Origin of the sequence: Eubacterium sp. An3, from assembly GCF_002159465.1 — a bacterium.
Taxonomy (GTDB): domain Bacteria; phylum Bacillota; class Clostridia; order Lachnospirales; family Lachnospiraceae; genus Anaerobutyricum; species Anaerobutyricum stercoris.
Genome location: NZ_NFIR01000026.1, coordinates 1 through 52,052, shown reverse-complemented (window position 1 = coordinate 52,052; position 52,052 = coordinate 1). Strand labels below are relative to the sequence as shown.

56 protein-coding genes are annotated in these 52,052 nt (G+C 45.7%); 8 read left to right on the top strand and 48 right to left on the bottom strand.

Annotated elements, in window-relative coordinates:
- Positions 1 to 295: 295 nt before the first annotated feature.
- The 8 genes from B5F87_RS20760 to B5F87_RS16325 form a co-directional block, all read right to left on the bottom strand.
- Positions 296 to 667 carry a restriction endonuclease gene (locus B5F87_RS20760; RefSeq protein ID WP_204246089.1) on the bottom strand — a complete coding sequence of 124 codons (372 nt, stop codon included), beginning with the start codon at positions 665 to 667 and terminating at the stop codon, positions 296 to 298.
- A gap of 605 nt (positions 668 to 1,272) precedes the next feature.
- Entirely contained in the window at positions 1,273 to 2,340 is a 1,068-nt protein-coding gene (locus tag B5F87_RS16350) for a hypothetical protein (protein WP_158097073.1), read from the bottom strand.
- 523 nt (positions 2,341 to 2,863) lie between these two features.
- Complete coding sequence (locus tag B5F87_RS16345) at positions 2,864 to 3,691, bottom strand: hypothetical protein (RefSeq protein ID WP_087282948.1); 828 nt, start codon at positions 3,689 to 3,691, stop codon at positions 2,864 to 2,866.
- A gap of 148 nt (positions 3,692 to 3,839) precedes the next feature.
- The gene (locus B5F87_RS21470) at positions 3,840 to 4,472 is read right to left on the bottom strand and encodes a site-specific integrase (RefSeq protein WP_242964534.1); all 633 of its coding nucleotides are present in this window, start codon (positions 4,470 to 4,472) and stop codon (positions 3,840 to 3,842) included.
- A gap of 37 nt (positions 4,473 to 4,509) precedes the next feature.
- Positions 4,510 to 4,752: a hypothetical protein gene (locus B5F87_RS21465; protein ID WP_242964530.1), complete on the bottom strand. Its 243-nt coding sequence runs from the start codon at positions 4,750 to 4,752 to the stop codon at positions 4,510 to 4,512.
- A gap of 100 nt (positions 4,753 to 4,852) precedes the next feature.
- Entirely contained in the window at positions 4,853 to 6,079 is a 1,227-nt protein-coding gene (locus B5F87_RS16335; protein WP_087282946.1) for an MFS transporter, read from the bottom strand.
- A 92-nt stretch (positions 6,080 to 6,171) separates the two neighbouring features.
- Positions 6,172 to 6,822 carry a TetR/AcrR family transcriptional regulator gene (locus B5F87_RS16330; protein ID WP_087282945.1) on the bottom strand — a complete coding sequence of 217 codons (651 nt, stop codon included), beginning with the start codon at positions 6,820 to 6,822 and terminating at the stop codon, positions 6,172 to 6,174.
- Between the two features lie 102 nt (positions 6,823 to 6,924).
- Positions 6,925 to 8,400, bottom strand: coding sequence for an aminotransferase class V-fold PLP-dependent enzyme (locus B5F87_RS16325; RefSeq protein WP_087282943.1), 1,476 nt, complete (start codon positions 8,398 to 8,400; stop codon positions 6,925 to 6,927).
- 125 nt (positions 8,401 to 8,525) lie between these two features.
- On the opposite strand from B5F87_RS16325, the gene B5F87_RS16320 reads away from it, so the two are divergent.
- The gene (locus B5F87_RS16320; protein WP_087282941.1) at positions 8,526 to 9,440 is read left to right on the top strand and encodes a LysR family transcriptional regulator; all 915 of its coding nucleotides are present in this window, start codon (positions 8,526 to 8,528) and stop codon (positions 9,438 to 9,440) included.
- 37 nt (positions 9,441 to 9,477) lie between these two features.
- Here the strand turns inward: B5F87_RS16320 and B5F87_RS16315 are convergent, their stop codons facing one another.
- The 3 genes from B5F87_RS16315 to B5F87_RS16305 all read right to left on the bottom strand — a co-directional run bounded on the left by B5F87_RS16315 (position 9,478) and on the right by B5F87_RS16305 (position 12,177).
- Complete coding sequence (locus tag B5F87_RS16315) at positions 9,478 to 10,923, bottom strand: FAD-dependent oxidoreductase (protein WP_087282939.1); 1,446 nt, start codon at positions 10,921 to 10,923, stop codon at positions 9,478 to 9,480.
- 72 nt (positions 10,924 to 10,995) lie between these two features.
- Positions 10,996 to 11,328 (bottom strand): DUF3795 domain-containing protein, encoded by a 333-nt coding sequence (locus B5F87_RS16310; RefSeq protein ID WP_087282937.1) that lies wholly within the window; start codon positions 11,326 to 11,328, stop codon positions 10,996 to 10,998.
- 87 nt (positions 11,329 to 11,415) lie between these two features.
- Positions 11,416 to 12,177 carry a metallophosphoesterase gene (locus tag B5F87_RS16305; RefSeq protein WP_087282935.1) on the bottom strand — a complete coding sequence of 254 codons (762 nt, stop codon included), beginning with the start codon at positions 12,175 to 12,177 and terminating at the stop codon, positions 11,416 to 11,418.
- A gap of 262 nt (positions 12,178 to 12,439) precedes the next feature.
- On the opposite strand from B5F87_RS16305, the gene B5F87_RS16300 reads away from it, so the two are divergent.
- On the top strand, positions 12,440 to 13,786 hold the full coding sequence (locus B5F87_RS16300; protein WP_087282933.1) for an MATE family efflux transporter: 1,347 nt from the start codon (positions 12,440 to 12,442) through the stop codon (positions 13,784 to 13,786).
- A gap of 100 nt (positions 13,787 to 13,886) precedes the next feature.
- On the opposite strand, the gene B5F87_RS16295 is transcribed toward B5F87_RS16300, so the two are convergent.
- The 17 genes from B5F87_RS16295 to B5F87_RS16210 form a co-directional block, all read right to left on the bottom strand.
- Entirely contained in the window at positions 13,887 to 14,078 is a 192-nt protein-coding gene (locus tag B5F87_RS16295; RefSeq protein WP_204245485.1) for a helix-turn-helix transcriptional regulator, read from the bottom strand.
- Position 14,079: 1 nt separating this feature from the next.
- Positions 14,080 to 14,370, bottom strand: coding sequence for a hypothetical protein (locus B5F87_RS16290; RefSeq protein ID WP_087282963.1), 291 nt, complete (start codon positions 14,368 to 14,370; stop codon positions 14,080 to 14,082).
- Between the two features lie 137 nt (positions 14,371 to 14,507).
- Positions 14,508 to 15,833 carry an MATE family efflux transporter gene (locus B5F87_RS16285; protein WP_087282929.1) on the bottom strand — a complete coding sequence of 442 codons (1,326 nt, stop codon included), beginning with the start codon at positions 15,831 to 15,833 and terminating at the stop codon, positions 14,508 to 14,510.
- 49 nt (positions 15,834 to 15,882) lie between these two features.
- The gene (locus tag B5F87_RS16280) at positions 15,883 to 16,488 is read right to left on the bottom strand and encodes a carboxymuconolactone decarboxylase family protein (RefSeq protein WP_204246088.1); all 606 of its coding nucleotides are present in this window, start codon (positions 16,486 to 16,488) and stop codon (positions 15,883 to 15,885) included.
- A 450-nt stretch (positions 16,489 to 16,938) separates the two neighbouring features.
- Entirely contained in the window at positions 16,939 to 17,424 is a 486-nt protein-coding gene (thpR, locus tag B5F87_RS16270; RefSeq protein WP_087282927.1) for an RNA 2',3'-cyclic phosphodiesterase, read from the bottom strand.
- A 77-nt stretch (positions 17,425 to 17,501) separates the two neighbouring features.
- Positions 17,502 to 18,242: a metallophosphoesterase gene (locus B5F87_RS16265; protein WP_087282925.1), complete on the bottom strand. Its 741-nt coding sequence runs from the start codon at positions 18,240 to 18,242 to the stop codon at positions 17,502 to 17,504.
- A gap of 25 nt (positions 18,243 to 18,267) precedes the next feature.
- The gene (locus B5F87_RS16260; protein WP_087282924.1) at positions 18,268 to 19,941 is read right to left on the bottom strand and encodes an AAA family ATPase; all 1,674 of its coding nucleotides are present in this window, start codon (positions 19,939 to 19,941) and stop codon (positions 18,268 to 18,270) included.
- 98 nt (positions 19,942 to 20,039) lie between these two features.
- A complete protein-coding gene (locus B5F87_RS16255) occupies positions 20,040 to 20,501 on the bottom strand; it encodes a DUF1653 domain-containing protein (RefSeq protein WP_087282922.1) in 462 nt (153 codons plus the stop codon).
- 27 nt (positions 20,502 to 20,528) lie between these two features.
- On the bottom strand, positions 20,529 to 21,278 hold the full coding sequence (locus tag B5F87_RS16250) for a glycerophosphodiester phosphodiesterase family protein (protein WP_242964528.1): 750 nt from the start codon (positions 21,276 to 21,278) through the stop codon (positions 20,529 to 20,531).
- Between the two features lie 99 nt (positions 21,279 to 21,377).
- Positions 21,378 to 21,509 (bottom strand): hypothetical protein, encoded by a 132-nt coding sequence (locus B5F87_RS16245; protein WP_242964532.1) that lies wholly within the window; start codon positions 21,507 to 21,509, stop codon positions 21,378 to 21,380.
- Between the two features lie 209 nt (positions 21,510 to 21,718).
- A complete protein-coding gene (locus B5F87_RS16240) occupies positions 21,719 to 22,372 on the bottom strand; it encodes a Fic family protein (protein WP_242964523.1) in 654 nt (217 codons plus the stop codon).
- An 80-nt stretch (positions 22,373 to 22,452) separates the two neighbouring features.
- Positions 22,453 to 23,298 carry an AmmeMemoRadiSam system radical SAM enzyme gene (amrS, locus tag B5F87_RS16235; protein ID WP_087282916.1) on the bottom strand — a complete coding sequence of 282 codons (846 nt, stop codon included), beginning with the start codon at positions 23,296 to 23,298 and terminating at the stop codon, positions 22,453 to 22,455.
- On the bottom strand, positions 23,298 to 24,686 hold the full coding sequence (amrA, locus tag B5F87_RS16230; RefSeq protein ID WP_087282913.1) for an AmmeMemoRadiSam system protein A: 1,389 nt from the start codon (positions 24,684 to 24,686) through the stop codon (positions 23,298 to 23,300). The genes amrS and amrA overlap by 1 nt, the downstream gene beginning before the upstream one ends.
- Before the next feature lie 32 nt (positions 24,687 to 24,718).
- Positions 24,719 to 25,258 carry a histidine phosphatase family protein gene (locus B5F87_RS16225; RefSeq protein ID WP_087282911.1) on the bottom strand — a complete coding sequence of 180 codons (540 nt, stop codon included), beginning with the start codon at positions 25,256 to 25,258 and terminating at the stop codon, positions 24,719 to 24,721.
- Between the two features lie 17 nt (positions 25,259 to 25,275).
- Positions 25,276 to 25,890 carry a class I SAM-dependent methyltransferase gene (locus B5F87_RS16220; protein WP_087282909.1) on the bottom strand — a complete coding sequence of 205 codons (615 nt, stop codon included), beginning with the start codon at positions 25,888 to 25,890 and terminating at the stop codon, positions 25,276 to 25,278.
- A gap of 3 nt (positions 25,891 to 25,893) precedes the next feature.
- The gene (locus B5F87_RS16215) at positions 25,894 to 26,265 is read right to left on the bottom strand and encodes a zinc ribbon domain-containing protein (protein WP_087282907.1); all 372 of its coding nucleotides are present in this window, start codon (positions 26,263 to 26,265) and stop codon (positions 25,894 to 25,896) included.
- Between the two features lie 17 nt (positions 26,266 to 26,282).
- Positions 26,283 to 26,594: an HIRAN domain-containing protein gene (locus B5F87_RS16210; RefSeq protein ID WP_087282905.1), complete on the bottom strand. Its 312-nt coding sequence runs from the start codon at positions 26,592 to 26,594 to the stop codon at positions 26,283 to 26,285.
- A 370-nt stretch (positions 26,595 to 26,964) separates the two neighbouring features.
- Between B5F87_RS16210 and B5F87_RS16205 the strand changes: the two genes are divergently transcribed.
- The 3 genes from B5F87_RS16205 (at position 26,965) to brnQ (ending at position 31,576) form a co-directional block, all read left to right on the top strand.
- Positions 26,965 to 28,686, top strand: coding sequence for an ABC transporter ATP-binding protein (locus B5F87_RS16205; protein WP_087282903.1), 1,722 nt, complete (start codon positions 26,965 to 26,967; stop codon positions 28,684 to 28,686).
- Positions 28,687 to 28,857: 171 nt separating this feature from the next.
- Positions 28,858 to 30,213 carry an NCS2 family permease gene (locus B5F87_RS16200; RefSeq protein ID WP_087282901.1) on the top strand — a complete coding sequence of 452 codons (1,356 nt, stop codon included), beginning with the start codon at positions 28,858 to 28,860 and terminating at the stop codon, positions 30,211 to 30,213.
- Positions 30,214 to 30,223: 10 nt separating this feature from the next.
- Positions 30,224 to 31,576 (top strand): branched-chain amino acid transport system II carrier protein, encoded by a 1,353-nt coding sequence (gene brnQ / locus B5F87_RS16195; RefSeq protein WP_087282899.1) that lies wholly within the window; start codon positions 30,224 to 30,226, stop codon positions 31,574 to 31,576.
- A gap of 39 nt (positions 31,577 to 31,615) precedes the next feature.
- Here the strand turns inward: brnQ and B5F87_RS16190 are convergent, their stop codons facing one another.
- Together B5F87_RS16190 and B5F87_RS16185 are read right to left on the bottom strand one after the other, a co-directional pair.
- Positions 31,616 to 32,533 carry a DMT family transporter gene (locus B5F87_RS16190; protein ID WP_087282961.1) on the bottom strand — a complete coding sequence of 306 codons (918 nt, stop codon included), beginning with the start codon at positions 32,531 to 32,533 and terminating at the stop codon, positions 31,616 to 31,618.
- A 142-nt stretch (positions 32,534 to 32,675) separates the two neighbouring features.
- Positions 32,676 to 33,668, bottom strand: coding sequence for a class D beta-lactamase (locus B5F87_RS16185; RefSeq protein ID WP_171900626.1), 993 nt, complete (start codon positions 33,666 to 33,668; stop codon positions 32,676 to 32,678).
- A 302-nt stretch (positions 33,669 to 33,970) separates the two neighbouring features.
- Here B5F87_RS16185 and B5F87_RS16180 point away from each other — a divergent pair, with 302 nt between their 5' ends.
- Positions 33,971 to 35,986 (top strand): right-handed parallel beta-helix repeat-containing protein, encoded by a 2,016-nt coding sequence (locus B5F87_RS16180; RefSeq protein WP_087282897.1) that lies wholly within the window; start codon positions 33,971 to 33,973, stop codon positions 35,984 to 35,986.
- 72 nt (positions 35,987 to 36,058) lie between these two features.
- On the opposite strand, the gene B5F87_RS16175 is transcribed toward B5F87_RS16180, so the two are convergent.
- From B5F87_RS16175 to B5F87_RS16120, 12 genes are all read right to left on the bottom strand, one after another.
- On the bottom strand, positions 36,059 to 36,424 hold the full coding sequence (locus B5F87_RS16175; protein WP_087282895.1) for a PIN domain-containing protein: 366 nt from the start codon (positions 36,422 to 36,424) through the stop codon (positions 36,059 to 36,061).
- Positions 36,408 to 36,680, bottom strand: a complete 273-nt coding sequence (locus B5F87_RS16170) for a type II toxin-antitoxin system RelB/DinJ family antitoxin (protein ID WP_087282893.1) — start codon at positions 36,678 to 36,680, stop codon at positions 36,408 to 36,410. The genes B5F87_RS16175 and B5F87_RS16170 overlap by 17 nt, the downstream gene beginning before the upstream one ends.
- Before the next feature lie 147 nt (positions 36,681 to 36,827).
- Positions 36,828 to 39,386, bottom strand: coding sequence for an excinuclease ABC subunit A (locus B5F87_RS16165; RefSeq protein WP_087282891.1), 2,559 nt, complete (start codon positions 39,384 to 39,386; stop codon positions 36,828 to 36,830).
- Positions 39,387 to 39,424: 38 nt separating this feature from the next.
- Positions 39,425 to 40,201, bottom strand: coding sequence for an arginase family protein (locus tag B5F87_RS16160; protein WP_087282889.1), 777 nt, complete (start codon positions 40,199 to 40,201; stop codon positions 39,425 to 39,427).
- A 196-nt stretch (positions 40,202 to 40,397) separates the two neighbouring features.
- Positions 40,398 to 40,826, bottom strand: a complete 429-nt coding sequence (locus tag B5F87_RS16155) for a hypothetical protein (RefSeq protein ID WP_087282887.1) — start codon at positions 40,824 to 40,826, stop codon at positions 40,398 to 40,400.
- A gap of 31 nt (positions 40,827 to 40,857) precedes the next feature.
- A complete protein-coding gene (locus tag B5F87_RS16150) occupies positions 40,858 to 41,328 on the bottom strand; it encodes a hypothetical protein (protein WP_087282885.1) in 471 nt (156 codons plus the stop codon).
- A gap of 243 nt (positions 41,329 to 41,571) precedes the next feature.
- Positions 41,572 to 41,997, bottom strand: a complete 426-nt coding sequence (locus B5F87_RS16145) for a hypothetical protein (protein WP_087282883.1) — start codon at positions 41,995 to 41,997, stop codon at positions 41,572 to 41,574.
- 100 nt (positions 41,998 to 42,097) lie between these two features.
- Complete coding sequence (locus B5F87_RS16140) at positions 42,098 to 42,796, bottom strand: DUF4367 domain-containing protein (protein ID WP_087282881.1); 699 nt, start codon at positions 42,794 to 42,796, stop codon at positions 42,098 to 42,100.
- Positions 42,793 to 43,365, bottom strand: coding sequence for a sigma-70 family RNA polymerase sigma factor (locus tag B5F87_RS16135; protein WP_087282879.1), 573 nt, complete (start codon positions 43,363 to 43,365; stop codon positions 42,793 to 42,795). Before B5F87_RS16135 ends, B5F87_RS16140 begins: the two co-directional genes overlap by 4 nt.
- Positions 43,366 to 43,534: 169 nt before the next feature.
- Entirely contained in the window at positions 43,535 to 44,491 is a 957-nt protein-coding gene (locus B5F87_RS16130) for a serine hydrolase (protein WP_242964521.1), read from the bottom strand.
- A gap of 162 nt (positions 44,492 to 44,653) precedes the next feature.
- Entirely contained in the window at positions 44,654 to 45,208 is a 555-nt protein-coding gene (locus B5F87_RS16125) for a chromate transporter (protein ID WP_087282877.1), read from the bottom strand.
- Positions 45,205 to 45,810 carry a chromate transporter gene (locus tag B5F87_RS16120; protein ID WP_087282875.1) on the bottom strand — a complete coding sequence of 202 codons (606 nt, stop codon included), beginning with the start codon at positions 45,808 to 45,810 and terminating at the stop codon, positions 45,205 to 45,207. The genes B5F87_RS16125 and B5F87_RS16120 overlap by 4 nt, the downstream gene beginning before the upstream one ends.
- A 139-nt stretch (positions 45,811 to 45,949) precedes the next feature.
- On the opposite strand from B5F87_RS16120, the gene B5F87_RS16115 reads away from it, so the two are divergent.
- Positions 45,950 to 46,831 carry a LysR family transcriptional regulator gene (locus B5F87_RS16115; protein ID WP_087282873.1) on the top strand — a complete coding sequence of 294 codons (882 nt, stop codon included), beginning with the start codon at positions 45,950 to 45,952 and terminating at the stop codon, positions 46,829 to 46,831.
- A gap of 91 nt (positions 46,832 to 46,922) precedes the next feature.
- Here B5F87_RS16115 and B5F87_RS16110 read toward each other — a convergent pair whose 3' ends face one another.
- The 6 genes from B5F87_RS16110 to B5F87_RS21055 all read right to left on the bottom strand — a co-directional run bounded on the left by B5F87_RS16110 (position 46,923) and on the right by B5F87_RS21055 (position 50,774).
- Positions 46,923 to 47,279, bottom strand: coding sequence for a molecular chaperone Hsp90 (locus B5F87_RS16110; protein WP_087282954.1), 357 nt, complete (start codon positions 47,277 to 47,279; stop codon positions 46,923 to 46,925).
- Between the two features lie 96 nt (positions 47,280 to 47,375).
- Positions 47,376 to 47,621, bottom strand: a complete 246-nt coding sequence (locus B5F87_RS16105) for a DUF2007 domain-containing protein (RefSeq protein WP_087282871.1) — start codon at positions 47,619 to 47,621, stop codon at positions 47,376 to 47,378.
- A gap of 100 nt (positions 47,622 to 47,721) precedes the next feature.
- Positions 47,722 to 48,633 (bottom strand): HAD family hydrolase, encoded by a 912-nt coding sequence (locus B5F87_RS16100; protein WP_087282869.1) that lies wholly within the window; start codon positions 48,631 to 48,633, stop codon positions 47,722 to 47,724.
- Positions 48,634 to 48,770: 137 nt separating this feature from the next.
- Positions 48,771 to 49,433, bottom strand: a complete 663-nt coding sequence (locus B5F87_RS16095; protein WP_087282867.1) for an alpha/beta hydrolase-fold protein — start codon at positions 49,431 to 49,433, stop codon at positions 48,771 to 48,773.
- 89 nt (positions 49,434 to 49,522) lie between these two features.
- Positions 49,523 to 50,542 carry a P1 family peptidase gene (locus tag B5F87_RS16090; RefSeq protein WP_087282865.1) on the bottom strand — a complete coding sequence of 340 codons (1,020 nt, stop codon included), beginning with the start codon at positions 50,540 to 50,542 and terminating at the stop codon, positions 49,523 to 49,525.
- Positions 50,543 to 50,603: 61 nt separating this feature from the next.
- Complete coding sequence (locus B5F87_RS21055) at positions 50,604 to 50,774, bottom strand: hypothetical protein (protein ID WP_158097072.1); 171 nt, start codon at positions 50,772 to 50,774, stop codon at positions 50,604 to 50,606.
- Between the two features lie 261 nt (positions 50,775 to 51,035).
- Here B5F87_RS21055 and B5F87_RS16085 point away from each other — a divergent pair, with 261 nt between their 5' ends.
- On the top strand, positions 51,036 to 51,320 hold the full coding sequence (locus B5F87_RS16085) for a restriction endonuclease (protein ID WP_087282862.1): 285 nt from the start codon (positions 51,036 to 51,038) through the stop codon (positions 51,318 to 51,320).
- Positions 51,321 to 52,052: the final 732 nt, after the last annotated feature.

Here is a 52,052-nt window from a genome sequence, read left to right as displayed (position 1 = left end):
TCATTTCTATAACAGTACTAAAAGTTGAGTACTGAACTATTAGCACGGATTGATAAGAATCGAGTCTATTGTCTCACATATGACTATGATTTTCGAGGTACGGAGTATTTACCGTTTACCTTTTATCCATCCTGTCTCCACAACATACCCAATATCTATCCTATCCACTCAACTCTCCGCCATTTTCCACAGTAGACTAGTTCCCACTTACCCGTAAAATGAAAAAATCCGGGAACCGGAACCTGTCCTCTGACAAGTCTCGATTCCCGGAAATACCTTGTTTCTACACTTTTCTTTATTTCTCAACTCGTGACATCAACACGACACTCTCAACATTCACAGTAACAGGGATTTTATACAGCATAGCCAAACAACACCCTGCACATTTAAGGTAGGGTAGGAAATTCATTTTATCAAATAAAATGACAGTTATTTCTTTACCAAAAATTAGTGCATCCACAGAATCTTTGCTAAAACCAGAGATAGAAATAAATATTCCTATCGTTCCGACTAATTTTTCATCGACCTTACCTTTAAATGCATAGATATCAGATGTCGCCATTTCCTTTTTATACCATTTTGCCTCTAACAAATATACCTTATCTCCTAATACAACAGAACCATCTATTTGTTCTCCAGATATTTTATAACTAGCTCTTGGATACAATTCATCACGCTTTCAAACTTCCAAAATCAACTTTTCAAATTTGTATCCTCTAGCCTGATACCATGATTTTTGTGCATAGTCTGGCTCTTTACATAACAGATTATATTCGTTAATTAAATCCATGCCTACACCTCTTTACATATACAATACTTTCCGCTTTTCTTCTTTTGCGAAAAGGTATCCCCTTTGCCAAAATGTATATCGCTTGTCCCAAAATATCTATCCTCTGGGGTAAATCAGTTTCCGTATTGCCATTCTACGGAAACTGAAACACACATTTATTTTTGCCCCAAAACTGCGGAAGTCTTTGATTTACCGGGCGTTTCTCGACAGCAGAACACCTGCTCCACATAGCCAATATTAACAATTTTGCAAAACTCCATCCTCCCCTAAATCCCCCTTATTTACAGACTTTTTGCACTTAGTTTTGCCAAATCATTTCTTTTCGCAGAATGCAACATCTTGTGGTTTTTGTATATTTTTTCGTGTCTATTATGCATGATTTTGTGCAATCAGACAGACTGTCTCCACATGGTTAGTTTGTCCAATCTGATTACTCTATTTTTGTATTCTCAATTATATGGATGACCTACAAGCAAAATTTATTATTCATCTCTTTTCCTTTTCATCAAAGAAATGGAGCCGAATACTATTGATATTAAACTCAAAGGAGCTAAATAAATATTTTTTACATACCATGCTGAAAAAGTGGGGAATAGGGTCATATTAGATATATGAGCTTCATTTACTTTGCCGCTTATAGTTAATGCTATGTTATTTTCTAATGAGTCTTCTGTTATCATCATTGATGCCTCTAATTCATTTGGTACTCCATGAAAATCAACAGATTGTTCATGAATAGAATAAGTTTCTGGAGTAATAGAAGGCGAAAATAAAAGCTCTCCACTTCCCTCATATGTTAATGTGGTAATACCATCAAAATCCATAGAACAATAATTAGTAACTGGTGATTCATTATATTTTCGCATAATATTGGGCGTAATCAAAGTGGTTTTCTTACTCGTTGTCAGGTATGGCGTCCCATATAAATCTTCATCTACTATAATATTAAATTCTGTTGCTTGAAATACTTCTTTATTATCTGAAGTAAATGCTGTTATTTTAGCGCCAGTTGTCCAAAACTCATATTCAGAACTATCCAGACCACCTAAAAGTATACCTTCGTTTAATATTATTTCTTTGTTAGAACATCTTACGGAATTCGCTTTTCCTATAGATTTTTGGCTTATAAAAAAAGCCGATGTAGTCGTTTGATTATTTTGTATACCAACTAGTCCGAAAGGAGCTTGCTTTTCTACAGATAATAAGAGATATTCTATATTCTCATATCTTGTATTTTCGTAATCTACACAAATATTATCTAAGCGAATTTTACAATCACTCTCTATTTGTAAGTTTATTTGATCAGTTTCGAGAGAACCTCTAGCAGAATTTGCTACAAATTCTAACTCTTTAACTTCGTCCGAAAAATATATATTTGCTTCTGACGGAAAAAAGAGGAACAATGTGTACACTATCCCTAATACCAGCACAAACATTTTAATTACGTTAAATAGCAATGTACTTCTAAGCCAATATAAAAATCGGCTATCGTAGATTGATCGAATTATCTTAGAAATCCTCTTGTATATAAGCCACATTCTAAACTTCATTTTTTACCCTTTCAACTTGATCAGCTAAACGTATATCAAAAATTAAAGAAAATATCCCGAAAAACAAAAAATGCTTATAGTAATAATATAAATGCCTGAAAAATCTTTCTCCCAGGCTATTTTACATTATTTTTTCTTCCCTCAGTAGTGGTATATCCGTAGTCCACCTCTGACTCTCCTGCTCCGATTTGCTACATTTCAGCTGCCAAAGACCGTTAAACAACTCACATTCTGACTCCTGCCGTGGCACACGAAAAGCACTCGTATCATATTTTAAAGACCTCCTGTTTTGCCAGATATGTAGTTGCCTCTGAGATTGTTAAAACAACCATAGGATAAGCAAAGCGCGGCAAAATGTGTCATATTAAGGCCATCAAAAGTAGTAAAGACGTAGCAAGAATAGGGGGTTACTACTGTGAATATTTTCAAAATTATTTTTTTCAAGACTAAAACAACTATTTTTAGTATATTCGTACTTTTTACACATCTACTACAATCAATCTATTTTTTTAATAACACATATTTAGTAACTATGTTTAAGAATCTCGATTTTTCTAGTACGTTCAATATTATCTAATTCTAAAAAAGCAAGCAAACTTAATTGATAAATTTCATCATACCAAAATTCCAGTTCTTGCTCTGACATATCCGCTGTATGCTTTTTATAATTTTTAGAAACACAGTCGCAATTATTATGTCTTAAATTCATGTTATTGTATAAAAAGAATATATTATTTTCTAAGGTTTTATTAATACTTTTTAGTTCTGTTCGTTTAGGCTCTAATTGATCGGCTAATAAAAGTATAATAGCTTTCTTGGCCTCAATGTTTCCTTGCAACGCATGATGATTATATTCAATAATTTTATATGATATGGCAGGAGAAACTATCTCTGATACAGCAATAGCTTCCGGAGATTTAGGAAGCATAATTGTTAGACTTCCTTTTTGATACATCATATAGCCTATCGCTTCAATTACCTTTATGATTTGTTGCAAATAAACTTGCTGTGGCGAATTTATCCCTGTATATATCAACGACATATTATAATTTAAATATAAAACTAAATTATATGTATATTCGCAAAACAATATTAGATAATTCAAATCAAAATTACTTGGTACCTTTTCAAAATGCATACCATAGAAATCATCAAAATCATCTAAACTCAAACATGTTCCACGAAATGGGATATTTATAAAATTTGCCGCACAATAGTCTTTCAGAGAATAATAATTTCCTTGTATATCTTGAATTTTCTGAACATAAAAAGCACTATACAAACGATCATACTCCCTTTTTATATCAATTTGAGCCTCTTCTAAAATTTGCGCAAAATTTCTTCGTTCCATCTATTAACCCCTTTTCTAATATAACTAAAAATAGTCCATTTAAATATTATAATACCACAAGATTTACCTTACTTCTATATCAAAAAAGCCCTGTTAAAGCAGAGCACCTTCATTTTTCCATATCAGCTGATACTCGCAATCCGTTTAGCTACTTGCTCATAAAAAATGGACTGTATCCCACAGCCCATTTTTTATATTTCGGGGAACATTTTCTGTGAAACTGCTCTCCTTCTCCATTTCCTTCCTGGCATTCTCCTAGTTTTTCCATCCGCTTTAGCTCATCCACGACGTCCTCCAGACCCAGGCGGGTATAGATGTTCAGTGTTACGCCGATATCGCTATGCCCCATCAGATACTGGAGCGTCTTTGGATTCATACCTGACTTAGCCATATTGCTACAGTAAGTGTGGCGGCAGACATGGGGTGTGATATTTGGCATCTGAACCCGGTAAATGTCGTTGTATCGTTTTATCATATGGTTAAATCGATGCTCCCAATGCATCGCCACCAATGGAAGGCCCTCTTTATCCGTAAACAGAAATCCTGTGTATCCGTCCATCACTCTCTCATACCTCGGTGCTTCCCGGTCCTCGATGATGGCCTGTGAACACTGGAATACGTCTTCGGACATAGGCAGCTTCCTGGTTCCTGCATTGGTTTTCGTTGACTTGATAACCAGCCGCATATCTGAAGTTCTTTGTAGCTGATGGTCAACGTTGATGTTTCGATTCTTCATATCCAGATTCTTCAGTGTCAGGCCACAAAATTCCGAGATACGCATTCCTGTATGAAAAAGCATATAAACTACTTCGTAATACTTACATAATCACCTCTCTGGTCACGCTGTCGTTGACTACCATCGTGGCAAGTTCAAAACCAAATGGGTTTTTGCGAAAAACGTCATCATCCACCGCCATCTGAAAAGTGGAATGCAGCACGCTCCGGACTGTCCTGACGGTGTTGTACTTTTTGTCGTCCTGCTGAAATTTGATTAGGAACAGCTTTGCGTCCAAAGCTTTGACCTGGGAAATCTTCTTCCCGTTAAATGGCTCCTTTCTCATAAGGTTCTTCACAAATTTGTAATTCGTCAGGGTATCCAAGTCATAGCCAATTTGCTTTTCCAGTTTCCGTAGGGACAGACGGAGCTTTTTCCCTATAATCTCACAACTTATTAAATATCCTTTTAGAATAAAAAGATATCAACAATGAGGCTGTCGCAGCTCCCATTAAAACCACCCATGTATGCATAGCAAAAATATCAAACAGAACACCATAAATCGCCTGCCCGACCGGTTGTCCGCACATTGCAATGGAAATCAGTGCTGCCATGATTTTTCCGACTAATTGAGGCGGGGTCTGTGTCTGCACCAGTGTGTAGATTTGAACCATAAAAAGTGTGGAGGCTCCCATAGCGATGAAGCTCATGAAAGTGATTGCCCAATACGATACGATGGCGGGCATATTCAGGAAAAGAGGAATACCCATAACCGCTACGGCAATCGAACAAACCAAAAGCAGCACATACGAATTTTGGATTTTCAGCTTTTCCGATACGATGGCAGTTAAAATTCCGCCACACAGACCACCTAACGCCAACGCCCCCTGCGTGAAGCCGTACATTGTATCAGACATCCCTAATACCTGCGTAATGAGAATGGGCGTTCCAACAATCATCACTGCGCTTAAAACCAGATTGAAGATGGACACCAGAAAAACTACTGAAAAGAAAATAGGCTTTTCTGTCCTTACAAATTGATAGCTTTCTTTCAGATCCATTCCGATTACCTGAAATACACCGACTTCACGTGGGCGTTTTTCGTATGGGATATGAATAAAATTCTCCATGATAGCTGAAAAAGTAAAACACACTGCACTCAAAAATAAAATCGGATTAATCCCCCAGAGAGTAAACATCACGCCACCGATCACCGGCCCCAGCAGTCCGGAAAGTGTATTGACCTGATTGATTACTGCATTTCCAGCCATCAATTTGTCTTTTGCTACCAGCAGTGGAACGCTTGTCTGTACTGCTGGCTGGTATGTGCCGGATATACCATAGAGTAGCATTAAAACAACGATAAAAAGCGGAACCGTTGGTATCTTTCCCAGCGAAAAATAAAATAACATGATAATGGCTGCCGTAGAGAAGTCCAGTCCTACCATTATGTTACGTTTATTCACACGATCAGCCAGTACTCCTCCAGCCATAGAAAGAATAACCATGGGAGCAAATGAACAGGCAGTCACAATACCAAACAACGTGGAAGAACCTGTTTCCCGCAGCAAATACAGCGGTAAGGCAAAACGTAAGATGGCATTGCCAAAAAGAGAAATGATCTGGCCGATCACCACGAGAGTAAAATCACGTCTGAAAAGTTTTGTCTGCATAAAATACCTCCATTATCTAACTATTAAACCGACCGTCGGTTTGTAATATGTCTAAAATAAACTGCTCATTTAGAGCAGCTCATTTTAGGGAGTCAGTCCGTGTGCTGGGACTTGCAATAGCTGATATAGCCTTTTATCATTTCGTCGTCCAAAAGTTGGTGGACACCAACGCCCTCTAACATGTCATTAAATGTTTCGCAACGATTATGCATCCCCGCTTCGTCAGTCATACTGACCAGCGGATTGAGCCATACATTTGATAAGACCATAATAGCTTCTGCCAGCTCATGGGGATTATCCGCCTGAATGGAACCATCGTCAATCCCCTGCTGTAAAATCGGCTGGATAAACTTAGGAGCAACAATCTGATAAAGCTGGGCAATCTGCATTGCCAGAAAGCGCGGATTATCCAACAAGCATGGCGTAACTGTCAGCATTAAACTCTGGTTGGAGTTAAATAAAGCAGCCTTAAAGATTGCCCGCAGCTTTTCCAGTCCATTCAAGGATTTATCATCCCGTACTTTTGCCAAAGCAGTTGTATTTTCTTCACCGATGCGGTGAAAAATCGCTTCAAAAATTTCTTCCTTAGACGAAAAGTGATGGTAAATTGCACCTTTTGAAAGCTTTGTTTCATTGATAATGTCCTGCAAAGATGTTGAGTCATATCCTTTTTCAACAAACAAATGGGTGGCAGCATCCAAGATTAGCTTCACGGTTTCCTCCGGGTATTTGTTTCTTGCCATCTGACACCTCCATACAAACCAACGGTCTGTATAAAGTATATCAATATCGATTGTTATTGTCAAGCAGGTTATAGCTTGAAAATATCTTCTTTTCTACTACCCTCACGCACTATGCCAATATCTTTCCTCTTTCTGCGTCTTGGCGCCAAAAACAGCCTCTGCATTCTCATCGCTCGCCAGCTGTTTCAGCAGATTCACGGTGTCGCAGATATCTTTCTCTGTTGTCCGCGGGTTGATGGTACACATTCTGAGCACTTTCTGTCCATTTAATTCTGTGGTGTATATCTGTGCGAAACCGCTCTCCGTGATTTTTCTGGATATTTCCTGATTATACACATCAATTTCTGCCGGTGTCGTGTTTCCATGCGGCACATAACGGAAATTGATGACTCCCAGCTGCGCAGGGGAAATGATTTCCCAACCCGGGGTTTTCTGGAGAAGCTCTTCTGTCAGTTCTGCCATGGCGCAGCCATGATCGATAACTTCGCCCATGGCGCGGCTCCCCATGGTCTGCAGGGTGAGCCACAGTTTTAATCCGCGGGCAGGACGTGTCAGTTCCGGACCCAGATCCCAGAATTCCACGCCTTCTTCGGAGGTTTCTGCATCTTTTAAATATTCCGGATGTGCGGCGAAGCTGTGCACCAGCGTGGATTCTTTGCGCACCAGAACCGCGCTGCAGCTGTATGTCTGGAGCATCCATTTGTGGGCGTCCCAGCTCATGCTGTCTGAATATTCTATTCCAGACAGTTTTTCTCTGTATTTTTCTGAAAGCAGTGCGGAGGCGCCAAAGGCTCCGTCCACGTGCATCCACATGTCAAATTCTTTGCAGAGCGAGGCGATATCATGCATCGGGTCCACGCTGCCGGTATTGGTCGTGCCGGCGGAGGCAATAACTGCAAATGGAATCCGTCCTTCTTTCCGGTCATTGAGGATGGCGACGCGCAGTGCGGCAATATCCATACGAAACAGCGAATCTACCGGGATAACACGAATCTGGTCTTTGCGGAAACCGATGATATGCAGGCCCTTTGCCACGGACGCATGGGTCTGCCCGGAAACGTAAATGACAGCGCGGCTTCGCTCTTCGTAAGTCAGTTTCTGATCTCTTGCCGCGGTCAGAGCAGTCAGGTTGGCCATGGAACCTCCCGAAACGAACAATCCTCCGCTAGTCTTCGGATATCCGGCGAGACTGCACATCCAGTTGATCAGTTTCTTTTCCACCATCTCTGCCGCCGGCCCATTGACCTGGCAGCTGGCATGCGGGTTATAAAAGCCGGTCATGACATCGCCCATCCAGGAAAGCAGAGACGCCGTGGACGGAACGCAGGAAAAGCTGCGTGGATGCTGCCCGAGAATCGTATTGGAATAAATGTCCCGGAGCATTTCGGAATACACTTCCTGTACCGGACGTCCCTCCGCCGGGATCGTCTGCTTCTCGAGATGTTCCAATGTTGTTTCCTTCGCCGGGCGGCATACCGGCTGTTCTTTCATGCCGTCATAAAATGCAACGGCCTGCCCGGTAAATTCCTGTATCAAAGTACCTATCTGTACATTTTGTATTTCTGTATCTGTCTTCATCTGCAGATGCCTCCTTGACTTTCTTCTGAAAGAAATGGTACCATGAATCGTAGCATTTGCATAATTCATAGTTTTGATGAAAACATTCAATTTTTTTGAACAACAAAGCACGGAAAGGCAAGGAAATGGAAATAAGAAATCTGGTAACTTTTATTCGAATCGCAGAGGTGAGGAATTTTTCCAAGGCTGCAGAGCAGCTGGGTTACTCACAGTCTGCGGTAACCATGCAGATCAAACAGCTGGAAAAGGAGCTACACGCGCAGCTGTTTGAACGAATCGGCAGACATGTGAAACTGACGCAGGCGGGAGAACGTTTGCTTCCTCATGCACTGGATATACTGAAAGCCGTCAGTCAGGCAGAAAATATTGTCCGGGAGCCCGGAGACATTTCCGGAAAGATCCGCATCGGTACCTGCGAATCCTATGTCATCAGCGTCCTTCCCCATGTAATCATGGAGCTGCAGGAAATCTGCCCTCATGTGGAAGTCAGTACCTATACCGCATTGGTACCGGATCTTTTCAGCATGCTCCGTCAAAATGATATTGATATTCTTTACTTTCTTGACGAGAAAATGTATTTTCCAGAATGGATTAAGGTCTCGGAACAACCGGAAAATATATATTTTGTGGCGTCGGCGGATTCTCCACTGGCCGGAGAAAAACAGATTACCATAGAACGGCTCCTGCAGGAACCTCTTTATCTCACGGAGAAGGGCATCAGCTACCGGAATCCCATGGAACAGTTTCTTGCGTCGAAGGGCTATGAACTGCATCCCTTCTGGGAAGTGGGCAATACCGATGTCATCACCCGCTTTTTGCTGCAAAACAGGGGAATCTCTTTTCTTCCGGAATACGTGGTACGTGATTACATAAAAAACGGACAGCTGGTTGTTCTTGATACCGAATGCCCCGACATCGTCATGTGGAGCCAGATCGTACACCACCGTCATAAACTGGTGACGCCGCAGCTGCATCTTTGTATGGACCTGATGATGAAATATATGGGACAGAGCGCATATCCCGCGAACTGTCATTTATAAAACGCCCAACGATAGCAGCGGCTGCACTCTATGCATTTTATTCGAAGGATGACTCAAGGGCAATTCCTTCCTCCGCCGGGCCGTCTATCCGGTTTCCCTTATAATCAAAACGGGAACCGTGGCATGGGCAGTCCCAGGAACGCTCGTCCGGGTTCCATGTCAGCTCACAGCCCATGTGAGGGCAGACGATATCCACCTGAAAGAGCTGACCATCCTCGGTCTTATAAACTCCGGTTTTCCCCTGTGGGGTGTCAATGACGCCGCCATGTCCCCGCGGAAGTTCGTCCACGGTCTCCTGCGGCATATGAAAGAATCGTTTTGTCAGCCCCTTCACGGACTTCCCGGTATCCTCCAGAAGCTGAGGAATTTCCTCACCGGAGAACCGGGACGGCGCAAATACCTCTGTGTAAGGATTATTTATTCCGCAGATCATATCTTTAAGCAGCATGGCAGATACCATGGCAGAGCTCATTCCCCATTTGCAAAATCCCGTCGCCACGTACCAGTCCGGGCGGTCAGCGGCATATGGTCCGATAAAAGGAACACAGTCTGTGGTCATACAATCCTGCGCGGACCAGCAGGCGGCAATACGGCTCTGAGGATACATTTTTCCGGCAGCTTCTTTCAGTTTATCATAGCGTCCTCCCTCCCGGTTCTCGCCGGTCCGGTGCGCCTGCCCGCCGAGTAGAAGATACTGCTTATACTGTCGGAAGGAAAGAACATCCTCGCCCTCTCCGATATAGAGCCCATCTACCGTTCCGGCGTTCTCCAGAGCGAGCACATAAGAACGTTCCTGATGCATTCTTGCAAAATACATCCCGGGAAAGTTAATAAAAGGAAAATGAACAGCAAAAACAATTTTATCTGCTCTCACACTGCCGCCAGGCGTTTTCACCAGATGTTCCTCCACTTCTTTCACGGGAGTATTCTCATAAATCTCCAGTTCCTCAGCCAGCGCCCCGATAAACTTCAGCGGATGAAATTCTGCCTGACCGTTGAAGCACACGGCGCCTGCGCAGGCGACCGGAAGAGAAATCTGGTTCTCCAGTACGGCATCAACGCCAAGCTTTTTGGCGGCTTCCACCTCTTTGGCTAATGTATCACCGTCCGCTGAATAAACGTAAGAATCACACTCCCTCAGATCACAGGAGATCCCCCTCTCCCGGATGATTCTTTTGTACTCTTCCACCGCAGCCTGATTGGCCTGCACATATTTCCTCGCTGTTTCTTCCCCTTTATTCCCGATAAATGTATGACAGAACATTCCGTGCTGAGACGTGACCTTTGCGGTAGTATTTCCGGTCTGTCCCCCTCCAATCCGCTCTGCTTCCAGAACAACTGCCCGCACTCCGGCCTGCTTCAGCTGCCAGGCGGTCAGTATTCCTGTCATTCCTCCGCCGATGACAGCCACATCCGCCCGGATGTCGCCTTTCAGAGAGGTTCTTTTTCTAATCGTAAAGGTTTTCGTCCATATTGAATCCATTTGATGTCTCCTATGCTTACTAATTTAACCGTTTTTTATTTAATATTTCTCATAGGGGACATTTTATGTATTTTATCCCTGCAAATTTTCCAAAGCAGAAGGATTATTGGCTATAATCGCTCCCACAATCGAACAATTTGCCAAATCCGGGCAATCGCCACAGGTAGTGACGCCTTTTTTCAGCGCACATTGACGAACCGCACACATGCTTTCACAAAATACGGTTTTAGCACCGCTCATGCGGCAGCCCTCACAGTTAATATGTTCAGGAAGAATCGGGGCGTTATTTAACTCCGCCCACAGCTTCGCAGTTTTTTCACGCAGCGCCTGATCGTCATGCATTGTGGCAATATATGCATCACATTTTTCACAATCCAGCCCGCAGAATCCAATCATATCTTTCATAAATCTTATACCTCCAATTATACATTTGCCTTCTCATTTTAGTTTCATGTTACTATTCTTTTATCGCATTATTTCCCCTTTTTTTCCTCACACCACCCGTACTATCTGCTCATACAACAGAAAATCTTGTTTTGTGAATCTTTTGTTCATATGCATATGTCCCATAAACCAGTATTGATAGTCGATGGTACACCGTATATCTTCCAGGTATTTTGTCAGGATATCCTGTTTGTAGGAGCCGAATCCCAGCAAAGCGATGATGGAGGCCGGCGGTGAATGGGTGATGATATAATCGACATGGTTGCTGGTTTTGGCCAGGTTGGTCAAACCGTTTTGCAGTTCTTTATCTGATGGCAGTTCTTCTTTCCACCAGCTGAGGCCGTCGATCCGGTACATGTATTTTCCGCGCCGGTCCAGTTTTTTGGCTTCTTCTTTCCAGTTTTCTTTTTGAAGGATTCCGTCGGAAATGTCATGGGAAGAGGCTCCTCCGAAGGCAAAGACGGTATTTCCGTCAATGCAGAAGATCTCCCCGCGCATCAGATGGAGAATGGACGGACGAATCACATGTACATTTCCACCGTAGCGGTTTTCGATGGGAAATGCGGACAGCCGGTCGAAATTCTCATGATTTCCGCAGACGAAAAGTGTGGTAAAAGGCTTTTCATCCAGCCAGTCCAGCCAATAGTTTTCATTCTTCATCGCTTTTTTGTTATCTTCCTGGCACCAGATGCCGCCGAAATCTCCGCAGATGATAACAAAATCATCTTTCGTCATTTCTTTTTGTTCTGGAAAAATGTCCGTGGAAAATCGACGGAAGTCTCCGTGGGTATCTCCCGTGACGTAAATCATATACTCCCTCCTCCCTGTGCTGGAAAATTAAATCTTCCTACTATTATAAAGTATAAATATTTTATCATTTAAAAACATTTTACCATTAAGGGACGGGAAAACCAAGCTGAGGTTGAATAATACAGGGGAATTGGCAGTATGACGGAGCGCCGTTCCGGGCTCATGTGACCTCTTCCAGAAAGGCAAGAAATGAATTCACTTCTTGTCCTCAGAGGCAAAATAGTATAGAATAGCATCGAGAAAATTTAAAGGAGCTTTCATTATGAATTCAGAAAATAAAACTCTGGTGAAAAAATTGCTGGTGCTGGTTCTTCCTATGGCGCTGCAGAACCTTATGGCGTCGCTGGTGAGCGCCTCCGACGCGCTCATGCTTGGATTTTTAAATCAGTCTTCTCTGTCGGCGGTATCGCTGGCGGGACAGGTGCAGTTTGTTCTGAGCCTGTTTTTAGGCGCGTTTACTATCGGAGAGTCTGTTCTTGCCGCCCAGTATTGGGGAAAGGGTGAAAAGCATCGTCTGGAGGAGATTCTCGGGATTGTGCTTCGGTTTTCCATCCTTGTTTCTTTCCTTTTTACTGTGGCTGCGCTGTGTGCGCCGGACCTTCTGATGCGGATTTTTACCAACGATGAGGAGCTGATCCGCCTCGGCGCTTCCTATTTGCGGATAACCTCATTTTCTTATTTCTTTATGGGAATCTCGCAGATTTATCTGTGTATCATGAAAAATACCGGACGGGCTTTACTGAGTACTCTCTACAGTTCTTCTTCCGTCATTTTAAATATTATCATAAACGCCATCCTCATTTTCGGTCTGCTTGGCTTTCCGAAACTTGGTATTGCGGGCGCCGCCATCGCGACGAGTATTTCCCGTGGTGTGGAGCTGGCACTCATTCTCTTTGAAAATGTACGGCAGAAAGAGATCAGGATCCGCATGAAACATATCCTGCGTCCGCCTTCCTGGCTTCAGAAAGACTACATACATTATACATGGCCGTCTCTTGCCAATCAGGTCATCTGGGGCTGCGGATTTACCATGACGTCCGTTATCATGGGGCATCTGGGAACTGACGCGGTGGCTGCCAATTCCATCGCGCAGATTGCGAAGAATCTGGCTGCCTGTCTGTGTCTGGGTATCGGAACCGGAGCCGGCATCATCATCGGCAATGAGCTGGGACAGGGCAATCTGGCGCAGGCAAAGAAGACGGGAAACAAGCTGTGCATTATCTCTCTCATTACCGGCGCGAGCTCCTGCGTGATTCTCTTTGCCTGCATCCCGGTCATCCAGGGATTCGCAGGCACGCTCAGCCCGCAGGCGCAGGATTACCTGCGGTTCATGCTGTTTGTCTGCTCCTACTATCTGATCGGCAAATCGTTCAGCGCCACCGTCATCGGCGGTATATTCAGCGCCGGCGGCGATACCCGGTTCGGACTGATCTGCGATACGATCAATATGTGGGCTATCATCGTGCCCGTGGGATGCATCGCCGCCTTTGTCCTGCATCTGCCGGTTCCGGTGGTATATTTCCTCCTGAATCTGGACGAGTTCACGAAGATGCCGCTGGAAATCTGGTACTATCGTAAGTATCGCTGGGTGAAGAATATTACAAAATAAAAAAAACTGCTGCAAGCCACAGTTCTGGCGGGAAGGAATCGCACGTATGTGTCAATACGTTCATGTTCCTTCCCGCCGTCTGTGTATATTGCGGCAGTTTTTATGATGGAGTGAAAAGCTCATCCACGGTGAGCTGCAGCTCTTTCGCGAGGCGAAAGGCCAGCGAAAGGGTCGGATCGTATTTATTGTTTTCAATGGCGTTGACGGTCTGACGGGAAACGTCACATTTTCTGGCAAGCTGTTCCTGTGACAGGCCCAGCTCTTTTCTTCTTATTCTTATGATATTTTCCATCTCAGCCCCCATGCTTCCTTCTGTAGTACATCAGGGCCGCAAAATAAATGATGGCCGCCACTTCCAGCTCTATAAAAGGGTTAGCGGTCATAGGCTGTGACCGAACCAGGTTCTCAATAATATCCAGCATCTTTGCTCCTGCTGTCCCAAGCAACGTAAAGGTACTGGCTTTCCACACGATAATCTGATTGCGCTCATCTCCCGGACGGGATAGAGATACCAGCATAATAACGTCCAGAGCAATAAAAACAATGAAAATAACCCCTAAAAATATCATGGCTCCAATCGGCATATGGTTCTCTCCTTTCTGCAAAACAAAATGTAAAATACTTTTGATATTTTTAAGATAACAAAATAGGAGTAAAATGTCAAGAGTTTTTGACATTTTGCTCCTGCTCTTTTTCACAGAAAATGTATTTATCAGGAAAACTATAACTTCTTCTTAATGTGTCTCCACATGATCACCGACAGCACAACTGCGATATAGTCAGTGATGCTCTGTCCATAGATCACGCCATTCAGCCCAAACAGCCCGTCCAGGAGGTACAGAAGCGGGATCAGCAGGATGCCCTGGCGCAGCACGGAGAGCACGGTTGCCGGGAAGGCATGTCCCACCGACTGCATGCAGTTCATGTTCATGAACAGGATGCCGATGACCGGGCCGGACAGCATGTAGCCGATGAGCATCTGCACGCCATAAGCGACCACGTCGTTGTCGTTGATGAATATACGGATGATCGGCTCTCTGCATACATAATACAGGATAACCGAGGCAATGCCCACGACAATGCAGCATATTTTTGTAAAACGCTCCACCGCCTGAAAACGCTGCATATTTTCCGCTCCGTAATTATATCCCAGCAGTGGCTGCACACCGTTGGCAAGACCCATCTGCAGGAAAGTGATAAACATGTTTGCTTTGAACACAATGCCGATAGCCGCCACCGGCGCATTGCCGTAGACCACCAGAATCTGGTTAAGGATAATAGTGGAAATGCTCATGAGGCCGGAAAAAATCGCTGTCGGCAGTCCAATGGTGCAGACCTTGACGAGGATTTCCTCGCCGCATGTAAAATATCGGGGGCTGATGGAGAAGATCTTCGTCTTCTTCAGGAAATACCAGAGATAATACAGGCAGGCCAGTACATTTCCTATGGTAGTGGCAATGGCGGCGCCCGCCGCGCCCATACCAAGCCCGGAGATAAAAATCGGGTCCAGCACGATGTTGGCGATGGTTCCGATCATATTTCCAATCATGGCCTCCTTGCTGGCTCCCTCCACGCGGAGTATGAAACTGGAGGCCGCGGACCAGATGATAAACGGCGCGCCGTAAGAAATGTGCAGCGTATATCCCCGCGCAAAGGCGTAGGTCTCGGCATTGGCGCCGAACAGAGTCAGTATAGGGCGCATGAAAACAAGCAGCAGGATCATGAAGACCACGCCCACAGCCAGCGACGCAAAAAATACAAACGATGTGACGTTTTTTACTCTCTTTTCTTTTTTCTTACCCAGTGCCACAGACGCCACGGCGCTGCCGCCCATTCCCAGCATGTTGGCAAAAGCCATCAAAAGAATGAAAATCGGGTTTGTCAGGCTGACTGCCGCCACCTGCAGGGCGTCGCCGGTCTGTCCCACAAAAAATGTATCGGCCATATTGTAGATCACAGTAACTAAACTGCTGACGACGCTCGGCACGGCCATCTTCGCCACCGCCTTTGACACTTTCATCTCTGCCATTAATTCATGTTCATTCATCGTTGTTCTTCCTCTCTTGTCATCTTATTAATATATCTTTACGGCACAGTCACTCCTCAAGATTATGAAACATTTTCTCTGCCAGACGCAGAAACATTTCCCGTTCCTGGTCGTTGAGGCCGGTTCGGGTGTAGTAATCACCAAAGCAGTTGTCGGCCAGCCAGCGGTTGATATTACGACGCAGAGCCGGAGCATCGGTCTGCTGCTTTTTCATGCCCGGCCCGAACAGAGCGACCTGTTTGTCGAGTCCCGCCTGAAAACGGCTCTCTTCGGTGGTTGTGCTCTGTGGAGCGAGTGGCAGTGTCACCCCGCATTTTTCCATGATCCGGTTGGTGGCAACGAGGAAATCATAGACGCGTCCGATGCCAAGATAGGCGGTTGCCTGATATACGGTTTCCTTGATGGCTACCGGGTCAACGCCGCTTTTTAATGCGGCATAGAGCAGATTCTGATACTCGCCCAGACCCTGACATCCCAGCAGCGCTGAGAGGATGCAGAGCATTTGCTCCTTCTGTGTCAGTTTGCTTTCCTTCACTGTTTCATTCTGAGAAAAATTTGCCACAATATCCACCCATTCCGGGTCAGTGGCAGAAAGTGTATTTTCTTCCATGCCCTCAAACAAATCCTGCACTCTTTTCTTTGCTTCGTTGTTCATTTTATCGCCTCCTGATAGTTACCACAGATAATAAAAAGGGTTAGCTGCTGTCTGCTTTATGTGTTCAGACACGATAATACAAGTTATTTTTATAAGATACCGCCCCATGCTGCGTTCATGGCGTTGGATTCTCCTTTTTCATTGTAGCTGCCGATGATCATCACCGGCTGTGGGAACAGGAAAGGTTTCGCACCAAAATTTTTTCTCATAACAGATACCTCCATTTATTTTAAATGTATTGCTGTGACAGTCCTGACGGAGCTTCCTCCGTGAGGAACTGTCGTTTCTCAATTTCTGCCTTCATTATAATGAGCGGCCTTTAAAATGTACAATGCCAATTATACAGTCTGCTCTAACTGAAACGCATAGCAGAAAATGCAGGGGCAGACAGACAGGGGCGCAGCCACTTCCGCCTGGTTTGGGAAGTGGCTGCGCCCCGAGGTCTTTCTTTCACAACTCCCGGTAAATCACTTTTTCACCTCTCATCTCCGACTTCATGAGCGACACTTTCTCCACCATCATCTCCGCTCTTGGGAGCTTCACCTGATACGGCTTTTTGGCTGAAGATTTTCTGACCAGCGTGATATGCGGCACAAAATGGTCATGGTCAAAGGGAATCTCGTTTTGCTGTAAAGCTGTCCGCAGCTCTTTGACGTATGTTTTTAACTTCTGATTTCCTTTCACGCCGGCCCAGAGCAGATTGCCGAAACGGCCCTGCTCTGACAAAGTCAGTCGAAAATGAGACATCGGAACCTGCTCTATCACTCTTTTCACCTTGCTCGGATCTCCATATTCCCCGATGAAAGCCAGTGTCATATGAAGATTCTGTGCCGGAACATAACGGCCTTCCACGCCTTGCTTTTTTAGTTGGTGCATATAGGTGATGAGAGCATTTTTCATTTCTTTAGAGAGTGTTATTGCTATAAATAATCGCATGGATACCCTCCTTTATAAAATTCTATTTCTTCGTCGCGGTTGTAATGTATGGTTAATTCATAGAAGTACCCATTTGCTCATGACAACACTAACGCCGGCCGGAAATTCAGATAATCCCCCGACACAAGCATATAGTTGACGCCGCGATACTCTCCCCGGATACTGTCCCCGAAGCGGCTCTCGCCGTGGCAGTGAGAATATACCACTGTCTCCACACCGTATTCTTCTGCAATCTCCGTAAACGGGGACGTCTTTTCCAGGATGTTTGTCGGCGGATAATGAAGAAACATGATAAACTTCCGGTATCCTGCCGCCTTTGCCTGCCGGAACGAATCTCGCAGACGTTCCATTTCCCGGGACACCAGTTTCCGGGCATGGGCTTCTTTCTCTTCGTCCCAGCCCATAATCTGCCCCCGGCGGTTCAGATAGAACGGTCCCTCAAAGGTATAGCCCTTGGTTCCTACCAGCGCGTAATCTTCATACGGGACAAAATTATTCTGCAGAAAAAACAGCTTTCCGCTGTACATTTCATTGAGGCGATTGGTCTTTTTGGCGCCCCAGAACATATCATGATTCCCCCGCAGAAGAATCTTCTGTCCCGGAAGCTGCTCGATGAACGCCAGATCCTCCTCGCATTCCGCCAGCTTTCTCCCCCAAGAATGATCGCCGGTGAGCACAAGAGTATCCTCCGGCTTTACGATTTTATTGACATACTTTTCTATTTTTCTTTCATGATTCTTCCAGACCCGCCCGAACTTATCCATGGATTTATCGGCCTGAAAGCTCAAATGCAGGTCGCCCAGAGCGTAAAGGGACATGCTGACACCTCTTTTCTGTTTCTCTTTATTTTTTCATTACCAGGCATTTCTTTTTATAGAATGCGACTCCAAAACAAAGTACCTGGTCATAATTATCACGAAACTCTTCCGCATACATTCTCTCATCAATCTGCCGGAGCGCCTCCCGACAAGAGGATTCCAATTTATCCAGTGTTCTGGCGTATTTCACCTCCAGAACAGCTGCCCGGCTTTCCCTTACATCCGTGATAACGATATCACTGCGTCCTTCACCATGTTCTTTATTAGATTCCACCATGTAACCAGCCCCTGCAAATATTCCGGCCAGAAAGGCGTGGTAATAATCTTCTCTGTAATCGTGATAACTGATGGTCATACGAAGCAATTTGTTCATTTCTTTTGTCATTTTTTCCACATCTTCATTCCAGACCGCATCAAAAAGATGCTTTCGGTTCCAGCTTTTTGCATTTTCCATGAACCAGGTCTGCACCGTACTTTCAAAAATTTCACGGATCTCAGCATTGGGTATCTTAAGAGCAGATATTCCATCTGGCAAAGAAGTAACCATCTCGTGCTCACGTACTTGTGTGAGATATCCCTTCAGATACAATACACTCCAAAAATTATTTTCTGATGAATGAAGATAATCATAAGTAAGGTCATCTTCAATATGCTGTGTAATGTAATTTCCGGCCATCAAAGATTCCAGTTTATTGGTAATACTGCTTCCCGCATAATCAATAAATGACCGGATAATGGCATTATCACTGGTATTTTTCCAATAACTTTCCGGTTTCGTGTCAGGATTTTTCTGCAAATCCCGCAGATAATTCATCACATCCCATGGACAGTAAACATCCACATCGCCAAAATGATATCCGTCATACCATATTTTTATCTGCTGCGCATGTTCTTCTTTGCCCGCATCCGTCAGCAGCTTATCAACATCTGTCTGTGTAAAGCCAAAATATTCATTCAGCCGGGAAACAGAAATTGTATCGGAAACAAAATTATTGGTACCGGTAAAAATACTTTCTTTGGCAATTTTCAGGCACCCGGTGAGAACCGCAAACTTAAGAGCCGGATTATCTTTCAATGATGTACTCATCAAAGCTTTCACGATCTCCAGCATTTGAACGTAATATCCATGATCACTTGCTTTGGCAACAGGAACATCATATTCATCCAGCAAAAGAATCACCGGCTTACAATAATACATTTTCATGAATGTAATCAACAGGGACAGACTTCTTTTTACTTCTGTCACAGATGCCTTTCCTTCCACGAGACGTCTGATGATCTCTTGGTCATAGGGATTGATTTTATCACTGCCAAGAAGATACAAATGTTCTTTATATAAATCTGTAATGGTGGCCGCAAGCATTTCATACGCACTGGTAAAAGTCAGGCCGTCTACATCTTTAAACGATAAAAAAATAACAGGATACTGGTTCATCCATCTATCGCACAGTTCCCGGTTCTCAGCAATCTCCAGACCTGCGAATATATTTCTGCTGTCCTTTCGGATATCAAAAAAACTGGCAAGCATACTCATCCCCAACGTTTTTCCAAAACGCCGCGGCCTGGTAATCAATGTGACCAATGTGGACTCTGTGCTCAATATTTCAGCAATCATACCACTTTTATCGACATAGTAATATTCATTTTTACGAATCTGCTCAAAATCAGAAACGCCCACAGGAATATTTATTTTGCACATATTGTCCGCTCCTTCCCTCTCACGACAGGATCAATCTATTATTCCGTTTTTCAGCTCCGTATATTTCTCCTTACTCCCGCATCATTCATAATGCTTCCTTACATTTCCACTTTCTCAAACCGGTATTTCTGCTTAATCTCCGGGTATTTCTCCCTGTCCACTTCACTCATAAACATGGCGTACGGTCTGGCGCACACCTTAAACGGCGCATACAACGCCTGGTAGATGACCAGCCGCTCGCCGGTCTCCGTATGCTGCGCAAAGGCCAGAACCTTATAAAGATACTCTGATGTCTCCGCAGACACCCATTCTCTTTTAAAATGTCTCACAATATCTCCCACATGGATATCTCTCCGGATGTTTTCTGCGTTTTCTTCTTTCGGTGCTTCCGGCTCTGTATCCAGTTCCGTATATTCCTCTTTATCCAGAGATACCGGCACGCCGGTTCTGCCGGAAATATGTACGCCGCCATACCAGGTTCCCTCTATCTCAAAAATATCCCCAATCTCATACTCCGGGCTGAATTCGTCGTTCTTTTTTATGATTCTGATTCTGCTCATTTTTGCTGCTCCTGTTCTGTTTTGCAATTATTTAACATTTTTCTTCTCATCCGGCACAAAACTGTCAAAAATAATAACCTGAAAGATTCCCTTCGCCCTTTCCAGCTCATCCTGATTTCTGATGGTCCAGCCTACATTTTCCACATCATAAATCTTCCTGCACAAGGTGTAAGCCAGGCTGCCACTCCATATGTGGTTAAAAGCGATAAAATCAGGCCTGGCTTTGAAATTCAGCAGCAAATTAGTCAGAATAAATTTTTCTGACCATTTCCGCCTTGGCTCGTCCAGGAAAAAATTAGTGCTGAGCTGTCCTCGAATCACAGCCGGCCGGTTTTTTCGGAACCATTCCACAGCAAGAGGATGGAAGGACTCCATACAATAACAGCCAGAGTAACCATCCATAATCTCTGCCATGACTTTTGTCGTTTCTTTCCAGTTCCCCTCCGGTTTCACCTCGACAATTAACGGAACTTTTCCGTCCACAACCTTCAGAACATCTTCAAACAGAGGAATCCTCTCTCTGGATATTCCCAGAGAATATTCCTGTAATTCGGCATATGTACAATCACGTAAAAGGCGGTCTGCGCGACACAGCCTCCTCAGTGATTCGTCATGGAATACTACCAGTTTATGGTCCATTGTCAGCTGAACATCCAGTTCAATGCCATATCCCTGATCCACGGCCCGCTTAAACGCCGGAATCGAATTCTCCGGTATGCCGTTTTCATTATCAAACAGTCCTCTGTGAGCGATATACTGCTTCTCAAAAACAGCCATTTCCTGCCGCCTTGAAGTATTTGGCCTGATGCAATATAAAAATACAATTGCAATCAAAATTATTACGATGCATATTCCAATAATTATTGTTATCATTGTTTAAATCCCCTTTGTTATTATCCATTTTCCGCGGCTTCTTCCGTTGACACGCTGCAGAATGTTTTTCTTTTTTAATCTGCTTATAATCCTTTGAATGGTTCGTATTGATTTTCCCGTCCTCTCAGAAAGCATCTTCTGTGCGATGTCAGGATTTTCTTCAATAAAACTTAAAACCAGATTTTCATCTGACATAAAGCTCTAAATCGTCATCCAAACCGCCATTTTGGCGGTTAGAAGATTTTTTATTGGCGGTTAGAACTTCAGCAGTATTGTCTGCATCCGGAACATAATCCAAATGCAGATATCTGTTCTTCAATTCAAAATTTGTTCCCAAAAGCAGATTACTGAAAACCAAGAGTATTCAAATACTTAATCATGAATACCGCTGTTGCCCGCGTATTTCCCTCATAAAAAGGATGAATCTGCCAAATATCACAGGTAAATTTTGATAAATGATCAATGATCTCTTCCATGGAAAGCCCGTTATAAGAAAATTGCTTTTCCGTATTAAAATCATATTCCATTGTTTCCCGGATATTTGTATAAGAAGAATACACAACCGATTCTCCTTTTAAAACCCACTCCCGTTTGGAAATATTATAATCACGAATTTTTCCTGCTTCCTTCAAAACACCCTCAAATAATCTTCTGTGAATACCAATCCATTCCACACTGGAAAAATTAAACGATTTCTCACCGAGCAATCTGGTAATCCTGGAAGAAACAATATCTGCCTCCCGGGTTTTTTCTTCTATCTGATTTCGTTCCTTCCGCTCCTCATAATAACTGAAAAGTCTTTTCTCTGCTTCGTCAATCGATATTTTACCTTCGATATGATTTTTTGCAGTATCCAATAAATAAGGAGACGTCTGCAGCCCATCCACATCCTGAAGACCGATGGCCGTCATCCATGCTTCACTTTTTTCTTTCTGTGAAGGTTCTCCCTGTCGAATGTATTCACTTAAATCCATTTGCCAGTTATTCTTTGATGACATGTAAGCCTCCCTTCATTTCATTATTTTCCTCATAAAAAATAATTCCTATTGTCCATACGCTCCGTAAAGCATATCTCTCCTCAGCAATTCCCCGCATACACCCACTTCAAATGTTTCTCGGCCACTGCTTTCAGCCGGTATATTTTCTCCACATTTGTCGCCGCTCTATCCGTCATCTTATATCTCGGGAAGAACCTGGTCACATGGAGGGGAATGTCGTGATTGATGGAGGCAATCCACTGTGCTTCCTGTTCCATTTCTTCTTCGGAATCGTTTTCTCCGGGTACGATGAGAGTGGTCAGTTCCACATGGCAGCTGCCAGCAGCCCGCTCGATGAAATGTTTCACTGTCTCCAGGTCTCCGCCTAGTTTTTTGTAATAACCTTCGCTGAATCCTTTCAGATCGATGTTCATGGCGTCAATGTAAGGGAGAATCTCGTCCTGAACAGACAGTTCTGCCGTGCCATTGGTGACCAGAACATTTTTCAGGCCGCGGGCGTGTACCAGGCAAGCGGTGTCCCGGACGTATTCATAACTGATCAATGGCTCGTTGTAAGTGAAGGCCACACCGATATTTCCGTACATTTTGCACTGCTCTGCCAGGTCTGCCAACTCCTCCGGTGACATACGGCGGCAGCCGGTTTCCGATTCGCTGCACATGGATATTTCGTGATTCTGGCAGAATGAGCAGGACAGGTTACAGCCGAAGCTTCCCACCGACAGAATCTGACTGCCCGGATGAAAGCGGCGCAGTGGTTTCTTTTCGATGGGATCAAGCATCAGGGCTGTAAGTTTTCCGTAGCTTGTGCTGATGATCGTTCCGTTTTCATTTTTTCTTGCCCGACAGCGGCCGTACTGCCCTTCTGCCAGAGAACAATGATGAGGACAGACCGGGCAGATGATACGATTTCCTTCTCTTTGCTTCATTAGAAATGTCTCACCACCTCAAACCGTTCCAGTTGAACATCATCATCGTAAGTAGAGATGCCCGCCTTTTGTTTTGCAATGGTGATCTGGTCTTCGACGGTGTCCACGCCGTCCAGATTCGGCAGCAGCAGTCCCCGCTTGCGGCCTTTTGTTACGATCACACCGTAGCGTTTGACATCAAGTTCGTCCGGAGAGGTGATTGCTTCCGGTGTGCCGAGGACATCAACGCTGTAAACCAGCTTGTCTAGCTCGTCCGACTGTACCGGATGGAAACGCGGATCTTTTGTGGACGCACTGATGGCGTTGGCGATGATTTCTTCTGCGATGCTTTTCTGTACCGGAGTGATGGTGCCGATGCAGCCGCGGAGACGCCCTTCTTCTTTCAGGGAAACGAAGACGCCTGCCCGGCTTTCATACATTTCTTCCGGAAGGTCTTTTGGGATAGAGATTTGCCTTCTTTCGCCCACGTAAGCCTCAATGGTCTGACGTGCCAGACGAACGTAAGCGTCTTCCGATTCTTTCCGACGTTTTACTTCTTCTGCGATTTTCTCCTCGTACTGGCGCAGAAAATCCCGTTCCGGCGCCCGGCCTTCCACCTCATAGGTACAGACGCCATACCCGACGCCGAAGGTTCCCTCGTGAGATAGCTTTTCCGCTTTTACTGCCAGGCGATCCAGCGTTCCGGCCAAGATGACGAAGGAGCGGTGGCCACATTCTGCCGCTTTATCGCAGAATTCTTCCGTAAAGTCAAAAAGCTGGTCAAAGGCGGCGGCTCCCATGACTTCCATGATGCGGCTGTCGTATTCCGGCCCTTCCTTCTGGAAACCGTAAGGACCATCTTCTTTGAGTTTGTGAGACAAATCACCACTGCCGATAACGACAATATTTCTTCCACAAAGCTCCGCCGCTTTCTGTATGCACTGCCCCAGCATGTAATGCTGCGACAATGGCAGACCGGACAATCCGATGCGCACCGTCTTGTAATCCGTATAATAATGATTCAGAAACCAGAGGGGAATCATGGTGGCATGATCGAGCCTGCTGTCCCGCTCCCCCATGGTTCCGGCAGGAATTTCTCTGGCTTCGGCTTCCTGAGACAGGGCTTCCACCAATTCCGTGTCATACTGCACCTGGATTTTTACCTGCGGCGCACGGAACTGACCGAAATCTCCCCGGGCGCCTGTTCCCGGTGAAATGTGAAAATAATCTGCATACATAATGGAATGTGGCGACAGCACCACCACCGTATCCGGCTTCCATGAAGCGATTTTCTTCGCCGCCTTATGATACGCGTCGATGGTCGCCTGAATTGCCTTCTCCTGTCCTCGTCCCACATCCGGTATGATCAGCGGCGGATGAGGAACCATCACTGCACCTTTTACTGCCATAGTAACCCTCCTGTTCCAAATGATATTTTCAGTTAAAAATCATACCGCAGCACAGCGCAGTTCTTCACGCCGAATGCGGCATATTCTTCATTGGTCATCTCATAAAAATACGACTGTACCACTCTGGCAATGCCGTTATGAGCCACCAGTATGTATGTTTTCTCATCGGATTCTGCTTTTACATCGTCCAGCAGATTGTAAATCCTCTGCGCCAGGTGGAGCATGGATTCGCCGCCGTCATAGCGGCAGCAAAAGTCTTCTTTCGCCTTCTTAAATTCCAGCCCGTCTCTGGCAGTGGACTCCCATTTGCCGAAATTCTGCTCGACGAGCCGAGGTTCCATTCTGGCTGGAATACCGGTGATCTCGAAGATATGCCGGGCAGTCTCCGCCGCGCGGCTGAGAGGTGAGTAGAGAATCTCATCGGCCTGTATGCCTTCCTCCACGATCTTCTTTCCCGTCTCGATGGCCTGCTGATGGCCAAGCTCCGTCAGCGGAATATCCGTTGCCCCGCAGATTTTATTTTCCACGTTCCACACGGTCTGACCGTGACGAACAAAATATACATGTCCCATTATACTGTCCTTTCTCCTTACATAATCTCGAATATCAATATCTTCTCCCGCGGATCTTTCCCCTCAAACAGATCACCGCAGTCTATTTCGTCCACAAACATCAGCAGCTCCTGCGTCATCAGATACGCCACATATTCATCGGACGGATAATAAAAATAAAGCTGAATGTTTCTGGGATTCTCATAGTAAGAATCCAGAATCCGCGCCATCACCTTCTGCAGGATTTCCACAGAAAATGGATTGAAAAAATAGCACCGGTCCACTTCAGCGGGAACCGGGTACTGCTCTGCATTTGCCAAAACGAAGGAAGCTCTCCTTCCGGACACTGCCGTCTGCTGATTGGACAGCGCACGTTCATACATGCGAGGGTCGTACTCGATTCCCATGGTGCGGCATCGGGTCTGATAAGACAGGTAGAAGTCCACCCGACCTTTCCCGCAGCCATAGTCCAGAAGTACATTTCTTTTGGAAATGTATCCGCTGCCGGCCAGCCGTTCCAGGACAGAGTACGGCGTCGGTTCGTAAGGATACCGGTATTGGTCCGCCATGGAATCATCCCGTCCGGTAGTTTTAATACGGAGAAGCTTGTCCCATTGCAGGGCTAAAATTTCTTCTAACTGTTGTTTTCCCATAAACTAAAACTTCCTTCCGCATTTCGGGCAGTATTCATAATCTTCCTGTGTCTCAAAACCGCAGTTGCCGCAGCGCTTATACCTGCTTCTCCAGCCAGTCTGCACCTCCGTCAGGTGTTCCGGTAATATCTCAATATCCTCTCCCCTGGCAATCCGTTTTCCGATGACCGGGTCCAGGGCATAGAGAGTATTGCAGCAGGACATCTGCACATAATATTGTTTGTTCCATTTGAAAACGGGAAGGAAAAACAAAGACAGGCACATGTAAGTCATATACACCTGATATCTTCCGTAAGAACCGCAGTGGTTACAGATAACCATCTGATTAAAGTTAAAGTCTTTTCTTCCCTGGGTGATACCCATAATAAAAAACATTTGTTGTCGCTCCTGTGTTATTTATCTGTCAGGCTCTTCTTACACACCTTGCATATCGCTCCCTTCGGAGTCACAAACAGAATTCGGGCCTTTGCTTTATTACCAATCTTGTCATAAAGACGTCCTGCGCTCAAAGATTCGCCCAGCACAGTATAAGGGCTGTTGGCCACGTAACCGATTTTACCAACCCCTTTCAGCAGCACTTTGATTGCCTCCTGATCGTATTCATTGTCCGGTTCTTTTACCAGCTTCACCTTCATGCCCGGTTCCAGAAAGTCGGAACCAAAATAGTGTTTTGTTCCTGTTAAGGTAAAATATATCTTTTTCATGCTTCTCTCCTTCATAATCTGACAGACTGTTTCTCTCTGCCAGTAATTCTATTGGAATGGCCGATGGCGTAATAATTTCAGTGATACAGTGATTACTTATTACTATACGCATAATCACAAATAATTTCAACAGCCGTATTTTAAAAATTCTCGTTACTGGTCACTGCGTGAACAATAACAAATTCCCTCCTCCTGCCGGGAGCCTCCCCTTTTTCCTTCTTGCCAAGGCGAACCGGCTTATGCTAAGATTGTCGTGGCCTGCTGCCCGGGGCGGCAGCAGCGGCCGAATATCGTCAGCGAACGCTGAAGGGAAAATTATGACGGGCTTTCGCGCAGGCGCAGCCCGGGAAAAATACACAGGAGGTTTATGATGCAGACCATAAAGAAGTTTATCCATTATTATGGCCCGTACAAGGCGGTCTTTTTTCTTGATCTTTTGTGCGCGGCCTTTATCAGTCTGGCGGATCTGGCTTACCCGCAGATTCTTCGGACAGCGACCAACACTTTGTTTACCAGAGACAGCGCAGTGATTCTCCGGGCGCTTCCGCTGATTGCCCTGGGGCTCTTTGCTATGTATCTGGTGCAAAGTCTTTGTAAGTATTATGTGAGTTACCAGGGGCATATGATGGGCGCTCATATGGAGCGGGACATGCGCCAGCAGCTTTTTGACCATTATGAGAAGCTTTCTTTCTCTTATTACAGCCAGAATAATTCCGGTCAGATGATGAGCAAACTGGTGTCGGATTTGTTTGATATTGCGGAGTTTGCGCACCATGGGCCGGAGAATCTTTTTATCTCGCTGGTGAAGATCATCGGTTCCTTTATTTTCCTGTTTCTCATCAACTGGCGTTTGGCGCTGCCGCTGGTTTTTCTTGTTTTCTGTATGTTTGTGTTTTCCTTCCGCCAGAACCGTCGGATGCAGGAAACATTTATGGAAAACCGGAGGAAGATTGGAGATGTGAACGCCAGCCTGCAGGATACGCTGGCGGGCATCCGGGTGGTGCAGTCTTTTGCCAATGAGGACATCGAGCGGGAGAAATTCAAGAAGAGCAACCATGCATTTCTTCTTTCCAAACGGGATAATTATAACTGTATGGGAAGTTTCATGGGCTGGAACCTGTTTTTTCAGGGTATGATGTATCTGGTGACCCTCGTTTACGGAGGCTATCTCATCGCCAGGGGGCTGATGGCTCCGGCGGATCTTGCCATGTATGCCCTATATATCGGTATCTTCATTAATCCGATCCAGATTCTGGTGGAACTGATCGAGACCATGCAAAAAGGTATGTCGGGATTCCGCCGTTTTCTGGATGTGATGGAAACGGAGCCGGAGATCACGGACGCGCCGGATGCACACGAGCTGGAAAATGTACAGGGACACGTTTGTTACGAGGACGTTTCCTTCCATTATAGTGATGATAATACGCCGGTGCTCTCTCATGTCTCTTTTGAGATTCCGGCCGGAAAGTCCATCGCCCTTGTGGGGCCGTCCGGCAGCGGCAAGACGACCATCTGCTCTCTTCTTCCCCGTTTTTATGATGTGACGGGCGGAAGGATCACCATAGACGGCCAGGATGTGCGCACGCTGACCCTGAAAAGTCTGCGCAGTCAGATCGGTATGGTGCAGCAGGATGTGTATCTGTTCTGCGGTACCATCAAAGAAAATATCGCGTACGGCAAACCGGGCGCTTCCATGGAGGAAATTATTGCGGCGGCGAAGCGCGCCAACATTCATGACTTTATTGAAGAGCTGCCGGATGGGTATGATACGTATGTGGGCGAGCGGGGCACCCGTCTGTCCGGAGGACAGAAACAGAGGATTTCCATCGCCCGGGTATTCCTGAAGAATCCGCCGGTGCTGATTCTTGACGAGGCTACCAGCGCGCTGGATAATGAGAGCGAACGCTGGATTCAGCAAAGTCTTGAGGAACTGTCCAGGGACAGAACCACCATTACCATCGCTCACCGTCTGTCTACCATCCGCAACGCGGACGAAATCATCGTGATTACCGAGGACGGCATCGCCGAGCGGGGCACCCATGAGAGTCTTCTGGAGCAGGGTGGCATCTACGCTCATTATTACAATATGTAGAATAAAAGATAAAATATGGCACTGTTCGCTAAAAAATCGCTGGCAGACACAAAAAAACTACCCTTGAATATTTCATGGGACTTATCTTATAATGGAACGGCACAGATGCCGGGGTATCGTTCTTCGGATATCTGAAAATGTAACTTATGTGCAAAAGAAAGAGAGGACACTATGGAAAAATTTTTTAAGTTGAAGGAAAATGGCACCACATTTTCCACTGAGGTTATGGCAGGTCTTACCACCTTCTTTACCATGGCTTATATCATCGCGGTCAATCCGAGCGTATTGAGCCAGTCAGGCATGGAATGGGGCGCTGTATTTCTGGCAACGATCATCGCGTCGATCATCGGTACGCTGGTGATGGGACTTTTTGCCAATGTACCGTATGCACAGGCTCCGGGTATGGGTCTCAATGCATTTTTCGTGTACACCGTTTGTTTCGGTCTGGGCTTTACCTGGCAGCAGGCGCTGTCCATGGTATTTATCTGCGGTATCTTTAATATCATCATCACAGTGACTAAAGTCCGCAAGTTTATTATCAAGGCCATCCCAAACAGCCTGCAGAACGCCATCGGCGGCGGTATCGGCGTGTTTGTGGCATATATCGGCCTTTTAAATGTAGGCATTATCAGTTTTGATTCCGGAGTTCCGGCCATTGCCACTCTGAATCAGCCTGTTTTCTGGCTGTTCCTGATCGGTCTTGTTCTGACCATCGTACTTCTTGTGTGCAATGTAAAGGGAGCTATTCTGATCGGTATCGTGGTGACGACCCTGATCGGTATCCCTATGGGCGTTACGACAGCCAGTGATTCCGTGAGCTTCTCGGAGGCATGCGCTGCTCTTCCATCCACCTTCGGAGCAATTTTTACGTCAGAAGGACTTCCATCCCTGTTCAATGATGTTTCCAAGTTTCCGCTGGTACTGGTAACTATTTTTGCCTTCAGTATCTCCGATACCTTTGATACCCTTGGAACCTTTATCGGAACCGGACGCAGAAGCGGTATTTTCAGTGAGGAAGATGAAAAAGCCATGGATTCCAGTTCAGGATTTAAGTCAAAAATGGACAAGGCTCTCTTTGCAGATGCCATTGCTACCTCCATCGGCTCTATCTTCGGAACATCCAACACCACTACTTTCGTGGAAAGTGCTTCCGGTATCGGCGCCGGCGGACGTACCGGTCTGACCAGCGTTGTCGTAGCTATCTGCTTTGCTATCAGCGCCTTCCTGGCAACCTTCGTGAGCGCCATCCCATCCGCAGCCACCGCTCCGGCTCTGGTTGTTGTCGGCATTATGATGACCTCCGCCTTTAAGGAGATCCAGTGGGAAGACTTTTCCGAGGCGGTTCCTGCATTCTTTGCCGGACTGTTCATGGCGCTTTGCTACAGTATTTCTTACGGTATTGCCTTTGGCTTTATCTCCTACTGTATCGTAAAAATCTGCAAGAAAGAAGCAAATACCATCCATCCGATTCTCTGGGTGGCAACGGTTCTGTTTATCTTAAACTTCGTGCTTCTGGCAATCATTTAGGAATTATGTCATGGAAAAATTGTCTTACAGGAAAATAATCACAGTGGCCAGCATGCTGTTCGGCATGTTTTTCGGAGCGGGGAATCTGATTTTCCCTGCCTCCATGGGCCAGCTTGCCGGACGGAATATGTGGCAGGCGTCGGCGGGATTCCTGATCACCGGAGTCGGTTTGCCGCTTCTTGGCGTGGCCGCTCTGGGCATCAGCCGCGAAAACGGCCTGCTGGGGCTTGCCAGCCGGGTCGGAAAGAAGTACGGACTCTTTTTTACCTGTGCGCTTTATCTGACCATCGGCCCGTTTTTTGCCATCCCGAGATGTGCCACTGTTTCCTACACGGTGGGAATCGAGCGCATTCTGCCGGGAACGGGACAGTCTCTGGGACTGGCGGTATTTTCTCTGCTCTTCTTTGGAGCCGTTCTTTTCTTTTCCCTTCGTCCGGGAGAGATCCTCACATGGATCGGCAAGGTATTAAATCCGCTGTTTCTGGTTTTTCTTGCCATATTAATCCTACGGGCGCTGACGGCTCCCATGGGAGAAATCTCTGCCGTTGATCCGCAGGGCGCGTATCTGACAGGAGCCTTCGCTACGGGACTTCTGGAAGGATATAATACGATGGATGCGCTGGCGGGACTTGCCTTCGGCATCATTGTGGTGGATGTGATCCGCAGTCTCGGCGTCACGGAACCGGGTGCTGTGGCCAAAAATACGGTGCGGGCAGGTATTTTCAGCTCTCTTCTGATGGCAGTGATTTATGTTCTTGTCACTGTGGTGGGAGCTCAGAGCCGTGGGATGTTTGCGGCCGCCGCCAATGGCGGGGAGGCTCTCGCGCAGATCGCGCAGCATTATTTTGGAAGCGCCGGCGCTCTTATTCTGGCAGTCACTGTCACAATCGCCTGCCTGAAAACAGCAGTGGGCTTAATTACCAGCTGTGGGGAAACCTTTGTGAACATATTCCCAAATGGTCCTTCCTACCGGGTATGGGCCATCCTGTTCTGCCTGCTGTCCTTCCTCATCGCCAATCTGGGACTGGACGCCATCATCGCTTACTCCATGCCGGTGCTGATGTTTTTATATCCTCTGGCCATTGTACTGATTCTTCTGACTCTGTGCGGCAAAATGTTTCATAATAATCAGACGGTTCTTCAGTGGACCATTGGATTTACCACCGCAGCGGCGTTCTTTGATCTGCTTCGGGCGCTGCCGGAAGGTACGAAAGCTGTTCTTCATCTGAACGGAGTTGTGGAGTTTGCCGCCGACGTGCTGCCGCTGGCAGAGGCCGGGTTCGGATGGCTGATTCCGGCTGTGATTGGATTTATAGCGGGGCTTGCTGTATCCTCTGCCAGAAAGAAGAGACATTTCCAGTAACTGTACATTTGCTCATTTAAGGCGTGTACCCGGATATTCTTATGTTCCGGACACGCCTTTTCTATTTCTCCTGACAATAGAAGATCTGCGTTCTGAAAGAATCAGCCCACCCAGCGTCAGTGCGATGCCCGACGCGGTCATCCATGTAAGGGGCTCCTGCAGAATCAGCGCGGAGGCCGCTACCGTGATGACCGGGTCCAGATAAATATAAATACTCGTCGTTACGGCGCCCAGCACCTTCACCGCATAATTCCACGACACAAAGCAGAGCGCAGAAGCGCCCAGCCCCAGAAAAAGAATATTAAACAGATACACCGGATTGGCAAATCTTTCCGGTGCAAAACGAAAATCAAAAATAAAAAGGGCCGGAATCATAAAAAGGATACCGTAGAAAAAGGTTCGCCGCGTCGTCAGAATCGTATGATAACCAAAGCCGCTGATCTTTTTTGTGAAAATAGAATAGCAGGCCCAGAGAAAGGCGGCCAGCAATGCCAGCAGATCGCCAAGCGGATTCACATGCAGGGACGAGCCGTTAAAGCTGATGAGGGCGATTCCTGCCATGGCCGCCAGAAAACCTGCAAAAAAACCAGCGCCGAGCTTCTCCTCATTTTTTAAGAAAATGCGGGATAAGATGGCGGTAAAAAACGGCGCCACAGAAATAATAATCCCCACATTGGAAGCCATAGTATAGGTCAGCGCGATATTTTCCAACAGATAATAGAGACATACGCCGCACAGCCCTGCCGCCGCAAAGGTGAGTTCCTGTTTTAACGTGGTTTTCTTCATCCGGTGCGGATAAATGAGCGTCAATACCAGCAGTCCCATGACAAACCGGAAAAAGAGAATCTCCACCGGCTGAAAATCTGCCAGCATCACTTTTGTTGATATAAATGTCGTTCCCCAGATGAACGTAGTCAGCAGGGCACACAGATGACCGGCTTTTGTCTGTTGATTCATATTTTTTCTCTCCCGTCTCTCCATTCATTGTCTGAGGCCGACACGACTGCGGCAGCCTCATCTCAATGGATGGCATTATTTTGCAAAAATACTTTTACAAGTATAGCAAAAAAGGGAAACGGATTCAATGTTTTCGATAGTTTTACAATGAATGGTCGCAATAATCAGTCAGAATCTCCATGGCGATCTGCCGTGCATCCGTACTGGAAACGTCTTCTCCCTCATTTTCTCCCAGATACACGCAAAAATACACATTTCCTTCCGGCGTTTCTGCAAAGCCGGTGAACCAGGCGTCTGCGAGTACCCCATGCGCCTTCCCTGTTCCGGTTTTCCCGTATACCGTACAGTCTGCGATGTTCTGCTCTTCTGCCCGCATCACATTTTTCAGTTCTTCTATTGTATTCCCGGAATATATGGTATCATTTCCGAAAATGCGTTCCATCACTTCTGTCTGCTCTTTCGGTGAGATCTGCAGAGAAGATTCAATCCAGAAGCCAGTCAGCGCGCGGTTGTCATTGTTGGTATTCTGCCGTCCTTCCCAGTCGGAAATGTCACAATTGCCATAGGAAAGCGTATCAAGCGCTTCCTGCATCCTCTCTTTGCCAATCTCGTCAATGACTTCCCGGAAATACCAGACGCAGGAGGTTCGGAACGCCTCTTCAAAATCAATATCTTTGTTCCAGTCCTCATTCCAGAATTCTTCGCCGCTCCATGTACGAGTGGAATCTTCCGGTACGATCGTTCCATCTTCCAATGCTGTGAGGGAAGAGATGATTTTAAATGTGGAGCAGGGAGAACGCCTCGTGTTCGCCAACTCTTCATTATAAATCATATATTTATTGTTGGAAGGATCGTAAATGACTGCCGCTCCGTTCAGGCCGTCAAAATATGAAGACCAGTCCACGTCTTCTGTCTGCGGAACGGGCGCTTCCGTGTCGGATTCCGGCGATACTTTTTCTGCATCTTCAACCGGGACGCCGCTCATTCCTGTCCCTGTATTATTTTCCACTTCTGTCTGCTCATCACCATTCATTTGCTCCTTTCCCTCGCGGGACGTTTTCGTGCAGCCCGCCGATAAAACAGCACAAAGCAGCACCATACAGATACATAATAAAAAATTTTTCTTTTTCATCATTTCCTCTTTCCTGACGCATTTACTGCGTCAATGATGGTAGATTTGGAAGTTTACTTCCAAACTTTCCTCCATCTTACATTTGTAGCATTTATAGTTATGTCTATAATCTTACATAAGTAAGATTATAATGTCAAGAAATCCGGTACTTTTCTCTTTCTAAAAATGTACCTCTCATTACTGGTCACTGCGCGAACAGCAACTCCCTCTTTTCTTTTCTTGACGTTCTGCCCAAAATCCTTTACCATGAATGTAGAATGTGTACCAATGGTACCGATCACTATTTCTTACAGGAGGAGTTCTCTATGAGAATTTATGTTGACGCCAATGCCGGACGGGACGGCAACGGCACAAAAGAAATGCCTTTCAGACAGATTAATGACGCGGCGCAGATGGCTATGCCCGGGGATGAAGTCCTGGTGGCGCCCGGCGTTTACCGGGAATATGTGAATCCTCTTCACGCCGGAACGGAAGAAAACCGGATCATTTACCGGAGTACGGAGCCCCTGGGCGCTGTGATTACCGGTGCGGAGGAAATGAAGCAATGGCAGCCATATGAAGGAGATGTATGGGTCTGCCGGGTATCTAATTCCATTTTCGGAAAATATAACCCTTATACAACCTATGTCTACGGAGACTGGTATTTTGCCGGCCGGAACAAACATACCGGCGCAGTCTATCTCAACGATAAGATGTTGTACGAGGCAGACAGCCTGGAAGACTGTATTAAAGGCGAGGTGTACGAGTATTCCTGGGAGCCGGAAGCTTCTGTCTATAAATGGTATTCCGAGCAGGATACCGTCCGCAATGAAACTATCCTCTACGCAAACTTCCAGGGCAAAAATCCCAACGAAGAAAAGGTAGAGATCAACGTGCGCCGGGAGTGCTTCTTTCCGGAGAAAACTGGCGTAAACTATATCACGGTCAGCGGCTTTCGCATCGAGAAGGCAGCCACCACCTGGGCGCCGCCGGCAGCTTTCCAGGACGGCATGATCGGCCCGCACTGGTCCAAAGGCTGGATCATCGAGGACTGTGATATCAGCAACAGCAAATGTGCCGGCATCTCCCTGGGCAAATATCTGGATCCGGACAACGAGCATTATTTTACCAACAAGCATGTCAAAAGTCCGACTCAGATGGAGCGGGACGCTGTGTGCCGGGGCCAGTATCACGGATGGCTCAAAGAAAAAGTGGGCAGCCATATCATCCGCCGCTGCAACATCCACCACTGCGAGCAGGACGGTATCTGCGGACGGATGGGCGGAGTATTCTCCGTCATTGAAGACAACCACATCCATCATATCAACAACATGATGGAGCTTGGCGGAGCGGAAATCGCCGGCATCAAGATGCACGCCGCCATCGACGTCACCTTCCGCCGCAATTATATTCATCATTGCACCATGGGAATCTGGTGTGATTGGGAAGCTCAGGGCGTACGCATCACCCAGAACCTCTTCCATGACAATCAGCGCCCGCCTTATGCCAAACAGTTGAAGGGAAGCATGATGAGTCAGGACCTCTTTGTGGAAGTAAGCCACGGCCCGACCCTCATCGACAATAACATTCTGCTCTCCGACGCTTCTCTCCGGCTGGCCACCCAGGGCGTCGCCATGGTACATAACTTAATCTGCGGCTCCCTCACCGCCGTGGGCGCCGGCACAGACAGCGTGGTGGAAGGCGTAAACCGCGCCCGCTACACGCCGTACCACATGCCGCACCGCACGGAAGTCATGGGCTTTATGACCATCCTTCACGGAGACGACCGTTTCTATAACAATATCTTCGTCCAGAAATGGCCGGCAGAACCTTTCCTGATCATCCGGGACAGCGAGGAAGGCTGCGACGAAGAAAACCGCGAAGTGGGCACCCATGTACTGGACGAATATCCGACCTACGAAGAATGGATCCGGCATTTCGACATGGATACGGACACCCCGGATATGAAAAAACTGGAGCCGTTCCATTTCCACCATCTTCCGGTCTGGTCAGACGGCAACGCCTACTTTGGCGGCGCAAAAGCATGGAAGAACGAGCAAAATTATCTGCTCAACGCAGACCATGACATAAAAGTGGAGCTGATCTCCCGGGACGGTGCTCCACACCTGTCCACCAATCTTTACGATTACCTGAACGACTTTTCCGCGGAAATGATCCACAGCGACACTTTGGGGCTTGCCTTTGAGCCGGAACAGCGCTTTGAGAATCCGGACGGCACCGCCATCACCTTTGACCGGGATTATTTTGGCGGCCACCGGGGCCTTACGATTCTTCCTGGCCCGTTCGCCAGCCCGGAAGACGCCAAGAAGCCGTTGTGGTAGGGGGATTATAAATGTAACATATGCGCGCTTGGATAAAGAGAAAACTTTTATCCAGCGCGCATAACTGCTCTTTTAATTCATATCTAACATTTTATTCAGTTTTTTATCAAAGCTGATTACATTATCACCTAGTTTACGATGTCTCGCAATAAGAATGCAGTCCACAAAATCAAGAGATGTTTCCGCAAATAACTGCAAAGAAAAACGCATCACCTCTTTGTCTTTCATATGGATTTCTTCCAGAAAACCAATTAAAGTATCTGCAATTTCTATTCGGGAAATCCCATATACTCCTTTTAATACATACACAACTTCTGCAAGAACCTCAGGTACAGTAAATGCACCTCTTTCTATGATTTGTTTTGACTGTTCTGACATTTGGGGATGATCCGCCAGAAGATATCGCAATATGACATTTGCATCAATCAGACTCTTCATGTTTTTCAGCCATCGCTTTCTCAAAAGCTAATTTTTCCTGTTCCATTTTCAGATAATCTGCATATTTGGCAAGGCGGCCATAGGAACTGCTGCGATTTGCCGAAACAACAAAAGGCATGCCATTCTCAAGCACACTTTGTTTTGTAAAAATACGTACTGCTTCCGCCAGGGAAGTTCCCATCTCCCTGTAAAGCGCTTCTGCTTGTTCTTTTAATTCTGCATCCATCCGAACTTGTAATGTTGCTTCTTTTGCCATAGTATCGCCTCCTTTTGTAATACAATTGTATTACAAAAAGGGTGTGGTGTCAATTGAGATTGAAAATAAATGCTCATTTGCTTTTTCAAGATTGGAAAGTGAATGCATTCTTACGCAGAACTATTTTTTCTCTCTTTTTAACAACTTTTACAAAAATCTCCCGGTCACGCTCTCCGGCGTATTCTTTATCTCTTCCGGCGTTCCGGCGGCAACGATTCGCCCACCTTCCGTTCCGCCGCCCGGTCCCATGTCGATGATATAGTCGGCACTTCGGATCACATCCAGATCATGTTCAATGACAATGACTGTGGCGCCGTGCTCCATCAACGTCCGGAAAACGTGAAGCAGGGTCTGAACATCCAGGGGATGGAGCCCAATGGTCGGCTCGTCAAACACAAAGACAGAGGCCGTCTGTAATTTTCCCATCTCGCTGGTAAGCTTCAGACGCTGGGCTTCGCCGCCGGACAAGCCCGGCGTCTCTTCTCCCAGGGTGAGGTATCCCAGTCCCAGTTCTTTTAGGACCTCTAATCTCTGACAGACCGTTTTCATCTCTTTGCAGGCGGCAAGCGCCGTATTCACGTCCATAGACATCAGTTCCGGGAGAGAAAAAGACGTTTCTTTCATCTGTATGGACACAGCCATGGCTTTATCTGTCTGCCGGGATTCTGCCGCATTTTTCTTCTTCCGGCGAACCGCAGATTCTTCCACACGATATTTTATCTTATAGGCTTCCTTTGCGTAGCGGGACCCCCGGCATTCCGGACAAGGGATATCCACGTCAGGCAGAAACTGTACATCCAGGCTGATAACGCCTGTACCGTCGCACATCGGGCAGCGCAGCTTTCCCGTATTGTAGGAAAAATCGCCTGCTTTGTAGCTGGCCTGTTTCGCTTCCGGCAGCTTTGCAAATGTCTTGCGCAGCAGGTCGTGGACGTTGGCATAGGTCGCCACCGTGGAACGGACATTGATACCGATGGGCGCCGCGTCAATAAGTTTGACTTGCTCCACGCCCACAGCTTCGATACTTCGCACATGCTCCGGCAATTTTTCTTTTCGGTTCATCGCTTCCAGGGCCGGAACCAGACTTTCCAGAATCAGCGTCGTCTTTCCGGAACCGGATACACCCGTGACCACGGTCAGCTTGCCTTTTGGAATGGACACATTCAGGGGTTTTACCGTATGGATGGCATCGGTGGAAAGATTGATACACCCCGCATCAAATAGCTCTGTGCCGGACTGGTCCGCTGGAGAACCGGTGATGTATCCTTCTTTTAAAAACTGCCCGATCTTTGACTGTACATTTTCTGTGAGAGCGGCCGGGCTGCCTTCCGCTATGACTTGCCCGCCGTCGGCTCCTGCTCCCGGCCCCATCTCGATAATCCAATCGGCCTCCGACAGAATCTGCGTGTCATGATCCACCAGAATAATGGAGTTGCCGTCGGCAATGAGATCGTGCATCACTCCGGTAAGTCCCACGATGTTGGCCGGATGCAGACCGATGGACGGTTCGTCAAGAACATACAGGACGCCCGTCGTCCGGTTGCGGACAGCACGGGCCAGCTGCATCCGCTGACGTTCTCCCGTGGATAAGGTGGAGGCGGCACGGTCCAGGGTCAGATAACCAAGCCCCAGATCCAGCAGCCGTCTGGCCGCCGTATCAAAAGACTCGCAGATGCTTTCTGCCATGGGCCGCATTTCCTCCGGCAGGGAAGCCGGCACTCCTCTTACCCATTCCGCCACCTCCGACAGCGTCATCTGACAGACTTCGTCCAGGGACAGACCGCAAAGTTTTGGCGCACGGGCTTTCTCCGACAGCCTCGTTCCATGGCAGTCCGGGCATGGCGCCTGTTTCAAAAACTTCTCCACCCGCTTCATGCCCTTCTCATCTTTTACCTTTGCCAATGCATTTTCTACCGTGTACACAGCATTAAAATAGGTAAAATCCAGCTCCGTTCCCTGCTCTGCATTTTTCGGAACATAGAAAATGTGTTTCTTTTCGGCCGGGCCATTGTATACAATATTCTTCTCTTCCTCTGTCAGCTCCCGGAAAGGTACGTCCGTGCGGACGCCCATGGCCCGGCAGACGTCTGTCATAAGAGACCACATGAGCGTTTTCCATGGCGCTACGGCGCCCTCGTCAATGGTGAGTGACTCATCAGGCACTAATGTCGACCTGTCCACGGTCCACACGTTTCCTGTTCCGTCACATTTCGGGCAGGCTCCCTGGCTGTTGAACGCCAGTTCTTCTGCGGACGGCGCGTAAAAGGAAACTCCGCACACCGGGCAGGTCAGCGTTTTCTCCGCCGCCACCGCCAGAGTCGGCTCGTGATAGTGCCCGTTAGGACAACGGTGGCTGGCCAGCCTGGAAAACATCAGCCGCAGGCTGTTCAACAATTCTGTTCCCGTGCCAAATGTACTGCGGATACCGGGGATACCCGGCCGCTGGTGAAGAGCCAATGCCGCCGGCACATGGAGCACTTCGTCCACCTGCGCTTTCGCTGCCTGGGTCATTCGCCTTCTCGTGTAGGTGGACAGAGCGTCCAGATATCGTCTGGAACCCTCGGCGTAGAGCACCCCCAGCGCCAATGAAGACTTGCCGGAACCGGACACACCGGCAATGCCCACGATTTTATGCAGTGGAACATCCACATCAATATTTTTAAGATTATGTACTTTCGCTCCGCGAATGATTATCTTATCAATCATAATATTCTCCCTGTTATTTAGTAAAATAACGTCCTGTTTTACGAATCCGTATCAAAAATCTGAAACAGTCCCGACAAAAAAGAATACAATGCGTCATTGGTCATCATATTGATCTTCTCATCTTTTAAAAGCTCCTGCATGGGCTCCATGGGACTGCACTCGCCGCAGATATCTACACCGATCACATTTTGGTGTTCAAACACCTGGAGAAGCAGCTTCTCAAGAATTCTCAGAGACATGCTGCCCTGATTCCAGTTGGTCCGCGCGCCGTTTCTGTCCAGTACATCCTTATCAATGGAAATGTATACCGGAGGCTTCATCTGAATCTCAGACAGCTTTTGATCCACCATGTGTTCATCAATTTCCTCCATACTGATACACACCAGTTTCCCTTTGAATTCCGGCGGAATCTCCTCCATACTTTTTTGTTCCGGCCCCACAAGGATCAGCTGTCTCAGACTGGCGTGACTGCGCAGCAGCTCCGCCGCCCAGTTTCCACAGCTTAACATCCCCGGAAACAGCGATGGCTGCATATCACTGTGATGATCATAAAGAACAAGCGAAAACGGAAAAGAAATCTTTTCCGCAAAAAACTTCGTCGCATAATGATAATTTCCGTTATCCAGAAAATGAATCCCATGGGGACTGCAGGCAGCCAGACGCCGGCGGATCTCATTTTCCGCCTCTTTGGTACAATACATATTCGTGCCTTCAATATCACTTAAATCAATCCGTTTAAGCCCCCTGCCCCGTTCTTCATTATCTTCCGGATAAATGTGAGAAAAATCAAGAATAATATTCTGTGTAATCTTCAAACTTCAGTCCCTCCTTTATCCTTCATCTTTCCTTCTTTTATCTTACTATTTTCTCCGCCGGCAGACAAGGCGGAAATTTACCGCCAAAGCGACCGCCGGGTGTCCGCCCGTGCAGGCACGTCTGTCGCCCTCAGAACCTGTCGCGCAAAAAATATCCGGCATCCAAACCGGACGCCGGATAACCTTGTATGCACTGTCAATCAAAAAGCTTTTGCAAAAAAGATTTTGTTTGTCTCATCGTTCCAAGTTTTATGTAACGATTATTTGCACATATAACTGTTTTTTCAGGGTTCTTTGACAGATATAGCAGAGAAAAATAGTCATCACCGGTGATTATCACTGAATAAACATCATCTTCCTGCATGATCGGAGAAAATTTTCCTTGACTGCTGTATCCCGCAAATTGCGCTTCTTTCTTTATCAAATCAAATAAGATGTCCTTTTTCTCCTCATCCAATTCCAGTGAACGGCCATTGTCAGCATAATATTTCACCGTCACAACAGCTCTTTCGTTATCAGGAAAATGTAAAGCGTTCTTCCATAAAAGTTTCCCATACGAGTAATTCAGAACATATAGCACAAAAAGAATAATGACTATTATAAAAAATATTTTTTTCTTTTTCATAGCGATTCACCCAGCCCTTTCGATGAAGCCATTATGGCCACTCCACAACAGCATACTTCATCTCGCCGTCCTCTTCCCATTTGATTTCTATTTTTCCGGAATCTGGCCTATCACTCAAATCCAGAAACGAATAAGAACCTCTCGCCGGAAGAGAAGGCGCAATAAGATTAAAAAATATCAAATCAAAATTTTCATAATCGCCGGTATGGTCATCCCAAAAACCTTCATTCTCACACTCCATATATTCTTCATCTGACCAGCCATCAATGGTTCTTTTCACATAAATTTTTTCCGGAGCTTTTACTCCGTAGAAGTAAAGCCATCCATCCCAAAAGTGATGTGGATTATCCGGCAAAGCTTGATGACACATGACTTTCCATTGTCCGTTAGAACTCCATGCCCCGACATAATGGGTTGCCAGAAGAATCCTTGTAAGTACTATAAAAATTAGCAGGTACAGACAGCCTTTCCTGTGTTTTTTTATCCAAAGCTTCAGACGCATCTTGCTTCCCCCTTCCGTACATTTTATTGTTCTCTGCGCCTTTTGTACTAATATATTGTACCATTGTGTAGTACACGACACAATCTTTTTTTATCAGAATTCTTTTATGATATTTGCGTGATATGTGAAAAATCATCTTTTCATATCGGTATAAGTTCTCCCTTAAGAAATTCCTGTCATGGCCACTCCACACCTGTCATCCCAAGAACCATATTAAACAATAGAGAACTTTAAATATCTATTTCAGTTATTATCAGAAAGTAACGTATATATTTCATCAGAAATATCCTTATTGACTTTATAATATTTTCTGTTTATTACAAATTCTGAATTATTAATACTGAGAAAAATTGTATCATTATCGGTATTCATTTGAATCATATAATATCCCATTACCCCTTCATCATCAGTAGGTTTCAATTTTACAGATTGTAATAAACTAAAAACGTCCTCTATGGTATCACAATCTGTTATAATAGAGCTTTTTTCGTTTAGCGGGCATATGATTTCTTTAACATCCTTTTTTAAGTCTTCCGTAAATATCGTCTTTGCATTTATATATGAATCCCGTGGTTTTGTTTTCAGCCAAAATGCCAAGGTCAAAACGAACAATATAAATACAACAATCAAAAAAACCCCTATTAAAATACTTTTTCTCTTACATTTCATAAAAACACCCCTTTTCGTTATCATAGAATAAGCTAGTCCAATCTTTCAATAGAGTTTTAGATAATCTACAAAACAGGCGCCAAATGGTATTTACAATAATTTAATCCCCCTGTTCCAACACTCCAGACATAAATATAAATTCTTTGATTGTTTCCTCGGGTTGATTTGATGTAAATTCAAATAAGTATCCATTCTTCTCATAAAAAACTGTATTTCTTCTTCCATCTGAAATAGAATAAGCTTCCAGTCCATTCAAATCAATTTTTCGTTTATAACCTTCTTCTTCATCATAAGTTATTGATGTTGTAAATGTCGAAGCATCATTTTGCGTATAATATATAAAATCATCATTTCCTTTTTCAAAATCAATCACATAATAACCGAATTCTGCATTTTCCTCCTCATACACCACCTGATATTCCTCCGGCACTTCTTCCCATTTGTATGCCCGGAATTCTTCGTCGGTTGTTTCTTCCTCCGGGAAATCGGTCTGCTGTGATGAGTCTTCCTGCACGGAATCAATGGTGACATTATCAGTAAAAAATTGGAGGCGAAGCTGCCGGAGACCTTCCCGGATATCGTCGTTGGCGAGAACCGCCATAGACATAGCTACCAGAAGTATCATGACTGCCACAATATGCCAACGGCTCCTTATGTGTAAGAAGCCCCTATGCGGAGTTCTCCTCCTGCTTTCTCCAGTTGCCGCTTTCTCTTCCTTCCACGGCTGAGAAGAAGCTTCGATAAAGGTATCGTCAATCTGTCCCAGAATATCCAAAAATAAAAATTGATCGTTTTTCATTTCAGATATTTCTCCTTCCTCATAATTTTTTCCAGTTTTTTTCTTGTACGGAATAAATTTGCTTTGACGGCACTTTCGGAAAGGTTGTGTCGTTCTGCCAGTTCTGCCATGGAATCCATGTGCCAGTATCTCCGCAGGAAAATGTCTCTGTCCCTCTCTTTCAGAGTTTCTAAAAATCCATTCAAAAGCCTGACAAGCTCTTCTTCTGATTCTGTATGTTCCAGAGAATGGGCGGCCTGCTGGTTCAGGACCTCCACCTCTCTGAGAATATTATCCATGTTGGTCATATGCATATCCGGCCTTTTTGCCGCGTATTTTTTTCTGAGATTGCTTATGGCAAAGTTTCTTGTGATGCGTCCCAGAAAGCTTGAGAGTATGGACGGCCGTTTCGGCGGAATCGTGTTCCACGCCGCCAGCCAGGTGTCGTTGACACATTCTTCGGAATCCTCTCTGCTCATAAGTATTTTCCATGCGATGGCAAAGCAGTAGTTGGCATATTTGTTTTCGACTTCCGTCAGCGCGGTCTCGTCCCGCTGCCAGAATAACTCAATGATCTGCGCATCTTTCATTGTTTTTCTCCCTGTATGTGGTATCGCTGCGAATCCCTTCATATATAAAGACGTATTCTTTCATAGAAGGTTGCGTTTTTCTTATAACTTTACAAAATAAGCCATCCCGGCAAATGGGATGGCTGTATTTGTTCATTATAGCATTTTTATGAGGAAAAGGTACAAATAATCATACCTTCTTCCGAATCTGTCCGTATACATTTTCCGCATCTATCACGTGGTACGGTTCCGTGTAGTGGTTCCCGTCGGCTTTTGCGGTGACCAAAATGTATTCTCTGTCGTTAATTTCTGCCAGACTGGCAAGGCAGAGCCCGGCTTTTTCTGTGTAGCCTGTCTTGCCGCCCAGGATATCGTCATCGCTGATACCGGCATTATCCATGGCCTGAAACATGGTGTTATAAAATGTAAATCCTTCTGAATGGTATGCAGTGGGCGGGACGCTGTATCGTCTGGCGGTGAATACCTGACGAAATGTCTCATTTTCCAGGGCGTACCGCAGCAAAACAGCTATGTCCCTGACCGTGCTGTAATGCTTTTTGTCCTGCAGCCCTGTCGCGTTGGAAAAATGAGTATCGTTCATTCCCAGTTCTTCCGCCTTTTTATTCATCAGATCAACAAAGGCTCCCTCCGAACCTGCAATCTGTCTGGCGAATGTCAGACAACATTCTGCTCCCGACGGTAGCATGACACCGTATAACAGATCTTTCCAGGTGACCGTCTCTCCCGGCTGAAATCCCGCCAGAGAAGCATTTTCTTCATATAGAGAAGGAAAAATATCCGAGGGCAGCGTTGTTGTCTGCTCCATATCCTCCGTCTCCTCAATGGCTATGAGGGCGGTCATGATCTTCGTCAGCGAAGCCGGATACATCCGTTCGGCACTGTTTTGCTCTGCCAGCACATTTCCGGATTCCAGGTCTACAAGCACAGCATAAGGACTGTACAATGTGTTCAGGTCAATATTGCCCTCCGGAATCTCATCCGAACCGGAAAACATACTTTTCCCACTCCCCGTAAAAAATGATATTTCAGAAACAGAAGAAGAAATCCTCATTCCTGCGGCGATAATCATGACGGCAATCGCAGCGGCGCACAATTTTTTCCATTTTGATTTTCTAAGTTTTTTCATAAAAATATCCTGCCTTTCATTCGTATGAGAAAGGATATCTTCCGCAGCGCCAGACTCTCCGGCTGAAGCAGACCCGCATATCCCTTCTTATACTCTATAGAGCAGGGTTCAAAAAAACAGGTTCATCGACGGCAGACGCAGAATTTCAGGAGATTTACCCTCTTATAAAGAAAACAGAACCTTAACTGCGCCTGCCAGCAGCATCACCATCACGGGGCTGCATTTTGTTTTTCTGAGCAGTACAAAACAAAAAATGAAAATCAACACCATTTCCCATTGTATCCCGGCTAAGTTTATTTTCTGGCTATCGCGGAAAAACGCGGTCAGCAAAACAGACAGGCCTGCGGATGCGATCATGGCCACGACTGCCGGGCGCAGCGCAGTGAGAGCGCCGTTTAAAAGGCAGCCATTTCGATATCTCAGATAAAGACCTGCCAGAATGAAAATGATGATACAAGATGGAAGTACACAGCCTGCCGTGGCGGCCACAGCTCCGGGAATTCCAGCGATGCGGATTCCCACAAAGGTGGCAGAATTGACAGCGATGGGACCCGGGGTCATCTGAGATATGGTGATCAAATCTGTAAATTCAGGGGCAGTCATCCAATGATGAAGTGTGATCACCTGATTTTCAATGAGGGGAAGAGCAGCGTATCCCCCGCCAAAACTGAACAATCCAATCTGCAGAAAACTCAGGAAAAGCTGCATATATATCATAAACCCGCCCTCCTTTCATCCATCCTCGTCGGATGACCGTTTTTGTGGATTCCTTTATTTATGATTGTCTGGAAAATACCCAGAGCCAGACAGGCAAGAATCACATAAATGACGTTCACGCCGAAAAAGCTGGCAGCCGCAAAAGATACGCCCATAATTATGATGGAGGAAATGCGCTTTTCCTGCACAACTCCCACCGCCATATCATAAGTCACAGAAGCGATCACCGCGCCTACACCGGCCTGCATTCCTGTGAGCATCTGGTTGATGAGTACATTTTCCCGAAAGACATCATAAAATACTGAAATCAGAGAAAGTATGACAAATGGCGGCAGTATAGTAGCAACAACGGCAGTGACCACGCCGGCAGCGCCAGCTAATTTATATCCGACTACCACCGCTCCGTTGACTGCAATGGCTCCCGGCGCCGATTCCGCAATGGCAATAAGGTCGAGCATTTCTTTTTCTTCTATCCAGTGATACTGGTCCACAAATTTCTTTTTCATCAGCGTGACAATAACATAACCACCTCCAAAAGTGAAGACGCTTAAATAGAGAGTCGATATAAAAATCTGAAATAAAATTTTTCTTTTTTCTCCCATGGCAGTTTCCTCCTTCTGCCAAAAGTATACCGTCTCTTGACTCATAAGAAAAATAGTATTATTCTATAATAAACATAGTGTATTCGTTATATATTTAAAATATATTTTGTTTTTAAATAAGTGAGAAGGAAGGGATATTATGACTCTGCGCCACATGAAAATATTTGTAACTGTATTTCAACAAGGCAGCATCACCGGAGCCGCCAGAGAGCTGCATCTGGCGCAGCCTTCTGTGAGCCTCGCCATCAAAGAGCTGGAAAATTATTATGGTCTTCGCCTTTTCGAGCGCATCGGCCGACACATTTCCCCCACAGAAGGAAGTAAAGAATTCTATAATTATGCCATACACATCGTTTCGTTATTTCAGGAAATGGAAAAGAAAATGAAAAACTGGGACGCTGTCGGTTCCATCCGCATCGGTACCAGCATCACCATTGGCACTCATATTCTTCCCGCGCTGACCCGCCGGTTTCAAAGGAAATATCCGGAACTGCGTCTGGAAGCCTTCATAAGCAAGTCCTCCGATATCGAACAGCATCTCCTGAATAATTCCATTGATATCGGACTTATTGAGACCCAGCCGGAACATCCGGAACTGACTTTTACTCCTTTCATGGAAGATACTATGTGCGCCATCGTTCCATGTCATCATCCTCTGGCCGGGCAGGCTGAAATATCCCTTCCCCAACTGGCTGAATATCCCTTTCTGATGCGGGAACACGGCAGCGCCGGCAGAGAAATCCTTGACGCCGCCTTTGCTCTTAAGCAAATATCTGTTCGTCCGGTCTGGGAAAGTTCCAGCACCCAGGCCATTGTCCGCGGCGTATCAGAAGGCGTCGGCGTGGCCGTACTCCCCTATTTGCTTGTTGAGCGTGACATCGAAGAAGGACTTGTCGCAATGGTTTCTCTGACAGAACCGATTCGAAGAAATCTCAATATCATTTACCATAAAAGTAAATATCTTACGCCCAATATGCTGGCCTTTGTGGAAATGTGTACAAAATATGGCAGGGACAATTGATTTCCCTGCCGTATAAAATACATTATTATTTAAAAGAAACGTTCCACAAATGTTGTCACAATCATATGACACAATTGTCCGTCTCACTTGTTCAGATCAGCGCGTCTTTCTTGTCAAAAATCGCCTCAATAGCAGCACATGCCGGACAATCACAATATTTTCCGCCGGCAGTTTTAATCTCCTGCGCGTGGGCAGCCACTTCTTTTGCCTTCTCTTCTCCAAACACCTGTGCGCCGGCATCTGATGACGCAAAAGCGATGAGATTGTCAATCGGCATAATATCTTCTTCCAGCTCTGCCATCAGATTTTTTGTTTCTTCTGCCTCCTTCTCAGTACCCAAGGCATCCAGCCATCTCTGTCCTGCCTCTTTTGCTTCTGCACAGCAGGAAAAAGAATCCATCATCTCTTTTACTTTCTGAATCATAAAATCTTTTACATCCTGTTTCATGATATCCTTCCTTTCTTCCTGTATATTTTTCACGGAAAACATCTACGTATGATATTATCCTTTTCTGTCTATTCTGACAACCGGAACTATCCCTCTTTACTCCTCCTCCGGCAGCAGCCCTATACCCTCCAACACCCGGCGGGCCTTTTCCACATTGACGTCTGCCACATAAATCTCTTCTCCGAATCTGGAATTGCCGGTATACATGTTCAGAAAACCGGCGTTTCCCAGATCTTTTTTGTAAGCGGGAATATTATGTTCCTTCAAGGACGCCAGAATCATCTCAGCCTGCAGATTATCGACGGTGGTAAAAATCTTTACCGCTTCATGTTCTTTCATCATCAGCACCTCCCTAACACATTTTTTATATTATATCACAGATACAACCTCTGTACTGGTTCCGTCCATACTTTTCAGACCAGACACATTGCTGTACATTTTGTTAATCTTCCAGATGTCTCGGCACACCGGAAATAGAAGATGTCAGTTTCTCTTTTTCTGCGTTTCGCATTTTCTCGGCAAACTGTGTAATCTTATTCTCAATCCACATATAAGCGGTCGTTCCCTCACTATAATCCGCCTCTGCGTACATGTCGATACGGCCATCCCGGCGCATCTGTTCTACCTGCTGAAACGCATCCAGATCTCCTTTTGGATATACGGCAAAAGTGGCGCCGCCATTTTTATTGACCACAGAAAACGCAGGAATGTCGCTGGGACCGTCCGCTATGTATATCATGTTTTCAAACCGGACGCGACGAAGCTCCTCCGGAACTTTGGAATTCACATCAATCTCCGGGTGCTTAGGCACCCCTTTATTAATTTCAAAAATAGCTCTCGTCTTGGAAGTATTATCGATGGTGTAACCGATCTCACTGATAACAGGTCTTCCTTCCTTTTCCTTTTCAATCAATTCACAGCCCCAGATAGCATCCACGTACTCAGCCACCGGAGATCCGGCAATGATTTCCTTCATTCCGGTACTGACAATGTAATGTTCCACTCTGATATCATACTCCTGATAGGCGGGATTCCTGCGGATGATCTGCCTGGTTTTTTCAAAAATCTCCGGAATCCCGGGATAAAATGTCAGTTCAGAGCCAAACTTACGCAGCATTTCATTATTCAGTCCCTCAAAAATCCCTTCATTGGCATACTGAATGAAATGATTCAGATAAATGCTGTCCTTATTGACCCGAACGCCCTGCTCCTCCATGTATTTCTGGGGAAGGGCATGGACTTCCTTCCAGAACTGTCTGGAATCTACGCTATAATACTTAAAAATCGGATCCTGCATGTATCCGTCCACCAGGGTTTTATCAAAATCCCAGATGATCGCGATAATGTTCGCCATCGGCCACCCCTCCTGTCACATATTATTTATTTTCCCATGCTCTCATGAAAAAAGTATAGCACAAATCCCTGCTTCCGGCCACATTAACCCATCGTCGTTCGTGTCATCAACTATAACAACTGATTACAAAACAGCTCTTACTGCAATATCCAGGCAATTCCCTTTGCCATGCGATTAACGGCATCCTGAAAATGATTGCCGGGTTTTTCTTCATAAACCACAGGAATCCCCTGTTCTTTGTACCACCGGTGCAGCTCTTTTGTCTTCTCCTCCACCGTCTTCATGACAGGATTCTTCGTCTTTGCTTCTTTATTGCCCAGCGAAAAATACAGCCGCTCCGGTTTTCGGCAAAGCTTATGCCCCCTGACAAAGTCCAGAAAATCCGGATACCAGAAAGAACCGGATGCGCTGGCCGCGCGGGCAAACAGATCTGTCCGGTATAATGCGTAGACAGCAAAGAGCCCTCCCAGAGAATATCCCGCAAGCGCGATGTACTCTGGTTTTGCGGGAATCTTCGCAAGAATATCCGGCAAAATAATCCCGGTCAGTTCCTGCAGGTATGCATCTGCTTCACCGGCAAAATCCTCTCCTCTCCGCATCACAGCCTGCGCCGGCCACGGCGTCATCTCCCTGTTCCAGTCAATGTTTTCGATTGCCGCCAGTGAAAAATCCATGTCCGTCATGCTGACCGCGGCATCATAAACCTGTTTGCCCTCGTTTTGCACGGTATTTAAAATAACGAGAGGCGCAGTGGGCGATGTACTTTTAAATATTGTAATATCCTTTTGTGTCGTGGACATGAATGATTCCTCCAGTAATAAAATAAGAAACTTCTTTGCTGCCGTATTGTTTGTTGCCCTCTTCCCTACTGTATTAATAAGAAAAGACGCTATCTTTTATTTTCTCTGGCTTTTAACTCCCGATATGCCGGAAAACCGTAAGCGCTCTCCGCGCTGGTCACCGCCCGCATAATCGCTTCGCTCATCACTTCCGCAGCCAGAGTGCCGACGAGATCCTGGTCAGCCTTCACCTTTTCCGATACATTTCCTGCCGAGACGGCATAAATACTGTCCCCGTCGGCGCTGGTATGCACCGGGCGAATAGCGCGGGCGTAACCATCCTGCGCCATGCCCGCGATCTTGCAGAGAGAGGCTTTGCCAAAATCTCCATTAGTGATCACTACTCCGATGGTCGTATTGCCGGTAAACTTATTTTCAACCACCTCGGTGCTGGCGCACATCATCTCCACCGTATCCCGGAACGAACATTTATCCTCTGCCAGCAGCCCGGCAATCTTCCTGCCGCTTCTCCAGTCATAAATATCACCCAGCGCATTGACAGCCACGACAGCGCCCACCTGCAGACTTCCAATCTGCACCGCATAGCTGCCGATGCCGGATTTCATGCAATATTCCATCCCGGCAAATTTGCCCACTGTCGCGCCGCACCCGGCGCCGTAACAGCCGTCTCTGTAATTGCCCTTTTCCGCATTCACACAGGCCGCATAACCCATTGCCTTATCCGGCCGCACCGTCATGTCCCCGACAGTCAGATCAAATAAATCCGCCTGACAGACCAGCGGCACCTTTGTGACGCTCACGTCAAAACCAATCCCTCTCTCCTCCAGATACTGCATCACACCGCCAGCCGCATCAAGCCCAAAAGCGCTGCCACCGGCCAGCACAATCCCGTGAATCTCCTGCGCCGCCGCCAGCGGATTCATCAGCTCCGACTCTCTCGACGCAGGACCGCCGCCCCGCACATCAAGCCCGGCAGCCATACCCTTCTCCGCCAGAATAACCGTGCAGCCGGTGCCGGCCGATACATTTTCCGTCTGACCGATTTTGATGCCTTTGATATCCGTAATATTAATCTCGTGTTCCTTTAAAATGGATTCTGTTTTATTCATTAAGAAGACTTCCTTTCAAATTTAGTTCCAAACAATCGTTTATTTTCCTTATTCCATTTTTTTATAATTTTTTCTCAATTTCTTCTGGCCACACTGTGTCTGTTTTGATTGATCCATCTGATTTATCAATATCCATTTCATAGGCTGTTCCACTTTCATAGATTTCAACAACATATGCTGTTTCACCACTTTTTAAAAGTACTTTATTATACATTTCTATTTTCATACTCATAATTTTTACCCAAATGAAGAAAAACTCAATTTTTATATTGCTCTGTTAAAAGTAAATAGATCAATTTTTTTCATCATATACCATATTATGAGTAGAATCAAGAAAATAAGAACATTACTTTGTGGACACTAAACTTTAAAAAATGAAGCAATAGGAGAACAATATAGATTCGTTTTAAAAGTAATGAAAGAAAATCAATTAGAATATACATTGAAATCATTACCGGAAGTGATGAGACTATTGAAAAAGAAAATATAAGAAATGAAGTTATCCAAATTGCTTTTTAGAAGTGGCGACCATAGAATAGACATTCTTGCCAAAAAAGATGATATTACCTATGCCATACAATGTAAATGTTATTCCAAAGACATAAATAGCTCTGCTGTGCAACAAGCACATGCCGGAAAGTCAATTTATAAAAGAAACATAGCTGTCGTACTTACCAATAGAGGATTCACACCACAGGCAATAGAGGAAGCCAATGTTTTAGGAGTAAAATTATGGGGACGAAATAAACTACTTTCTTTGATTAACGGAGCAAACTAAGATAATATGATATCCAAACAAAGAAAAGTCTATTCGTTCATACGAGTATGACGTCTCCGCGCTTTGTTTTATAGCCTAGACTATTCATTTCTACTCCCACGCCCCGCGAGGATGGCAGGTGAGATACAGATGAGTAAACATTCCAGAAAAAAGAAAAACCCCGTCGATTGATTTGAAATAGCCCTTCAAATCATCGTCGGAGTTATATCTGGAGTAATAAGCGGCATTATCACATGGCTTATTACTAAAATAACCGGAGAGGAGCGAAAGCCCTTCTCTTAAAAGAAATATAGTACAAATACTCATCTGTGTAAACATAGAAAATGAAATAATCGTAGCTCTTATTGTTAAAGTGATAGAGAAATGGGAAACAATCAAAGTATATAACGAAGCGCCAAAATGGCATATATGAATTTCAACTGAGCAAACAAAAGAAAAAGCCCGATATCAATTATAAAGAGTTGGCGCTCTCAGCGATAACGGACTTAATCATCGGAATCATTTTGTTGATTCTTGATAGGCTATTTAATTAGCCGGGAAGGCCGAAAGCCCTTCCTTTACTCACAATATAGCATAATTGCTCATCTATGTAAAGCATGTTGTTTAAATTAGGCACGACAAACGCATGAATGTGTTTCCCAACTAAACCTATCGATTTTTAAAATTTTTACAAGTTCATAAGTTCATCCAGATATTTTTCCGGATTTGTTCCTATCGCATACCGTTTCTTTT

What these genes read in the sequence shown, in the direction of transcription:
- B5F87_RS21055 (WP_158097072.1), bottom strand. Translation starts at nt 50,774, where the DNA reads ATGAGTATGAAAATAGAAATGTATAATAAAGTACTTTTAAAAAGTGGT.
- B5F87_RS16115 (WP_087282873.1), top strand. Translation starts at nt 45,950, where the DNA reads ATGACTCTGCGCCACATGAAAATATTTGTAACTGTATTTCAACAAGGC.
- B5F87_RS16225 (WP_087282911.1), bottom strand. Translation starts at nt 25,258, where the DNA reads ATGGGACATGTATATTTTGTTCGTCACGGTCAGACCGTGTGGAACGTG.
- B5F87_RS16245 (WP_242964532.1), bottom strand. Translation starts at nt 21,509, where the DNA reads ATGCTTTCTGAGAGGACGGGAAAATCAATACGAACCATTCAAAGGATT.
- B5F87_RS16095 (WP_087282867.1), bottom strand. Translation starts at nt 49,433, where the DNA reads ATGTCCACGACACAAAAGGATATTACAATATTTAAAAGTACATCGCCC.
- B5F87_RS16290 (WP_087282963.1), bottom strand. Translation starts at nt 14,370, where the DNA reads ATGCCGATTGGAGCCATGATATTTTTAGGGGTTATTTTCATTGTTTTT.
- B5F87_RS16150 (WP_087282885.1), bottom strand. Translation starts at nt 41,328, where the DNA reads ATGCGTCTGAAGCTTTGGATAAAAAAACACAGGAAAGGCTGTCTGTAC.
- B5F87_RS16190 (WP_087282961.1), bottom strand. Translation starts at nt 32,533, where the DNA reads ATGAATCAACAGACAAAAGCCGGTCATCTGTGTGCCCTGCTGACTACG.
- B5F87_RS16260 (WP_087282924.1), bottom strand. Translation starts at nt 19,941, where the DNA reads ATGTGCAAAATAAATATTCCTGTGGGCGTTTCTGATTTTGAGCAGATT.
- B5F87_RS16175 (WP_087282895.1), bottom strand. Translation starts at nt 36,424, where the DNA reads ATGAAGAGTCTGATTGATGCAAATGTCATATTGCGATATCTTCTGGCG.
- B5F87_RS16315 (WP_087282939.1), bottom strand. Translation starts at nt 10,923, where the DNA reads ATGGATTCAATATGGACGAAAACCTTTACGATTAGAAAAAGAACCTCT.
- B5F87_RS16145 (WP_087282883.1), bottom strand. Translation starts at nt 41,997, where the DNA reads ATGAAATGTAAGAGAAAAAGTATTTTAATAGGGGTTTTTTTGATTGTT.
- B5F87_RS16210 (WP_087282905.1), bottom strand. Translation starts at nt 26,594, where the DNA reads ATGAAAAAGATATATTTTACCTTAACAGGAACAAAACACTATTTTGGT.
- B5F87_RS21470 (WP_242964534.1), bottom strand. Translation starts at nt 4,472, where the DNA reads ATGCGTATCTCGGAATTTTGTGGCCTGACACTGAAGAATCTGGATATG.
- B5F87_RS16220 (WP_087282909.1), bottom strand. Translation starts at nt 25,890, where the DNA reads ATGGGAAAACAACAGTTAGAAGAAATTTTAGCCCTGCAATGGGACAAG.
- B5F87_RS21465 (WP_242964530.1), bottom strand. Translation starts at nt 4,752, where the DNA reads ATGAGAAAGGAGCCATTTAACGGGAAGAAGATTTCCCAGGTCAAAGCT.
- B5F87_RS16295 (WP_204245485.1), bottom strand. Translation starts at nt 14,078, where the DNA reads ATGGAAAATATCATAAGAATAAGAAGAAAAGAGCTGGGCCTGTCACAG.
- B5F87_RS16335 (WP_087282946.1), bottom strand. Translation starts at nt 6,079, where the DNA reads ATGCAGACAAAACTTTTCAGACGTGATTTTACTCTCGTGGTGATCGGC.
- B5F87_RS16130 (WP_242964521.1), bottom strand. Translation starts at nt 44,491, where the DNA reads ATGAAAAAACTTAGAAAATCAAAATGGAAAAAATTGTGCGCCGCTGCG.
- B5F87_RS16165 (WP_087282891.1), bottom strand. Translation starts at nt 39,386, where the DNA reads ATGATTGATAAGATAATCATTCGCGGAGCGAAAGTACATAATCTTAAA.
- B5F87_RS16085 (WP_087282862.1), top strand. Translation starts at nt 51,036, where the DNA reads ATGAAGTTATCCAAATTGCTTTTTAGAAGTGGCGACCATAGAATAGAC.
- brnQ (WP_087282899.1), top strand. Translation starts at nt 30,224, where the DNA reads ATGGAAAAATTGTCTTACAGGAAAATAATCACAGTGGCCAGCATGCTG.
- B5F87_RS16300 (WP_087282933.1), top strand. Translation starts at nt 12,440, where the DNA reads ATGAATTCAGAAAATAAAACTCTGGTGAAAAAATTGCTGGTGCTGGTT.
- B5F87_RS16090 (WP_087282865.1), bottom strand. Translation starts at nt 50,542, where the DNA reads ATGAATAAAACAGAATCCATTTTAAAGGAACACGAGATTAATATTACG.
- B5F87_RS16240 (WP_242964523.1), bottom strand. Translation starts at nt 22,372, where the DNA reads ATGTCATCAAAGAATAACTGGCAAATGGATTTAAGTGAATACATTCGA.
- B5F87_RS16305 (WP_087282935.1), bottom strand. Translation starts at nt 12,177, where the DNA reads ATGATTTACGTCACGGGAGATACCCACGGAGACTTCCGTCGATTTTCC.
- B5F87_RS16180 (WP_087282897.1), top strand. Translation starts at nt 33,971, where the DNA reads ATGAGAATTTATGTTGACGCCAATGCCGGACGGGACGGCAACGGCACA.
- B5F87_RS16310 (WP_087282937.1), bottom strand. Translation starts at nt 11,328, where the DNA reads ATGAAAGATATGATTGGATTCTGCGGGCTGGATTGTGAAAAATGTGAT.
- B5F87_RS16250 (WP_242964528.1), bottom strand. Translation starts at nt 21,278, where the DNA reads ATGGCTGTTTTTGAGAAGCAGTATATCGCTCACAGAGGACTGTTTGAT.
- B5F87_RS16325 (WP_087282943.1), bottom strand. Translation starts at nt 8,400, where the DNA reads ATGAAGACAGATACAGAAATACAAAATGTACAGATAGGTACTTTGATA.
- B5F87_RS16350 (WP_158097073.1), bottom strand. Translation starts at nt 2,340, where the DNA reads ATGAAGTTTAGAATGTGGCTTATATACAAGAGGATTTCTAAGATAATT.
- B5F87_RS16110 (WP_087282954.1), bottom strand. Translation starts at nt 47,279, where the DNA reads ATGAAACAGGATGTAAAAGATTTTATGATTCAGAAAGTAAAAGAGATG.
- B5F87_RS16280 (WP_204246088.1), bottom strand. Translation starts at nt 16,488, where the DNA reads ATGAACAACGAAGCAAAGAAAAGAGTGCAGGATTTGTTTGAGGGCATG.
- B5F87_RS16135 (WP_087282879.1), bottom strand. Translation starts at nt 43,365, where the DNA reads ATGAAAGATGCGCAGATCATTGAGTTATTCTGGCAGCGGGACGAGACC.
- B5F87_RS16345 (WP_087282948.1), bottom strand. Translation starts at nt 3,691, where the DNA reads ATGGAACGAAGAAATTTTGCGCAAATTTTAGAAGAGGCTCAAATTGAT.
- B5F87_RS16140 (WP_087282881.1), bottom strand. Translation starts at nt 42,796, where the DNA reads ATGAAAAACGATCAATTTTTATTTTTGGATATTCTGGGACAGATTGAC.
- B5F87_RS16330 (WP_087282945.1), bottom strand. Translation starts at nt 6,822, where the DNA reads ATGGCAAGAAACAAATACCCGGAGGAAACCGTGAAGCTAATCTTGGAT.
- B5F87_RS16120 (WP_087282875.1), bottom strand. Translation starts at nt 45,810, where the DNA reads ATGGGAGAAAAAAGAAAAATTTTATTTCAGATTTTTATATCGACTCTC.
- B5F87_RS16255 (WP_087282922.1), bottom strand. Translation starts at nt 20,501, where the DNA reads ATGAGCAGAATCAGAATCATAAAAAAGAACGACGAATTCAGCCCGGAG.
- B5F87_RS16125 (WP_087282877.1), bottom strand. Translation starts at nt 45,208, where the DNA reads ATGATATATATGCAGCTTTTCCTGAGTTTTCTGCAGATTGGATTGTTC.
- B5F87_RS16265 (WP_087282925.1), bottom strand. Translation starts at nt 18,242, where the DNA reads ATGTCCCTTTACGCTCTGGGCGACCTGCATTTGAGCTTTCAGGCCGAT.
- B5F87_RS16155 (WP_087282887.1), bottom strand. Translation starts at nt 40,826, where the DNA reads ATGAAAAAGAAAAAAATATTTTTTATAATAGTCATTATTCTTTTTGTG.
- B5F87_RS16205 (WP_087282903.1), top strand. Translation starts at nt 26,965, where the DNA reads ATGCAGACCATAAAGAAGTTTATCCATTATTATGGCCCGTACAAGGCG.
- B5F87_RS16215 (WP_087282907.1), bottom strand. Translation starts at nt 26,265, where the DNA reads ATGTTTTTTATTATGGGTATCACCCAGGGAAGAAAAGACTTTAACTTT.
- thpR (WP_087282927.1), bottom strand. Translation starts at nt 17,424, where the DNA reads ATGCGATTATTTATAGCAATAACACTCTCTAAAGAAATGAAAAATGCT.
- B5F87_RS16320 (WP_087282941.1), top strand. Translation starts at nt 8,526, where the DNA reads ATGGAAATAAGAAATCTGGTAACTTTTATTCGAATCGCAGAGGTGAGG.
- B5F87_RS16200 (WP_087282901.1), top strand. Translation starts at nt 28,858, where the DNA reads ATGGAAAAATTTTTTAAGTTGAAGGAAAATGGCACCACATTTTCCACT.
- amrA (WP_087282913.1), bottom strand. Translation starts at nt 24,686, where the DNA reads ATGGCAGTAAAAGGTGCAGTGATGGTTCCTCATCCGCCGCTGATCATA.
- B5F87_RS16105 (WP_087282871.1), bottom strand. Translation starts at nt 47,621, where the DNA reads ATGATGAAAGAACATGAAGCGGTAAAGATTTTTACCACCGTCGATAAT.
- B5F87_RS16100 (WP_087282869.1), bottom strand. Translation starts at nt 48,633, where the DNA reads ATGGCGAACATTATCGCGATCATCTGGGATTTTGATAAAACCCTGGTG.
- B5F87_RS16285 (WP_087282929.1), bottom strand. Translation starts at nt 15,833, where the DNA reads ATGAATGAACATGAATTAATGGCAGAGATGAAAGTGTCAAAGGCGGTG.
- B5F87_RS16185 (WP_171900626.1), bottom strand. Translation starts at nt 33,668, where the DNA reads ATGATGAAAAAGAAAAATTTTTTATTATGTATCTGTATGGTGCTGCTT.
- amrS (WP_087282916.1), bottom strand. Translation starts at nt 23,298, where the DNA reads ATGAAGCAAAGAGAAGGAAATCGTATCATCTGCCCGGTCTGTCCTCAT.
- B5F87_RS16170 (WP_087282893.1), bottom strand. Translation starts at nt 36,680, where the DNA reads ATGGCAAAAGAAGCAACATTACAAGTTCGGATGGATGCAGAATTAAAA.